Source organism: Humibacter antri, assembly GCF_054777235.1.
Map to the genome: position 1 here is coordinate 57,672 of NZ_BAAHAW010000014.1, position 42,576 is coordinate 100,247.

A 42,576-nucleotide genomic window follows, 5' to 3' on the forward strand; every position below is an offset into this window, starting at 1 on the left:
CGGGAAGCGGCACGATCAACTCGGCGCTGCAGTTCTTCGGCCTCGCCGATCGTCCCATCCAGTTCCTGTCGGACCGATGGCTGCTGATCTTCTGCGCCATCGGTCTGACGGTCTGGAAGGGCCTTGGCTATTACATGGTCGTGTACCTCGCCGCGCTCACCGGCGTCTCGCGAGAACTGCACGAGGCCGCGGCGGTGGACAGGGCCGGCGCCTGGCGCCGGTTCTGGGCGGTGACGGTGCCGGGTGTGCGCGGCGGAATGCTTCTCATCTCGGTGCTGATCTGCGTCTCTGCGATGCGTGTGTTCACCGAGCTCTACGTGCTCTCCAACGGCACAGGAGGCCCGGGCGGCCAGGCGATGAGCATGGTCATGCTGATCCAGCAGATGGGTGAGGGGCTCAACGGCCAGATCGGCTACGCGTCGGCGATCTCGATCGTGCTGTTCCTGCTCACGCTGGTACCGCTTGTCGTGGTGGGTCTGGCGAACAACGGCGACCAGCTCAGGGAGATGCTCACGAACCGGCGTATCGACCGAGCGACCCGCCGGGCCGGCCGGCAGCTGAGGGCACGATCGAAGGCACAGGCGAAGGCGGTGACGGGATGAGCATGTCGACGAGCACGTTGCAGGCGAAGACCGACGTGGAGTCGCGACGCCGGCCACCGCGCAAGCCGCCTCGGGAACGGCCGTTTCGCACGCGCGGCTCCGCAGACATCCTGAAGCCGTCGCTTAGGGGACTGATCGGCAAGTACGTGCTGCTGGTGATCATCCTCGTCATCATGGTGTTCCCGTTCTTGTGGCAGCTCTCGACATCGTTCAAGGGCGTGAGTGAGAACATCTACAACTTTCCGCCGAATCTGATTCCCCCCGAGCCGACGTTCGCCAACTACGCCCAGGTGTTCCGCACCATCCCGGTGCTCAGTTACGCCTGGCACTCGCTGCTCATCGGCGTCGGCACCGTGGTGTTCAACGCGGTCTTCTGCACGCTGGGCGGCTATGCGCTCGGATGCCTGAAGTTCCGGTTCAAAGGCGTCATCATGGCGCTTTTCTTCGCGACCCTGCTGCTGCCCGGCGAGGTCACGCTGACCAGCAATTTCCTCACGATCAAGTCGCTGGGACTCGCCAATACGCTGACGGGCGTGTTCCTGCCCGGCGCGATCAGCGCGACGAACGTGCTGCTGATGGCCGCGGCATGCAGGCTGATTCCGAAGGAGACTCTGGAGGCCGCGACGATCGACGGCGCGAACACGTTCCAGCGGCTCTACCGCATAGTGTGGCCGAACATCCGCGGCATGGTTTCGGTGGTCGCGCTGTTCGCCTTCATCGGTGCGTGGGACGACTTCCTCTGGCCGCTCTATGTGCTCTCCGATCCGGCGAAGTACACACTGACGGTCGGCATGCAGTATCTGAACTCCAACTTCGGGGCGAACCCGCGCGTCATCTCCGCAGGCACGATGATCGCGCTGATTCCGATCATCCTCATCTTCGCCGCGTTGCAGAAGTACTTCTTCCGCGGCGTCGAGGAGGGCAGCGTCAAGGGCTGAGCGGCGCGGGAGCGGTCTCGGACGCTGATGGCGGTACCGCGGACAGGGTCGCGCTCACGGCATCCCGTTCCGAGCAACTGAGGTTGCTCAGCTGAGTCACGGCTGGGAATAAGCAACGCAGGTTGACATCGCCGTATGAGCAACTTATGTTGCTTAACGTGAATCCCGTACGCATACCATCGCCCGTCGGCGGAGCGGCCGACCGGCTCGCCGCCGTCGTCGCGCTGCGCGACCTCGCGGACCGGCTGGAAGACGCCGCCGTCGAGAACGCGTTGCGCGACGGCTGGAGCTGGGGGCAGGTCGCCGAGGCGCTCGGCGTGACCCGGCAGGCGGTTCACAAGAAGCACCTGAGACGTCTCGTCGACGCCGATATCGACCTGAGGAGGCGTCGTGGACATTGACATCGACCGCGTACCGCAATCGCTACGGCCCGTCGTGACAACCGCGTTGGAGGAAGCCGCACGGCGCGGGGCATCCGAGGTGGGCCCGGAGCATCTGCTGCTCGCCCTCACTCGGCTCGCGGACACCCCGTCGGCGGCGATCCTCGCAGACGTGGGCCTCTCGCATGCTGGTCTGGATGCCGCCCTCGACGAGGAGCGGGCGCGGGCGCTCGCCGTGGTGGGCATCCACGATCTCTCCGCCGACCTTCTGGTGGCCACCCTCGACACCAAACGCCCGGCGTGGGCGTCGTCGACACGTGAAGCGCTGCGACGCTCCCAGTCGAGCGGCGCCCGGGGGCGCCGACGACGCACCTACGACCTCGACGTGCTCTACGGCATCGTCACCGCGAATGTCGGAACCGTACCTCGTGCTCTCGAATATGCGGGCATCGACAGAGACCAGTTGATCGGGCGGGTCGAACGCGAACGCTTGGCTGCGGAGAGCGAACTGCCGCGCTCTGGCCATCAGGGCGGCCATCAGGGCCGAAACTCCCGGCCCGAATGACCGTCTGACCCCTGACCGAAGTGACCGTCTGACCCCCCGGTCAGCGGATATCGACGACTTCGTACCGGAGCCGGCATTTGTCGCGCCAGCTTTCAATGGCCAGCCCATCGGGTTCCGCATCCGTTCCGCTTTCACCTCGCGCACGCCGCGCGACAGCGCCTGTAAGCGAGGTGTAAGCGCTGCGAAAGCGGCCCCTCGCATGCTGGATCACGACTTCACCGCGCCGCTCGGCGCTCACAACCACCACAGAAAGGACTGGCGCATGAACGCACAACGGCATGACTCCAGCCGCCGAACCGCAAGTGCCGACTGGGCCATCGAGGCCCACGGCCTCGTCAAGACGTTCGGCGACAACCGCGCGGTCGACGGCGTCGACCTGCTCGTTCGCCCCGGCACGGTCTACGGCGTGCTCGGCCCGAACGGCGCGGGCAAGACCACCACCATCAGCATGCTGGCCACGCTGCTCAAGCCTGACGCCGGCAGCGCGACGGTCTTCGGGCACGATGTGATGAAGGAGGCGCAGATCGTGCGCCAGCTCATCGGTGTCACCGGCCAGTACGCCTCGGTCGACGAGACGCTCTCGGCCACCGAGAACCTCGTCATCTTCTCCCGCCTGCTCGGTCTCGGCCGCAAGGAGTCCAAGACGAAGGCAGCCGAGCTGCTCGAGGAGTTCGGCCTTACCGGGGCGGCCAAACGCCCGCTGAAGAAGTTCTCCGGTGGCATGCGCCGCCGTCTCGACCTGGCTGCAAGCCTGATCGCCCAGCCGCCGCTGATCTTCCTCGATGAGCCGACCACGGGGCTCGACCCGCGCACGCGCGCTCAGATGTGGGACACCATCCGGCGCCTGGTCGCCAGCGGCTCGACCGTGCTGCTGACCACGCAGATGCTCGACGAGGCCGACCAGCTGGCCGACCGCATCGCGGTGATCGACCGCGGCAGGGTGGTCGCGGAGGGCACAGCCGACGAGCTGAAGGCATCCGTCGGCACCTCGTCGCTGCAGCTGCGCATCGAAGACCCTGCCGACACGGCCGACGCCCTCACGGCGATCGAACGCGTGCTCGGCGTGCGCGGAACGCTGTCGCCTGAGGCCGCGCGCATCACCGCTCCCATGGCGGATGCCGACCGCGTGACCGACCTGCTCGTCACCTTGCGCGAGGCGGGCATCCATCTCACCGAGATGAGCGTCACGAAGCCCAGCCTCGACGAGGTCTTCCTCACCATCACCGGCCATGACGCGGCCGACCAGAACGACGCACCCGAGTCGAACGACGACGGCGCAGAGAAAGAGAAGGTGAACGCATGAGCGCCATCGCGACCGCGCCGGCCCGGGAGCGCATCACGCCCCCGTCCGAACGCAACCTCAAGAACCACACCGGTCCGTCTCAGACGCTGCGCAACACGTTCACGATGGCCTACCGGGGCCTGGTGAAGATCCGCCGCACTCCCGAGCAGCTGGTCGATGTGACCCTGCAGCCGATCATCTTCACGCTGATGTTCGCCTACCTGTTCGGCGGAGCCATCGCCGGCAACGTGCAGAGCTATCTGCCGCTGCTGATTCCCGGCATCCTCGTGCAGACCGTCATCACCACCTCGGTCGTCACCGGCGTTCAGTTGCGTGAAGACATGGACAAGGGCGTGTTCGACCGGTTCCGCTCGCTGCCGATCGCGCGCATCGCGCCGTTGTCCGGCGCATTGCTGGCAGACACCGTGCGCTACGCCATCGCGACGACGATCACGTTCGTGGTCGGCTACCTGATCGGCTACCACCCGGCGGGCGGATTCGGCAGCGTCGTGCTCGCCGGCCTGCTGGTCATCGCCTGCTCCTGGGCGATCAGCTGGATCTTCGCCTTCTTCGGCGTGATCGCGCGCACGGCATCCAGCGTGCAGGGCATCTCGATGCTCGTGCTGTTCCCGCTGACGTTCCTCTCCAACGCCTACGTGCCGGTGAAGAGCCTTCCCCAGGTGCTGCAGTGGTTCGTGAACGTCAATCCCATCTCGCACCTCGTCACAGCGGTGCGCGACCTGGCGAACAACGGCACCGTCGGCGTCGACCTGTGGATCTCACTGCTCGGCGCCGCCATCATCGTCGCGATCTTCGCCCCGCTCACCGTGCGCGCCTACATGCGCAAGGCGTAGAACGGAATCGGGAGTCTCCGGGGGTGCAGGTGGTTTCGACAGACTCGACCAGCGGCGGCGCTGAGCCGGTCGGCCGGATCGCGCGATTCGTGCGCGAACCGGCCGGCCGGCCGAGCCAGCGGGCCGTCGCGTTCTGGGCGTGGAACGCCGTGGTCGGCTGGTGCGTCTTCGTGGGCCTCCAGCTCGTCTGGATGCTGTTCGCGGATGCCTGGACGAGCCCCCTGCACCTCGGCGGCCTAGCGGTCACCGCGGTCGTCGCGATCGTGCACGTGTCGATCATGCCGAGGTGGCGCTACCGGGTGCACCGCTGGGAGATCACGGACGACGCCGTGTTCGTGCGCAGCGGATGGCTGACCCAGGAGACCCGGGTCGCCCCGATCGCCCGCCTGCAGACCGTCGACTCCCGCAGAGGGTTCCTGCACCGCATCTACGGGCTCACCACTGTCACCGTCACGACGGCGTCTTCGGCGGGGGCCCTCAGCATCCACGCGCTCGACGACGCGGTGGCCAGGGATGTGATCGCCACGCTTACCGCGGTCGCGCAGCAGACGCCGGGGGACGCGACGTGAGCGACTCCGACTCCGACCCCATCCCGTGGCGCCGCCTGAACCCGCGCATGCTGCTGGTGCATCCCGTGCGGGAACTCATCAGGTACCTCCCGATTCTGCTGCTCGCCGTCGTCGCCGGTTCGGTCGGGGGCGAGCCGTGGTGGACGTACGTGCTGTCCGGGCTGGGAGTCGTGATCGGCATCCTGCGCTGGGTCACCACCAGCTATCGCATCACGCCGACGCATGTGCAGGTGCGACGCGGGTTCCTGAACCGGCGGATGCTTTCTGTGCCGCGGGAGCGCATCCGCTCGGTCGACGTCGACGCCACCCTGTTGCACCGCGTCGTCGGGCTCGCGGTGGTCAAGGTCGGCACCAGCGCCTCGCACGGGCAGGACGGGCTGGACTTCGACGGCATCGCGGCCGTCGACGTGTCTGCGCTTCGCGCGGAGCTGCTGCGGGGCGCGCCGTCCGGGATCGCCCGAGTCCGGTCCTCGAGCTTGTCGAAAGCGGGATCCGGCAACGCCGGTTTCGACCAGCTCAACCAGCGAGATGGCGGTCTCAACCAGCGAGATGGCGGTCTCAACCAGCGAGATGGCGGTCTCAACCAGCGAGATGGCGGTCTCAACCAGCGAGATGGCGGTCTCAACCAGCGAGATGGCGGTCTCAACCAGCGGTATGACGGCCTCGACCAGTCGGACGTCAGTCTCGATCAGAGAGACGACGTGAACTTCAGCGGCTGGAAGTGGTCGTGGGCGCGGTTCGCGCCCTTCACCCTCACCGGTGTCGCCGCGCTGTTCGCCGCCGCGTTCTTCGCGCTCGAGCTGCAATTCTTCGATGGCGGTCTGCTCGTGCGGCTGCCGGTGGTGCGAGCCGGGATCGACGCTGCACGGCGCATCCCGCCTGTCGAACTCGTGATCGGTGCGGCGTTCGTGCTCGTCGTCGCGGCTTCCATCATCGCGCTCGTGCGCTACGTGCTCTCGTACAGCGGCTTCGCGATCTGGCGAACGGATGCCACGACGCTGCACGTGCGTCACGGCCTGCTCCGCACGCGGCAGGTCACGCTTGACGAGCGCCGTCTGCGCGGCATCAGCCTGAACGAACCGCTGTCACTGCGGGCGGTCGGCGGCGCCTCCGTTCACGCGATCATGACAGGACTCGGCCGGGACCGCGCAGGACTCGTGGTGGTCGAACCCGCCGGTCCGCGGGCTGACGGGATGCGCGTGGCCGCCGCCGTGCTTGACACTTCCACCGGGGGAGTGGACCCGCTCACCTGCGAACTCGAGCAGCACGGGGTGCGCGCGCATCGGCGCCGGTACACCCGCGCGGCCGTCGGCGTCGCGGTGATCGCAGCCGTGGCGCTCCTCGCCCAACTGCTCGGCTACGTCAGCGCACCGGTCTGGTTCGTCTTCGTGGGTCTCGCGCCTGCTGCGGCGCTGATCGCCGAGGATCGCTGGCGGGGGCTCGGCCACGTTCTGCTTTCGACCCGACTCGTCGCCCGGCACGGCTCGCTGGCGCGCAAGCGCATCGTGCTCGACACGGCAGGCATCATCGGTTTCACCGTGCGCCGCTCGTTCTTCCAGAGGCGGGCCGGGCTGGCGACGCTGATCGCGACGACGGCCGCCGGCCGCCACAGGTACTCGATCCCCGACGTACCCGTCGAGGAAGCGTGGCGCATCGCAGACGGTGTGCTGGTGCGCACTCCGCGTTCCGGGCAGCGGGCGGCCGCGTCAGTCGATGAGTCGCGCACTCACATCATCGACGGCTGAGATCATTTCGTCGTTGTAGGGCGCGATCGTGCCTGGGCTGTACGTCACCGAGCGCAGCGTCGAGCGCGAGTGCGGAAACGTACCCCGGCGCGTGTGCAGATCCCAGTCCACCGGACCGCCACCGTCGAATCCCACACTGATGCCGGTGAACGGCGCCATGCCGATCAGCATCGGAACGCGGTCGAGCGCAAGTGTGCCGGTACCGTCGACGTCGACGGTGATGCGCCACGCGAATTCCGCGAGCGCCTCGAAGTCGACGACGATCCGCGAGACGATCGGGCTGACGGGCGCGCTCACCCGGTGCATATCGCCGTACGCGTTGTACGACAGGTGGAGCAGGTCGTCTTCGGCGTAGACGACGTACCCGCCGCCCTGGTCACCGTGTGAGAACAGGACGCCATCGCCGATTCCGTGATCCACCAGTGCTTCGACTGTGAAGGAGCGCAGCCCGGTCAACCGGGCGCTGCGCCAGCGCTCCAGCGTGGGTGTCCCCGGCGTGATGCGCACCGGCCGCGACTGCTCGAGGTCAGTCGAAGGGCGTCGCCGGAAGAACGAGGGATCATCGACCGACGGGAACACGGTGTTGTGCCAGGCTGCACGCCGCCACTTCTCCGCCGACTCCGCCACAATGTCCGGGTGCTGCGCTGCGAGATCGATGGTCTCTGCGGGGTCTGTTGCCAGATCGTAGAGATGCCAGTCGCCGAGATCATCGTCACGTTCGCCCAGAACGGGCGCAACCGCCTTGTATCGGCCTGAATAGAACGCTCGCTGCGAGATGTTGGCGAGATACTGTTCCGATCGCGCGGGTGTACTGGACGGGTCACGCAGCATTGAGGCGAAACTTGCGCCGTCTTCTTCTCCGGTGGCGACGCCTCGCACACGCCCTGGGCGACTCGCCCCGGCGAGCTCGAGCAGGGTCGGGGCGATGTCGGTGATGTAGGCGAATGACCGGCGGACGCCGTCGTCGTCCGGTTGCCGAGAGAGTCCGGCCGGCCACGAAACAATGAGCGGTGTGTGCACGCCACCCTCGTACACGGAGCCCTTGTAGAGCCGGAACGGCGTGTTCGAGACGTGTGCCCAGCCGGTCGGATAATGCCCGTGAACGCGTGGGCCCCCGATTTCGTCAGGGTCGCGGGGCACGTCGGCCACCCAGTCGGCGGGAAGTCCTGCAGCCTGGACGAATCTGCTGAAGTAGCTCCGCGTGCCGTCGAGTCCGCCTTCTCCCGTTCCCCCGTTGTCGCTTGTGAAGACGAAGATGGTGTTCTCGTACTCGCCCAACTCCTTCAGATGAGCGACCACTCGCGCCAAGGATTGGTCGATGGCGTCGACAGCGGCCGCGTAGACCTCCATGTGCCTGGCGAAGAGCTTCTTCTGCCCGTCATCCAGGTCGTCCCACGCTTGAACGCCCATGGTCTGTTCCGGGCCGGATGCCGAAAGCCTTGTGCCGTCAGGGAAGAGCCCGTCTTCCCCCTGCCGCGCGAATCGTGCCTGACGGATGGCATCCCACCCCGCGTCGTAGGCGCCCTTGTACTTCGCGATGTCGGTCTTCTTCGCTTGCACCGGTCCGTGTACACCGTGATGGGCCAGGTAGAGGAAGAACGGCTTCTCGGCACTGCTCGCGCGATGCGCGTCGATCATGCTCAACGCCTCGTCGGTGAGCCGATCGGTGAGATATTCATCGTCTCCGAACTGCTCGGTCACGACCGTGTTGTCGCGAACGATCCGATGCGGGTGGTAGAGGGTGGTGAAGCCATCCATGCTGCCGAAGTAGTGATCGAATCCACGCTGCACCGGCCACGACGAACGGTCGGCACCGTCGTGCATGAGTGATTCGAGCGTGAGATGCCACTTGCCGACCATGAATGTGGCGTAGCCGTTCGAGCGGAACGACTCGGCGAGAGTCGGCAGGTCGTCGGGCAGGAGCATCCGATAGCCGGGATACCCGGGGTCGGCGTGCGCAACGAATCCGAAACCGGCCCGGTGCGGATTCGCTCCGGTGAGCAGCGCCGCCCGCGACGGCGAGCACAACGTAGTCGCGTGGAATGAAGTGAATCGGTAGCCCTCGTCCGCGAGCGCCTGCACGGCCGGCGTATCGATCTCGCCGCCGAAGGGGGAGACATCGCTGAATCCCATGTCGTCGACGAGGATGACCACCACGTTCGGAGCGCCGGGCCTCGCGCTGTCCGGCGCCGGCCACCAGGGGGTCGACTGCGATGTGCGCGTAGCGATCTTGCCAGGGAAACCCTCGTAGCCACGTGATCGCACGTCGATCGGTCGGGCCTGGTGCACTTCAGCCATGAGCATCGTTCCTCGTCAGTTTCGATATCGGCACAATTCGATATCGGCGCAGTTCGTTATCGTGCAGTGATTCCGGGCCGTCATGAGGCCCGCTGGACACGTCCGACTAACCGGCCGGTTGAATCTGACGCAACGTCGGGAACATCATTCCCACCACCGGTGTCACGGTGATGTTCTTCGTCGAAATGTAGGTGTTGTCGTTCTGATACCAGACGTCGAACCATGCATTGTCGACCAGCCACGTGTTCACGGCCTTGATCGCGGACTGCTGGGCAGCACCCGGAGCGGCGTCCAACGCCGTGTCGACCCGGTTCTGCAGCTCGGGGAACTTGTCCACCTGCGGGTTCGGATTGAACCACTGGGGGCGGTTGACCGGGCGTTCCACGGTGAGGACAGGATTCGAGTACATGGTCAGCACCGCGATGAAGGCCGGGTACGTGGGTGCTTTGCTCATGTAGTCGGAGTACTGCATGTTGTCCCAGGTCAGTGCGATTCCGAGCTGCTTGAAGACCTGGTCGACCGCAGCCTGCCAGGGGGTGAACGGTTGTGCCATGGGCATGTGAAGACTGAAACCGTTCGAATACCCAGCGTCGGCCAGCAGCTTCTTGGCTTTCGCGATGTTCACGACGTAGCTCTTGTCGAGCGCCGAATCGTTGATTCCCATGCCGACCGGGAACACCTGATGGGAGTCGGCTCCGAGGCCGTTTCCGACAGTCTTCAGCATGGCGGCACCGTCGAACGCGTAGTTCATGGCCTGTCTCACCTGTACTTTGGCGAACGGATTCGGCTGTGCTCCGGCATGGTCCGTGAACTGCAGCCCGACCCACTGCGATGGCTTGTTCTGAACGTTCCAGTCCTGCTGTGCAGCCTGTTTGACGGCGGTCTCATCGCCGTAGTTGACGTTGATCTGCCCGCTCATCATCGCGTTGTCGCGAGCCGTCGCATCTTGAATGGGCTGGATGGACAGCGTGTCGAAGGGGAACTGCTTCGCGTCCCAGTACCCCTTCACCTTGTCGAACACGTACTTCGACCCGGGCAGCGAGGCCTTCGTGTCCAGCGTGTACGGCCCCGACCCGATCGGGTCCTTCGCGAGGGTGCCGGCGTCGATCGCCTTCGGCGCCATCATCCAGCTTCGCCCCATGGCCATGAGCGCAAGCATCGTGCTGTCACGTCGAGTCAGGTCGACGACCACGGTGTCGGCGTTCTCGGCGCGGAAGTCCTTCACGCTGACGTAGGCTTCGCCGGACCTGGCGCCGCGCTTCAAGTACTCCAGGCTCTTGACCGCTGCTGCCGCGTCGAAGGACTCGCCATCGCTGAACTTCACGCCGGCTCTGAGGTGGAACGTGACCGTCAAACCGTCGGCGGCGACGTTCCAGCTCGTGGCCAGTGAGGGAGTCGGTTCGCCCTTGCCGTTGATGGCGACGAGCCCGTCGTACACGGCGGAGAGGTAAGGCCCGTCGAATCCGATGTCGGCCTTCGACGGATCCCAGTTGGTCACATCGGCGAAGTTGCCGATGTTCAATGCTCCCGCGGATGCTGCCGTCTTGGCGGGGGCCGTGCCTGAACCACCCGTGCAGCCGCTGAGCACTAGGCTCGCCGCGGCCGCGATGGTCAGACCGACAACGACGGACTGCTTCTTGATCACGAAATACCCCCTTGTGTTGCGCGACATTCAGTGCAGGCGGCTGCCGAGAGTGACCCCAACTCGCGTCTGCGATGCGTGAAAGGCTACGGGTGTAGAAAGAACCCGTCGGTACGCGTCGCGACTTAATGCGCGGGTGGAGAGAAGCGTTGCGTGGATCGTCAACAGTGCGCCATGGATCGCGAGCGGAGGCAACTCGCCCGAACCAGCGGAATCGCGCCGTCTACACGAACAGCGGGCGCAACGAACGCACGACCTCGATGACGCGAGCCGCGCGTTCATCGAGCGTCATGGCATCCACACGTGCGGTCACCGCATCGACGTCGAGTTCAGGATGTGCGCTTCGGGTGTCGCCCAGCGACCGCTCGGGATCCAGAGACGGAAAGTCGCGTCGCGCATGGATGCCGCGAGCGAGCGCGAGCAGCTCGAGCCCGCTCGCGCGCCACATGCTGGCATCGGGATCGTCGCCGGTGGTCGCCAGCAGCCACATCCCAAGGCCGATCACCCCTACGCCGGTGATCGGCCGGTCGATCATTCCGGGCCGCACGCGGTCGTCGCGTAGCAAACGGCTGCGGAGGCGGCGCGCTACGAGCCTGGTGCGCGGATCGTCGCGCGCGCCGATTCGCACCGACGCGACCAGATAACCGGCCGCCGCGCCGTAGTACCAGGGTGCGAACCCGCCGGGCGGATCGCCCCACGTGCGCTCGGCCACGCCGTACAGCCGGCGCGACTGCTCGAGGTTTCCCTCGGCCCCGGCGATCTCGGCCAGGCCGGCGAATCCGATCGCCTTGAGGTCGTTCCAATCGAAGCTGTCCTGGTCGCCCTGCAGGCGGGAGAGCTGATCGAACACGATACGCGCCTCCTCATGTCGCCCTAGGGCCAGATCGTTGACGGCGACGAGCCAGTCCAGCTGACGCAGGTCTTCTCCGGCGTTCAGCCGCTCCAGGTTCGAGCGCGCCACTGTCGCCCAGCCGACCACTTCGGTCGAATCACCTCGCTCGCTGTGCAGCTGAGCAAGGTTGTGCGCGGCCATGCCGAGGGTCCAGACATCCTTCGTGATCTGCGCCTTCTCGTACGCCTGCTCGCACGCGGCGATGGCCTCGCCGGTCCGGCCGGAGTTCTCCATCAGCTGCGATTCGATGATCAGGCCGAACGAGGCGACTGCCGGGTCGTGACTCGTGCACAGCTGCCTTACCACGTCCATCGCGTCGGACAGCACAGGCATGACGACGAGCAGGCTGAGCATCGCGTTCAACTGCGGGTCGCGTGCGGGTCCTCTGGCGTGCAGTCTGCGCAATCGAACGATGGAGCGGATGCCCTGCCGTGCGTCGTAGATCAAGGAGGTCGCCCCGATCATGCCGAGGGAGACCATCGCGGCGTCGCGGTGACTCTGGTCGGGCTCATATCGTCGCAACACCGGAAGCACCTGAGGGGCGAGGCCAGTCACTTCGCTGTGTGCGCCCCGCAGTGTCCAGTGCATACCGAGCGCGGCGAACACGCCCGCCGTGGTCGGCGCGTCGGCGACGGCTATCGCGTCGCGCAGCGCGGCGACGAGGTTGTCCTGCTCCTCCTCGACGCGGTGGAACGTCGCCACCTGCTCCGCACCGTAGGTGGCGTCGAGCACGGCGAGCGCGAACGCGTCCGCCCAGGCGCGGATGCTCGCAGCCACGTCGTCCACCTCGCCCGCTTCCTGCAGGCGCTGGTCGCCGAACTCGCGAACCGTCTCCAGCATGCGATAGCGCACGCGGCCGGTGTGTGGACTCTCCACGGCGGACAGCAGGGACTGGTTGACGAGACCTTCCAGGTCTTCTTCCACGTCGTCGGGCGATCCGCAGACGGCGGCGGCGGCATCCGCTGAGAAGCCGTCGACGAACATCGACAGCCTTCGCAGGGTGCGCTGTTCGGAGCCGCGTAGCAGGTTCCAGCTCCAGTCGATCACAGCGAGCAAGGTGCGGTGGCGCTCCGGGGCTGCACGGTCGCCGCCGCGCAGCAGCGCGAATCGATTGCCGATGCGACGCTCGATCTCTTCGACCGACATCGAGCGAACGCGCGCCGCCGCCAGCTCGATCGCCAGCGGCAGGCCATCGAGCTTCGCGCACAGACGCTCGATGGTCTCGGTCGGAAGCACGACAGACGGCCGCGCAGCCCGCGCCCGCTCGATGAACAGCGCAACGGCGGGGCCGGGCAGCGCACCGGCGTCACCTTCGGCGATGGCTGGCAGCGGCTCCAGTTGATACACCTGCTCGGCTGCGATCATGAGCGGCGAGCGACTCGTGGCGAGCACTCGCACGCCGCGCGTCGAGGCGAGGATGTCCGCGATCCACTCTGCCGCCGCATCGATCAGGTGCTCGCAGTTGTCCATCACGAGCAGTGTGGGCCGCTCGTCCAGCGCGCCGAGGATTCGGGCGCGCACGTCGACCCGCACTGCCGGATCGCTCAGCGTGAGCCGCGTGCCGGTGAACTCGCGGATGCCGAGCGTGGAGGCCAACGCGAGCGGAACGTCGTCGCCGGTGCGCACGCTGGCCAGCTCGACGACGACGACGCCCGGCATCCGCATGGCACCGCTGCCTGAGGTGGAACGAGGCTCCTCCTCGACACCGGCGGCCGCCCGGGCCGCCAGCGCCTGCGCGAGGCGGGTCTTGCCGAGGCCGCCGGCGCCGAGAATCGTCGTCAGTCGCGCGGAGGCCATCAGCTCCTCGACGGCGGCGATGTCGTCATCGCGCCCCACAAGCTCGTTCGGCGGAACACGGATGCCGACCCGCAGCGTGCGCGCAGGCTCGGTCGTGGTTTGGGCCCCCGACGCCGGTTCGGAACGGGCCGCGAAGCCGATCGAGAGGCCGCGCGATGGGGGCTGCGCCCGGAGCAGCCCGGCGTTGAACGCGATGAGATCGGCCGAGGGGTCGGTGCCGAGCTCGTCGCGCAGCCGCTCGCGGAATTCGCCGAACTCACGGATGGCGTCGTTCGTGCGGCCGGTCGCCGCGATGGCTCTCAACCGCAGAAGTTCGACGGTCTCGTCCAGGGGCGCCGCTTCCGCCAGCCGCGCGAGGTCGGCGAGTGCCTCCCGGGCGTCGCCGGCCTCCACCCGTGCCGTCGCTCGCTGCAGCATCAGCTCGCGGTGCAGTGCGGCCGCGACGGAGACCAGTCGCTCGGCGAGCTCGCTCTCGCCAAGGTCGGCGCCCGGTTCACCCCGCCACAGCTTCAGGCCGGCGGATGCCCGCGCCTCCGCTTCGTGCCAGTCGCCATGCTCGATCGCCGCCCGCGCATCGTGCCCGGCCCGCGTCGCCGCGGCCAGGTCGCTCCGGTGGTGCTGGCCGCCCTCGGCACACTCGTCATCCCGATGAGGGTCACCGCTCGAGCCGAGCGCGTATCCGCCAGGCGTGGAGTCGATGAGCCCGTCGACGGCGACGGAGCGCACGCGGGAGACGAGCGTCTGCAGGGCTGCCTTCTCGTTGCGCGGCGGGGCATCCTGCCAGAGATCGTCGGCGATGCCGCGCACCGAAAGCGCACCGCGAGCGAGCGCCAGTGAGACGACGAGCGCCTTCGCCGTCGCGCCACCGGGCTCCACGGGGTCTCCGGCGGCCGATTCCACGAGTACGGGCCCGAGCACGGCGACCCGGCAGGTGGCGGTGCGGCTCGCCTGGCTCATTGCGATTCAGTCTAAGGGCGACCGAGGCGGGTGTCGTGCGAGCTTGTTTGCAGGGCCGAACCGACTGAGTCCCCGATCGGTGCAGCGGCAATGCTGGGGCCCTGGTCGGGCCAACGCCGCACCGAGTGCCGAGTGCCGAGTGCCGAGTGCCGAGTGCCGAGTTCCGAGTTCCGAGTGCCGAGTTCCGAGTTCCGAGTTCCGAGTGCCGAGTGCCGAGTGCCGAGTGCCGAGTGCCGAGTGCCGAGTGCCGAGTGCCGAGTGCCGAGTGCCATGTGCCGTGTGCCCGAATGCCCGAGTACCGCGTACCGAGCACCCAGTACCGCGTGCCGCAAATCGGAGACACGCCGGTGGGCGGCCGCAAGAGGCCCCGTCGCCGCGGCCCCCACGGCGTGTCTCCGATTTGCCGCACCGCACCGTGCGGCCCGGGTGCGGCCCACGCGCGGGCTTGGTGCGGCCAGGATGAGGCCATGGATTGGTCCGAGTTTTACACCGCACAGACCGGCCGCGCGTTGCGCCCGACGTTCGCCGCCGCGATGGATGCCTGGCGCGAATCACACGGACGAACCACAGGCGACGCGATCGACCTCGGCTGCGGCGATGGAATGGAGTCGCGGGCGCTCCTGGCGAGCGGATGGCGCGTGCTCGCGGTCGACGCGGATCCGGGCGTTGTCGAGCGGGTCACGGCGGGGGTGCCGGAGAACGAGCGCGAGCGGCTGACGGTGCGGCGGGCATCCTTCGAGGAGCTGGCGGGCGAGGAGCTCCCGCCCGTGGACCTCGTGTACGCCGGATTCGCGCTGCCGTTCTGCTCCGGCGACGTGTTCGAGCGGCTGTGGGCAGGCATCCGTTCGTCGCTGCGCCCCGGTGGCCTCTTCGCCGGCGAGGTCTTCGGGCCGCATGACGATTTCGCGACCTGGCCGGATGTCAACACTCACGATCGCGCCGATGTCGACAGCTTGCTCGACGGGCTCGACGTGCTCCTGCTGCAGGAGGACGACCGTGACGGCGCCTCGTTCGCCGGTCCGAAGCACTGGCATGTGTTCCATATCGTCGCAGCGGCGCGGTCAGCACGCCATGGATGACGAACGGGCGGAAAGGCCATAGGGTCGACGGATGCCCGTTCCCGCCGACTGGATCGAACACCGCCGCCACGACCGCGAGCTCGTGGGCTGGATTCGTCCTGCACGGGGCGACGACGGCGAAGGCGACTTCGTGGTGGTCGACCTGCTGGGCCGTGAGCGCACGGATGCCGTCGACTGGCTGACCGCCGAAGAGGCGTTGGAGGAGCTCGGAATCGGTTACCTCGCCGACCCGTACGAGCTGCTGCTCGACGACGGCCGCTGGTTGCGCGTGCGCATCACCGAGGTCTCGTCGGATCAGATCCGGGTCAAACGCGACGACTGGGGTGCCATCGACATTCCGCTGCTCGAGTACACCGTGCCGTTTCCGATGCCGCGCACCCTGCGCACCGTCGACCCTGCCGCGCCGGTCGAGCCACCCTGGGGTTAGCCCGGCGATGGCGCGTCGGCGTGCCGTCTTGCGAGCGCGAGGTGCGCGTCGGCGTGCCGTCTTGCGAGCGCGAGGTGCGCGTCAGCGCGCCGTCTTACGGGCAGAGATGACGCCGGTATCGAAACCGAACAGGTAGAGGTTGCCGTTGAAGCGGGCGTGCTCGATCTTGATGCACCTGTCCATGACTACCGTGAGGCCCTTCTCCTCGCCGTAGCGGGCGGCATCCTCGTTCCAGATGCCCAACTGCACCCATACGGTGGGGGAGCCGACCGCGACGACCTCGTCGATCACGGAGGGGATGTCGGAGGGCTTGCGGAAGACATCCACGATGTCGGGCACTTCGGGAAGGTCGGCGAGCGATTTGTACACCGGCTGGCCGAGGATGGTGTCCGCGTTCGGGTTCACGAAGTACACCCGGTAGTCGCTGGACTGCAGCAGGTAGGTGCCGACGAAGTAGCTGGCGCGCGATGGGTTCGACGACGCGCCGACGATCGCCACCGACTTCGCCCGCTGCAGGATGCCCAGGCGCTGCTTCGCGTCCGGCCCGACCCAGGTGCGCTGCGATCGCAGCAACCGCGCGAGAGGCGAATCGGCCGGCAACTCGCAACTCAAGCCGTTCGGAAGTTGCGTGACCGTGGTGCTCTCGTCCGTCGCAGTGCTCATCGCTTACCCTCCAGCGCCCTGGTGAGCGCCTGGTCCAGATCGTAGATGATGTCGTCGGGGTCTTCGATGCCGACGCTGATGCGCACAAGGCCCGGCAGCACGCCCGCGTCGTGCAGCTGCTGCTCGGTCAACTGGGCATGCGTCGTGGACGCGGGATGGATGACCAGCGTCTTCGCGTCGCCGATGTTCGCCAGGTGGCTGGCGAGGTCGACCGACTCGATGAAGCCCTGCCCGACCTCGCGGCCGCCCTTGACGACGAAGCTGAACACGCTGCCGGGGCCCTCCGGCAGATACTTCTTCGCACGCTCGTGATGCGGATGCGATTCGAGGCCCGCCCAGTACACGTGCTCGATGCGCGGATCGGCATCCAGCCACTCGGCGACGGCACGAGCGCCCGCGATGTGCGCACGCATGCGCAACGGAAGCGTCTCAACGCCCTGCGCGAGCAGGAAAGCGGCGAACGGATCCAGTGCCGGCCCGATGTCGCGCAGCTGCTCGGCGCGCAGCCTGGTGAGAAAGGCGTACTCGCCGAAGTTGCCGTTCCACTGCAGATTGCCGTAGGTGTGCACGGGCTCGCTGAACAGCGGGAAGCGCGGGTTGTGCCAGTCGAACCGGCCGGACTCGACGACGACGCCCCCGAGCGTGGTGCCGTGCCCGCCGAGAAACTTGGTCGCCGAGTGCGTGACGATGTCGGCACCCCACTCGATCGGCCGGTTCAGGAACGGGGTCGCGATGGTCGAGTCGACAACGAACGGCACGCCTGCGGCGTGTGCGACCTCGGCGATCGCCTCGAGGTCGGCGATGGCGCCCGACGGATTCGCGATGGTCTCGACGAACACGAGCTTGGTCTTGTCCGTGATGGCGGCCGCGTAGTCGGCCGGGTCGTCGCTGTCGACGAAGGTGGTCTCGACACCGAACCGGCGCAGCGTCACGTCGAGCTGCGTGACCGACCCTCCGTACAGGCTCGAAGACGCGACGATGTGGTCACCGGCGCCGGCGAGGCTCGCGAACGTGATGTACTGCGCGCTCAGACCGGATGCCGTCGCCACCGCGCCCAGGCCGCCTTCGAGGCTCGCGATGCGCTCCTCGAACGAGGCGACGGTCGGGTTGTTCAGGCGCGAGTATATGTTGCCGTACTTCTGCAGCGCGAAGCGTGCGGCGGCGTCCGCCGCGTCGTCGAACACGAACGCCGTCGTCTGGTAGATGGGGAGCGCGCGGGCGCCGGTCACGGGGTCGGGGATGTTGCCGGCATGGATCGCACGTGTGCGAAAGCCGAATTCGCGGTCTGCCACCCCGCTACCGTAACGGAGCGTCACGCGCCCGGTGCGCCCGGCCGTAACACGGCGTCAACCGGAATGTCCCGCTCCCGCTGGTTGAGCCTGTCGAAACCAGCGTCAATGCGGCTGGTTTCGTTCCCTGGCGTCCCGCCAACCGCCGCTGCGCGGCGTCCGGAGCCTCCGGCGCCGGGGCCCAAGCTCAACCAGTGGGGGCCGCTCAACCCGCGGGGGCCGCTCAACCAGTGGGGCCGCTCAACCCGTGGGGGCCGCTCAACCCGTGGGGGCCGCTCAACCCGCGGGGGCCGCTCAACCCGCGGCTTGCAGCGCCTTCAGCAGCGCGGTCCCGTCCGGCACACCGAGGCCGGTGCAGGCATCCCACCCGGGTCGTGCGGCGAACGCGCCGTTGTTGCCGGTGACGATGTCGCGGAACCCCGGTGCGGTCGCGGTGGCGGTGGCATCCGGGTATACCCGCAGCGACAGCAGACCCAGCCGTGTGCCGGTGGCCTGCACGAGGCGCGCAGCGAGCGCAGCCCACAGGGGGGCAACGGCGCTGGTTCCGCCGATCACCATGTCGGTGCCGTCGACCCGCACCCTGTAGCCGGTCTGCGGGTCCGCGTCGCCGGCCACGTCGGGCACCCCGCGCCCCGCGTACCCACTGGGAGTTGTGGGCACCCCCACCGTGTCCTGCCATCCGGGCAGGCCGAACGAGTCGCTGACGCCGCCGCCGGTCGCCCCCCGACCGGGTCCGTCGTTCCAGACCACCTCGGAGGTCACCTGATCCGTGGAAGCGTTCGCGTTCAGGCTCGTTCCTCCGCACGCCAGGATGTGGGGGCTGGATGCCGGAAAGTCCACGTGCGCCTTGCCGTCGGTCACGCGGTCCGCGCTTCCGTCGTCGCCGGCGGCTACCGTGACGGTGACGCCGAGGCCCGCAGCATCCACGAGGGCGTCGTCGAACGCCGTGCGGGCCTGCGCGGTCCAGGTGCCTTCGCTCTCGCCCCAGCTGATGCTGATCGCGTCGGGTGTGGGCTCGGCGTGCGCGGCGCGGGTGACGGCATCCACGAATCCGGCGTCGGTGTTGGGTGCGAAGTACACGACGATGTCGGCCTTCGGGGCGATCGCTCCGATCACCTCGATGTCGAGCAGCACCTCGCCGTCGGCACCGTTCGGGTCCCCGCCGGGCTGATTGGATGCTCCGTCCATGCCCACAGCCGTCACGTTCGGTGTCGTGATTCCGAGCTCGCCGAAGTAGGTGTCGAGGTCGGCCTGGTCGAACCCGCCGCCGAGCTCCACGATGGCGACGGTGCGGCCGGTGCCGTCCGTTCCGGCCGGGAATCGGTAGATGTCGGCCACCTGATCGGGGTAATAGCTGATGGCCGCGGCCGAGGCGGACACGGAGACGAAATGAGCGGTGGCCTGCGGGCGGTCGTCGAGGCCGAGCACGGCCACAACGCGGTCGCGCATCGGCTCCGGCACACTGAGCGGTCCGCTGCGCTGGCGGAACTTCACGGTCTCGCCATCGCGCGGCTCATGCGTCGCGCTCTCCAGGGTGGTGTCGAACAGTTCCTGCACCACGCGGGCGGTCGCGCTGATGCGGATGCGCCGCTCGCCGGCATCCACCGAGATCACCTCGGCGCCTGCCGCTTCCGCCTCCGCCACGACGGCATCGATGTCGGCCGGATCCGCTCCGTAGCGTCGCACGAACTCGTCGCGGGGGAGCGGGTTGCGCAGCACCTCGTCGGGAACGGGCTGTCGCCTGCGCAGAATGAGCGTCGCCTCGACCTGCTCGTCGTCGGCGAGCGGAGTCGTCGACGACGTCAGCGGCTCCCGGTGACTGCCGGGCAGTTCGCTTCGCGAGGCCTGTTCGTTCGACGGCGCCTTTTCATTCGACGGAGGCTGTTGTTCGCTCATGACTACGGCATACCACCGGGATGCGACAGCGGATAGGACTTGCCCCGTGTGCGGGTTCCCTTCGTGCCGGGCCTGTCGGATTCGCTGGCCGGCGCCTATATCCACCCGATCGTGCCGATTCCGGTGACCACGTTCGGCAGCCACATGTGCAACTGCCAGTACCAGAACGGAATCTGCATGCCCGTCCACAGCGGGTAGAAGAACACCGAGACGACGACCACGATGCCGAGGAACACGGCGAGCAGGCTGAGGCCGCGCACCCGCCGATACGAGTCATCCCTCGGTCTGCCGACGATGAGCGCGAACACCGCGGCGAGCGCCAGGTACACGTATGGCGTGAACGCGATCGAGTAGAACGTGAAGATGGTGCGGCCCGCGTAGAGCATCCACGGCAGGTAACCGGCGGCGAGACCCATCAGGATCATGCCGTGCCGCCAGTTGCGGTAGCGGATCAGCCGATAGATCAGGTAGATCACGGCGGCGGTGCCCGCCCACCAGATGATCGGGTTGCCGAGGTCGGTGATGGCCGATGAACATCCGCCAGGGGCCGTACACCCGCCGACCCCGTACTTCGTGCCGACGTAGTACATGCTCGTGGGGCGCAGCATGAGCAGCCAGGTCAGCGGATTCGCCTGGTACGGATGCGGCGTGTGCAGGTTGATCGAGTACCCGTACATCTCGGCCTGGTAGTGCCAGAGATTCTGCGCCCAGTCCGGCACCCACGACAGAAGACCAGTCCACTTCACATCGGCCGTCGTCTGCACCCAGTTGCGGTAGTAGCCGCCGGGGTTGATCAGCCATCCGGCCCAGGTGCCCACATAGGTGATGAATGCCAGCGGCACCATGAGCACGAACGAGACGATCCCGCCCTTCAGCAGACCGGCCTCCGGCCAGAACGGAATTCCGGCACGACGTCGGGCGAGCCCGTCGACGATCAGCACGTACACCGCGAAGAAGGCGAGAAAGTAGAAGCCGGTCCACTTCACGCCCGCGTCGAGGCCGAGCAGGATGCCCGCCACCAGCAGCCACGGGCGCCACCACATCCACGGGCCCCAGCCGAGCTCTCGCCCCTCGACTCTGCGACGTGCGATCCACACCGCGAGTCGCCTCTCCTGCCATGTGCGGTCCAGCAGCAGGCAGCCGAACGCGAGCAGCGCGATGAGCATCACCGAGTTGTCGAGAATGGCGACCCGGCTCATCACGATCGCGTTGCCGTCGATCGCCATCAGGAAGCCGGCGAGCGCCGCGATCAGGGTCGAGCGGAACATCCGCTTCGCGATGAGCATGAGTACGACGACGGCAAGAATGCCGACCACGGCCGTCGAGATTCGCCAGCCGATCGTGTTCTGGGCGCCGAAGAGTGCGAGACCGGCAGCGATCATCCACTTGCCGAACGGCGGATGCGCGACGAACTCCGGATCGCTCGTGTACGCATTCACGTCGCCCGCCGCGAACCGCGGATCGATGTTCGCCGGCCAGGCCGCCTCCCAGCCCTTGTGCATCAGTGTCCAGGCATCCTTCACGTAGAAGGTCTCGTCGAACACGAGGGCGTGCGGATCGCCGAGCGCCCACAGCCGCGCGACCGCCGCGATCAGCGTCACCAGCGCGGGAAGCCCCCAGCTGTACCAGCGCAGCCGGGCCGGCGTGTTGATCGTGCGGGCGAACCACCTGTCGAGCCGCGATCCGGTAGGTTCGGCGCCCGATGCCAGAGGCCCGGTCGTCGCGAGGTCGGCAGTCACGACCGCAATGCTATGAGGTCGCCGCGTCTCGGCGTCACCTCCGCGGCTGGTATGACTGACACGTGATCATCCTCGCGGCGACGCCTATCGGCAATCTGGGGGATGCCTCCCGTCGGCTGGTCGAGGCGCTCGAGAACGCCGAAGTGGTCGCCTCCGAAGACACCAGGGTGACGCAGCGGCTGCTGCAGGGGTTGGGAGTCGGGAACCGTCCCCGGCTGATCGCCATGCACGATCACAACGAACGGGAGCGCTCGGCGGAACTCGTCGCACTGGCCCGGAGTGCCGACGTTCTGGTGCTCTCCGACGCAGGCATGCCCACCGTCTCCGATCCGGGCTATCACCTGGTGACGGCCGCGATCGAGGCCGGGGTGACGGTGACGGCGATCCCCGGGCCGAGTGCCGTGCTCACCGCGCTCGCCGTGTCAGGGCTGCCCACCGACCGGTTCACATTCGAGGGGTTCCTTCCGCGCAAGCCGGGGGAGCGGGCGTCCGCTCTGGGCGCGCTCGCCGACGAGCAGCGCACGATGCTGTTCTTCGAGTCACCGAACCGCCTCGCCGAGTCGCTGAGGGCGATCGCACACGCGTTCGGTACGTCACGGCGCGTCGTCGTGTGTCGCGAACTGACGAAGCTGCACGAGGAGGTGCGTCGAGGCACCGCCGACGAGCTGGCGGAATGGGCGGATGCTGGCGTGCGCGGTGAGATCGTGGTCGTCGTCGCGGGGGCCGAGCCGCGCACCGTCGACCTCGCCACCGCCGTGCAGGAGGTGCTGCTGCTCACCGCCACCGAGAGCCTGAAGGATGCCTCCGCCTCCGTTGCCGCAGCCACCGGCCTCTCCCGCCGCACCCTCTACGAAGCGGCCCTCCGAGCCCGCCGCTAGCCCACCGGCCACCCCGATTCCGTCAACATGACGGATCGCGCTCTCCTGCCCAGAACATGCCCGATTGGCCTGTCTTCGGGCGAGTGTCATGTTGACGCGGTCGCGCGCGCGATATCGCGCGGGCCAGCGATCGATCACGACACGATCGAGCGCCGCGCGATCGAGCACGCCAGAATGGGCTGGTGAACCAAACGCAACCCCAGGGCGCGCTGCTCGTCGGCAGCGTCAACTACGACGACGCCGAGACCACCATGCGCACCGCCGCCGAGCTGATGGGTCCGCTGCTGAAGCGCATCCCCGACGGCGAGCCCGGCGAACGGTTCCACTGGATCATGTTCCAACCCGATGTTCTGGGACAGACCGACGGCCTCGAACGGGTGGGCGAGCATCCGATTCCGCTGCGCATGCTGGATGCCCGTCCCCTGCGGGTCGCCGACGGCGTCGATCCGTCGACGCTTCGGCTGCCGCCGCTGGGGTATGCCGAGGCAGCGTTGGAGTCGTACGAGGTCTTCCGCCGTCTGCGCGATGAGGGAGCCATCGCGTCGGGTACCCGCTTTCAGGTATCGCTGCCGACACCTCTCGCCGTGGTGGGCGCGTTCTTCCCGCCGGAGCAGCGCGCTGCTTTCGAACCCGTCTACCGAGCGGCGATGTATGGCGAGCTGACGGAGATCCTGGATGGCGTCCCGCACGACGATCTCGCCATCCAGTGGGACAATGCGGTCGAGTTCGGAATCATCGAAGACGTGCTTCACCGGGGAGGCCACGGCGCGGAATCGTGGTGGGGCGACGACGTGTGGGCCGGTCTCACCGAGCGTTCCGCAGACCAGGCATCCCGCGTCCCCCTCGACGTCGAGGTCGGCTTCCATCTCTGCTACGGCGACGTGGCCGAGAAGCACTTCGTCGAGCCGGCAGACGCCGGAAACCTCGTGCGCTTCGCGAACATGCTGACGGATGCCTCACCGCGCCCGATCACGTGGATCCACCTGCCCGTGCCCATCGAGCGCGACGATGACGCGTACTTCGCGCCGCTGAGCGACCTGCGGCTGGGTGAACGCACCGAGCTCTATCTTGGACTCGTGCACCGCGAAGACGGAGCGGACGGCGCGAGCCGGCGCATCCGTACAGCCCTGCGGCATGCCCCGACCTTCGGCGTTGCCACGGAGTGCGGCATCGGACGCGCGCCAGAGGGGACCACGGAGCAGATCCTGCGCACGCACGCCGAGGTCGCCTCAGCCTGGTAGCGGGTAGGTGACGCTGCGGTCCGGATGCACCGACGCCCCCGGTGTCAGCGTCGCGGGGTCGATCCGGTCCTGTGCCATGATGTGCCGCACGTTCTCGTCGTGCGCGAGCAGGTGGTCGGCGATGATTCGCCTGTGGCAACGCCACCACACGGCTTCGGAGCACATGACTGTGGTGCGCCGGTCGCGTCCGAGCTCCCGCAGCTCCTCGAGCGCGTCGGAGAACTGCCCTGAGAGTGCGTGGTCCGCGTAGTTGTGGAAGCTCTGATTCCGCCATGCCCCGTTCACCTCGGGCGGCACCGAGTCCGACACCCCGCGACGTCCTGTGAGGCCGGCCGAGCGCAGGTAGCCGACTCCGGCATCCGCAAGCGACGCGGCGAGAGCGTCCTGGTCGAACTGCGGATTTGCGCGCGATCCCGGCAGCAGGCGCACGTCGACCAGGAACCGCACATCCGCCGCCCGCAGCAAGCCGATGAATTCGTCGACGGAGCGGTTCGAGTGGCCGATCGTGAAGTACGGGTTCGCCATCACTCAGCGGTCAGGCGCAACGCCGAACCTCTGTGCGCCGCGACGTGGCCGGTCTTGGCGCTCTGGATCTCGTACTGCGGGTCGTCGTCGCTCGCGTGGTGCGTGTAACCCTTGTAGTCGAAATCGGCGGTGTGCACTCGGATGACCGTGCCCGATACCTGACCCGCCTCGGAGTTCCACGTCACGTGGTCGCCGACAGTGAAATGTCTGGTCATCCCGTTCCTCCTGCACCTGCGCCGCCGTCGATTCAATCAGTCTCCTCGGGTCGTGGCCGCATGCCTAGCATGAGCATGCAGGGCAAGTGCACGGCTTCGAGGGGGAGGCAGCACATGAGTACCGAGGCGCAATCGAAGACAAGTACCGAGGCGCAGCCGAAAATGAGTACCGAGGCGCAGCCGAAAATGAGTACCGAGGCGCAGCCGAAAATGAGTACTGAGGCGGAGCCGACAACAGGTACCGAGGCGCAGCCGAAAACAAGTACCGCGGCGCAGCCGAACGGAAACGTTCCGACGCGGCCGAAGGCGGCGACAGCCGTGGGGGAGCGGGCCGCCCGCGAGACGGCCGAGGCCGCACGCGAGACCGAGTGGGAACGGCCCAGCTTCGCCAAGGGCATCTACCTGGGCGACTTCGATCTGTCACTGGTCCACCCGCATCCGCGTGGCGACGCGCACGACGTCGAGCGTGGCCAAGAGTTCCTGACACGGCTACGAGCGGTGTGCGAGACCCTCGACGGCGGGCGCATCGAGCGTGAGGCGCGCATCCCCGACGAGTATGTCGCCGCGTTATCGGGATTGGGCGTCTTCGGCATGAAGATCCCGCAGGAATACGGCGGCCTCGGCCTCAGCCTGCTGTACTACGGGCGAGCGCTGATGCTGATCGGCTCGGTGCATCCCTCGATCGGCGCACTGGTCTCTGCACATCAGTCGATCGGCGTACCCGAGCCGGTCAAGTTGTTCGGCTCAGAGGAACAGAAGAAGAAGTACCTGCCGCGATGTGCGACTGGCGCCATCTCCGCGTTCCTTCTGACCGAACCTGATGTCGGCTCCGACCCGGCGAGAATGGCCGCAACCGCCACGCCCACCGACGACGGCTCCGCCTACCTGCTCGACGGCGTGAAGCTCTGGACCACGAACGGCGTGATCGCCGAACTCCTCGTGGTCATGGCACGGGTGCCGGAGCACGACGGGCAGAAGGGCGGCATCACCGCATTCGTCGTCGAGGCGGACTCGCCCGGCATCACGGTCGAGCACCGCAACGCGTTCATGGGCTTGAAGGGCATCGAGAACGGGGTCACACGCTTCAACGGTGTGCGTGTGCCGTCCGAGAATCGGCTCGGCCGCGAGGGACAGGGCCTCAAGATCGCACTGACCACGTTGAACACCGGCCGACTCTCGATTCCGGCGTTGTGCGCGGGGGCCGGCAAGTGGTCGCTGAAGATCGCGCGCGAGTGGTCGGCGCAGCGTGTGCAGTGGGGGCGCCCGATCGCACAGCACGAGGCCGTTGCGACGAAGATCGCGTTCATCGCCGCCACGGCGTTCGCGCTGGAGGCGGTGTTCGAGCTGTCGGCCGAACTCGCGGACTCCGGCATGAAGGATGTTCGCATCGAGGCGGCCCTCGCCAAGCTCTGGTCGAGCGAGATGGGCTACGTCGTCGCCGATGAACTCGTGCAGATCCGAGGCGGGCGCGGCTACGAGACGGCGGACTCGCTGCGGGCGCGAGGGGAGCGCGCCGTCGCCGCTGAGCAGCAGACGCGCGACATGCGCATCAACCGCATCTTCGAGGGGTCCACCGAGATCATGCACCTGCTGATCGCACGGGAGGCGGTGGATGCCCACCTGAAGGCCGCTGGCGACCTCGCCTCGCCTGACGCCGACCTTCGTGCCAAGGCGAAGGCTGCGGCGAAGGCGAGCGGCTTCTACGCGAAGTGGCTGCCGTCGCTTGTCGCCGGCAAGGGCAACGAGCCGGGAGCGTACCGCGAGTTCGGCCCGCTCGCGACCCATCTGCGCTACGTGGAGCGGGCATCCCGCAAACTCGCCCGGTCGACGTTCTACGGCATGGGCAGGTGGCAGGCCGGTCTCGAACACAGGGAGGCGTTCCTCGGCCGCATCGTCGACATCGGTGCCGAACTGTTCGCCATGGCCGCGTCATGCACCCGCGCCGAGATGCTCCGATCGGGGGACGCTCAGTCGGCGGACGCTCAGTCGGCGGATGCTCAGTCGGGGGATGCTCGGTCGTCGGATGCTCGGCGCGGTAGGTCCGCCTACCAGCTCGCCGATGCATTTTGCGGGCAGGCCAGGCACCGCATCGACCAGTTGTTCCGTGAACTGTGGGACAACACCGACGAGAAGGACCGCAAGCTGACCGAACGGGTGATGAACGGCGATGCCGTATGGCTGGAGAAGGGCGTGATCGACGCATCCGAGGGGACCGGGCCGTGGATCGCCGCCACCGCCGTCGACGGCACTGAGCCCACCGACGTGGGAAAGGAGAGCGTGCACCGGCCGTACCGGTGATGCACGTTGTCTCGACCGGCCGTTCGACGATCACATTGTCAGCGACCAGCTCCACTCGTAGACACCGGGGCGCACGATGAAGCGCGGCAGGGCATCCGGCCCCACCGACGCGCTGCCCAGGCCGCGATGTGCGATGTCGGCACGCACGATGGTCTCGTCGCGCCGCGGCAGTTCCCAGGAGTGTGGTGTCGTCTCGAGGTCCGCGACGCTCTGGTGCGACGCGGTGAACAGCACGGGTTCGGAGAACCACAGTCCGACTGTCCGAGCGCCGTCGCCGAGCGATGCGGCCGTCACGCCGGTGCGCCCGGCGTTCTCCTGCGGCCGCACGTACGGGGTCTGCAGGGCGTCCACAGTCGACCCCCACCGGCCCAGCAGCCCGGAGGAGCGCCGATCCGGATACGTCTCGTGCGGACCATCGCCCAGCCACTCCACCTGCTCGAAGCCCGGTACCAGCGCGAACTCGATGCCCACCCGGGGAATGTCCGGCAGCGACTCGGGCACGACGACGGTCTCGTGGAACTCGAGCGAGCCGTCGGATGCCCGCACGCGCTGCGTGTGCTCCACGACGTGTCCGGCGGACGTGGTGTATCGAGCCCGAACAACCGTCGTGTCGCCGTCGTGCTCCACGGCCTGGAGACTGCGCACGGCGTCTCGCAGGCCGGTGGTCTCCAACCGCTGCCCGAGCGGAATCGCCTTGTCGTTATCGGTGAGGGCGCGCCAGAGCTGCAGCCGCGGCCCCGCGGACATGAGCGGATGCCGCACAACGCCGTCGTCATCGAGGTGGACGGCCGCAGTGCTCGATACACCCTTCGACGCGTCTTCGGCGTGCTCAGGGAACTCGGGGAGCGACCAGCCGAGCTCTGTGAGCGAGCGAAGCGAGTCGAAGGACTTCGCCGGCACAACCCGAACCTCCAGCACGGCCAGCTCGGTGCCTGCAGGCGCCCACACCCCGTCCAAGCTGGTGCGCACCGTGACCCGCAACGCGAGTGCGCCCTCGTCGGCAAGCCCGCGCACGAGCTCCGCCGGCAGCACGACCTCCGCCATCTCACCCGCCTGGGCCGAGGCATTCAGCCGCACGGGGGCTGTCACACCGTCGATGCGCGCCACCGACGCCTCGATCGCGAGGCCCCCCAGCGATGCGAACGTCTGGCGGTTGAGCAGGCGCAGGCGGCCTTCTCGAGCCGCGGACGCATCGGAGACGATCTCGACCGGTGAGAACGCTCGCCGCACCTCGAAGATCGCCGGGTGCGGCGACCCGTTGGGAAAGAGCAGCCCGTCGATGCAGAAATTGCCGTCGTTCAGCGCATGGCCGAAGTCGCCGCCGTAGCGGTAGTGCTCGGCGCCTTCGGGGTCGAGTCCGTGGTCCTTCATCTCCCAGATGAACCCGCCCTGCAGTCCGGGTGTGGTGCGGATCGCCGCCCAGTAGTCGTCGAACGACCCGTTCGAGTTGCCCATCGCGTGGCTGTACTCGCACATGATGAGCGGTCGGTCGGCGCGCTCGCTCTTCGCGTACGACACGATCGCGTCGATCGGCGGATACATCGGGCACACGATGTCGGTCTGCGAATGCCCGCCGAACCAGTCCTTCGCGATCGCGCCCTCGTAGTGCACGGGGCGGGTCGAGTCGTAGCCGCGCACCCAGCCGGCGGCGGCATCCTGATTCAGGCCGGATCCGGTCTCGTTGCCGAGCGACCAGATGATGATGCTGGGATGGTTCTTGTCGCGCAGCACCATGCGCGACACGCGGTCGACGAACTGGTTCAGGTACCGGGGGTCGTCGCAGATCGACCACGCCCAGTCGTGTCCTTCCACGTCGGCCTCGTCGATGACGTAGAAGCCGTACTCGTCGGCCAGGTCGTAGAAGGCGGGGTCGTTCGGGTAGTGCGACGTGCGGATCGCGTTGAAGCCCCACCGCTTGAGATTCGCCAGTTCGCCGGCGATCTGCTCCCTGGTGAGCGTGCGGCCGGTGCGCGGGTCGAACTCGTGCCGGTTGACGCCCTGCAGCATGATGCGCCGCCCGTTCACCGTGAGGTCGCGCCCGACGATCTCGACCCGGCGAAACCCGACTCGCAGCGAGGCCGAGTCGAGCACGGCACCGTTCTCGTCGACGAGCTCGATCGTGATCGGGTAAAGCACAGGTGTCTCGGCGGTCCACGGCGACGCATCCGGCAGCTCGAGGGAGGCGGATGCCCGTCCGTGCGGTTCCGGAAAGTTCATTGCGGTCGCGATCGATGCGAGTGTGCGCAGCGGCTCGGGCAGCGGCATCCGTGCGGCGTTCTTCGCGTGCAGGGAGAACACCGTCTCCTCCAGCGGCACCTGGGCGAGCAGCTCCTGCAAGTGCCCGTCCTCCGGGTCGACCATCAGTCGTGTCGATACCGGAGTGACGATCGATGCGGGAACGGATGCCGCACCCAGTCGCACCCGTACACTCAGCCCGGCGGGCGCCGCGTCGTTCGGCGCGCCGACGATCGTCTGCACGTCGAGCCGTCCAGTGCCCGACGCCGTGTCGAAGTCCGCGACGACGCGTACGTCGCGCAGGAAAACCGGAGACGTCGCGTACAGCCGCACCCCGCGGGTGATGCCGCCCAGCCACCACTGGTCCTGGTCCTCGATGTAGCTCGCGTCGGACCACTTCACGACAGTGAGCTCGAGCTCGTTGTCGCCGGCGTGCACGAGCTCTGTCACGTCGAATTCCGCGGCCAGACGACTGCCCTTGCTCGCCCCTGCCTGAACTCCGTTCACGCTCGCCAGCAGCACGCTCTCCGCCGCGCCGACACTGAGCACGATGCGCCGGCCGTTCCACACCTCGGGCACCGTGAACGCACGGCGGTAGACGCCGGTCGGGTTCGCCTGGGGAACGCGTGGCGGAGCGTCGGGGAACGGCATCGTGATGTTGAGGTACTGCGGCGCATCGTCGGTGCCCTGAAGCGACCACGCGCCCGGCACCCGGATGTCCCGCCACTCGTCCGCGAGTGCGGCCTCCGGGCTCGGCAGTAACTGGAATCGCCAGGTTCCGTCGAGGTCGATGACGTCGCTCAGCGATTCTCCGTCGAAGCCGGTCGTCCGCGGCACGGCGTTGGTGCGTTCGCGTCCCACCGACGTGATCTCCGGATGCCGCCACACGGCCGCTGCGGCGCCGTCGAGCGAGGCTGATCCTCGTGGTGATGCAGGCATTCGAGCTCCTTGCGAATCATGGGTTACGGGTTCCTGGCGTGCGCGGCCGGTGGGAGGTTCTCGGGGTTCTCGTCGGCAGCCATTGGAGTTTCAGTCGACATTCGTGTTCCGGCGACGACATTCGTTCGCTTTCGGAATAGTCGTTCAGATTGCACCGCAGCTTATGGATTGACAAGTTCCCGTAAGCAATCGTAGGCTGCCTGCGCATCACATCCGGCCCGGGAGCAAGCTCTCCGGGGCTCAATGACGAGGGAGTCAGATATGCAAGGTCAGCACAATTTCGGTGCTCCGGTCTCCGGCATCAGCCGGCGGGACATCCTCAAGTTCGGCGGCGTGGCCGCTCTCGGCGCTGCAACCGTTCCGCTCCTCGCCGCGTGCTCGTCGGGCAGCAGCGGATCGTCCACCTCCGGGGGCGGCAGCATCACCTTCGGCTCGAACTACTCCGACCCTGCACCGAAGGCGGCATTCGCGTCGCTGACGAGTGCGGCGACGAAGTCGACCGGGGTGAAGATCGACGTCAACACCGTCGACCACAACACGTTCCAGAACAACATCACCTCCTATCTGCAGGGCACGCCGAACGATCTGTTCACCTGGTTCGCCGGCTACCGCATGCAGGTCTTCGCCAACCAGGGTCTGATCGAACCGATCGATGACGTGTGGGACAAGATCGGCAAGAACTTCCCCGACTCGGCGAAGGCATTGTCGAAGGGAACCGATGGCCACTACTACATCGTTCCCATCTACAACTACCCGTGGGTCGTGTTCTACAACAAGAGCACGTTCCAGGAGAAGGGCTACGAGGTTCCGACGACCTGGGACCAGATGATCACGCTCTGCAAGAAGATGCAGGCAGACGGACTGATCCCCTTCGCATTCGGTCAGCAGGACGGATGGCCGGCGCTCGGCACGTTCGACATTCTCAACCTGCGCATCAACGGCTTCGACTACCACATGAAGCTCATGCAGCACAAAGTGCCGTGGACCGACTCCAAGGTGACCGATGTGTTCAACCAGTGGGCCGAACTCATGCCGTACATGCAGACGGGTGCGACCGGTCGCATCTGGCAGGACGCCGTCAAGACGCTCGAGGCCAAGCAGGCGGGCATGATGTTCCAGGGCACCAACCAGGTCGCAGCACAGTACGTGACCGACAACGCGAACCTCGACGACCTGGACTTCTTCGTGTACCCGGAGATCAATCCGACGTACGGGCAGGACTACATGGACGCCCCGGCCGATGGCTTCTGCCTCGCGAAGAAGGCGAAGAACGTCGACCCGGCCAAGAAGGTTCTCGAGTACATCGGCACAGGTCAAGCCGAGGCCGCCTACCTGAAGAACGACAAGTGGGACGTCGCGCTGGCCACCGACGCGAACGTGCCCACCTACAACGCGATTCAGAAGAAGTCCGTCGAGGTGATCAAGGCGTGCAAGAACGTCGCACAGTTCCTCGACCGCGACAGCGACCCTGGATTCGCGGACAACACGGTCGCCGCTGCCGTTGACAAGTTCATCAACAGCCCGACTCCCGACACGATCAAGTCCATCCAGTCCAGCCTGGAGGCGCAGGCGAAGTCCGTCTTCACTGCTGCACACTGATGACCGTGTCCGACAAGCCGATGGCCGTGAGGTCCGAGGCTCGCCCGCCGGCGCCGCGTACGCGGCGTCGGCGGGTGCGGCGGTTCACCAAGCGGGACCGCATCGTGATCATCGTGCTGCTGGGCATCCCGTTGCTCGCCGACCTGGCCTTCGTCTGGTTCCCTGCCGTGACGAGCGTCGTGCTCTCGTTCACGAGCTGGAACGGCGTCGGGCCGATCCAGCCGTGGGTCGGCACGCAGGAATACAAGTACGCGTTCACGATCGACCCGCAATTCTGGCCCGCCGTTGTGCACAACGTGATCTGGATCCTGGTGTTCGGCCTGATCGCAACGCCGCTGGGGATGCTCATCGCGGTGATACTCGACCGCAACCTCAAGGGCAGCCGGATCTACCAGAGCGTCTTCTTCATCCCGGTCATGCTCTCGCTGGCGCTGATCGGCATCATCTGGGAGCTGATGTACTCGCAGAACTACGGACTCATCAACACGCTGCTGGGGCGCACGGGGTCGAACGCCATCAATTGGATCGGTAACCCGAACCTCAACCTCTGGGCCGTGCTGGTGGCCGCATCCTGGCGCCAGGTCGGCTACGTGATGATCTTGTATCTGGCGGGGCTCAAGGGTGTCGACACTTCGTTGAGAGAGGCCGCTCAGATCGACGGTGCCAACCCGTGGCAGACGTTCTGGCGAGTCGTCTTCCCCGTGCTGAAACCCATCAACATCGTGATCATCGTCATCACGGTGATCGAGTCCCTGCGCGCCTACGACATCATCTACATCATGAGCCACGGCACCGTGCTGCCCGGCTTGGAGCTGCTTTCGCTGCTGGTGACGCAGGCCATCATCGGGCAGACCACCCGCATCGGGTATGGGTCCGCGCTGGCCACGGTGCTTCTGGTCATCTCTCTCGTGCCGATCATCATCTTCCTGGTTCAGTCGTTGCGGAAAGAGGACGAAGCATGACAACGCTCTCCAGTGCGCGCGCAGCGGCGTCCGCCCGAGCCGGCGGTGCCCGGCGTCGGCAAGACGGGGTGCGGCCCGGCCGTGTCGCCGCACACATTTTCCTGATCATCATGGCGGTTGCGTGGATTCTGCCGCTGCTCTTCGCCCTCTACATCTCGTTGCGGCCGATCAGCAGCACAGCGAAGTACGGCTACGTCTCGCTGCCGATCGGCGGTTTGACGTTCGAGAACTACGTGAACGCCTGGACCGAGGGGCAGATGGGGCACTACCTCATCAACTCGGCGATCATCACCATTCCCGCCGTGCTCATCACACTGCTCTTCGCCTCGGCGGTCGGGTTCGTCATCGCCCAGGTGAAGTTGCGCGGCCGGCTCGTGCTGCTCATCGTCTTCACCGCAGGCAATCTGTTGCCGCAGCAGGCGTTGATCACGCCGCTGTATCGCATCTTCTTGAGCATCCCGCTGCCGGACTGGCTGTCTTCCAGTGGTCTCATGTACGACTCGCTCTTCGGACTGATCGTCATCAACGTGGCGTTCCAGGTGGGGTTCTGCGTGTTCGTGCTGAGCAACTACATGACCACCATCCCTGGCGACATCTACGAGGCGGCGCTGGTCGACGGCGCGAGCCTGTGGACCCGGTTCTGGGGCATCACACTGCCGATCTGCAGGCCGGCGCTCGCTGCGCTCGGCACGCTGCTGACGATCTGGATCTACAACGACTTCTTCTGGGCGACGGTGCTCATGTCCACCGGGTCGAAGCGCCCGATCACGTCTGCGTTGAACAATCTGCAGGGCCAGTTCGTCAGCAATCAGAACATGATCGCCGCAGCCGCATTGATCGCCGCGGTGCCGACACTGATCGTGTACCTCGTGTTGCAACGCCAATTCATCTCAGGCCTCGCCCTCGGCGCAACCAAAGGATGACCCGCATCCGATCGACACCGCTTCATCGCAGACAGAGGAGATGTCGGAATGCCGACGAATGGGGACTCGTCAGGGCGGCCCAGCGGCGGCGCTGACCTGCCGGGCGAGCTTCGCAGGCAGCGCATGCTCGCCATGCTCGCCGATCGCGGCTTCGTGCGGGTCAATGAGCTGAGCGAGGCGTTCGGCGTGTCCGGGGTGACCGTGCGGGGCGACCTCGCTCAGCTCGAAGATGCGCAGGGTATTCGGCGGGTGCGAGGCGGCGCAGTCCCTCGCGCCGTCGCCGGGCTGCTCGAGCATCCGGTGGAAGAGTCACTACGCAGTTCAAAGGAAGAGAAACGCGCGATTGCGCGTGCAGCCGCAGCACTCGTCGAGCCGGGGATGAGCGTTCTCCTCGATGTGGGCAGCACCTGTCTTGCCGTCGCGCTCGAACTCGTGGGTCGCGACGACCTCCACGACGTCACGGTCGTCACCAACGGGCTGACGATCGCGCTGGAGCTGGAGCATGCCATACCCCGCATACAAGTGATCGTCACCGGCGGAGCGTTGCGCCCGCTTCAGCATTCGCTTGTCGCACCGTTCGCCACCGAGGTGCTGCAGCGTGTACACGCCGACCTGGCGATCCTCGGCTGCAACGGGGTGGATGCCGTCACCGGCGTGACGAATATCAACCTGCCCGAGGCGGAGATCAAGCAGGCTATGCTGCGGGCGTCGGCCCGCGCGGTCGTCGTCGCGGACGGCTCGAAGGCGGGGCAGGTGCATCTCGGCCGCATCGGCGGGTTGCAGGCCTTCACTACGATCTTTCTCGGAGCATCCGCCGATGCGAATTCAGTGAACCGGCTCCGTGCAACACGATCTGTTGATATCGAGCTGATCGAGACCCACCCGGGTCGTCCGAGCGCAAGCCGGCATGCCCGTTCCCGACGTTCGGAGGATGCTTCGTGATCGACCGCCTGTACCTGCGCGCCGCCGGAGTCGGCCTTCTGCTCGACCTGCGCGACGCCGATGTGCGCGTGGCGCACTGGGGCGCCGACCTCGGCGAGGAAGGCGACCGGCTCGATCCGGCTCTGTTCACGGCTTCTGCCGCGCACTCGTCGTTCGACGAACCGGTGCCGGTGTCGCTCATTCCGCAGCCGTCGCGCGGGTGGCGTGGAACACCGGGGATCGCCGGCGATCGGGGCGGCCGAGGGTTCGCGCCGCGCCTGAAGCTGCAGGATGTGCGGCAGGCCCGACTCGAGCATGCGAGCGGAGGCGGCACGCAGCGTGCCGAACTCGTGCTCTTGGACGAGGCATCAGCTCTACGCGTGGACGTCGCCCTCACTCTGCATTCCACCGGCCTGCTGCTCATCGATCAGAGCGTCACGAACATCGGGGGCGCCGGGTACACGCTCGCCGCGCTCGACGCGAGCCTTCCGGTGCCGAGCCAGGCGACCGAGTCCCTCGACCTGACCGGGCGATGGGCGCGGGAGAAGCATCCGCAGCGCCGCCGCATCGATCAGGGCTCCTGGACGCGGAGCGCGCGGCATGGCCGTACCGGCCACGACTCGACCCTGGTGATCGCGGCCGGATCACCAGGGTTCGGCTGGCGGTCCGGAGAAGTGTGGGCGCTGCACCTGGGCTGGAGTGGTGACCACACCAGCCGTGTGGAGCGCACGGGCGACGGGCAGACCGTGCTGGCCGTCGGGGAGCTGCTTCACTCCGGCGAACTGGTGCTCGCACCGGGCGAGATGTACACCGCACCGACCGCATACGCGGCGTACTCGGCAGACGGACTCGACGGGGTGAGCGCTCGCTTCCACGAGTGGGTGCGGAGCCGTGCCGGGCATCCGTCGGCACCGCGCCCGGTCATGCTCAACACGTGGGAGGCCGTCTACTTCAACCACGACCTGACCGTGCTCCGCCAGCTGGCCGACGCCGGTGCCGACCTGGGCGTCGAGCGGTTCGTGCTCGACGACGGCTGGTTCCTCGGGCGGCGGAACGATGCGAAGGGTCTCGGCGACTGGTTCGTCGATCCCGATGTCTGGCCGCAGGGTCTGACGCCGCTGATCGAGCACGTCAAGGGCAAGGGGATGCAGTTCGGGCTCTGGGTCGAGCCCGAGATGATCAACGAGGACTCCCAGATCGCACGCGAGCATCCGGACTGGATCTCTCGCCCGAACGGGGCCGACGGCCGACTTTCGTTGCCGTGGCGCCATCAGCAGGTGATCGACCTGGTGAATCCGGATGCCTGGGACTACATCTACGCGCGACTGGACGCCCTGCTCAGTGAGTACCCCATCGACTACCTGAAGTGGGATCAGAACCGCGACCAGGTCGAGCTCGGGCATGACGGGCGTCCGTCGACGCACGAGCAGACGCTCGCCGCGTACCGGCTGTTGGACGCACTGCGCGCCGCGCATCCAGGCGTCGAGATCGAGAGCTGCTCCTCGGGAGGCGCACGCGTCGACCTCGGCATCCTGCAGCGCACCGACCGCGTGTGGGCATCCGACACGAATGATGCGCTGGAGCGGCAGACGATTCAGCGCTGGACGGGTCTCGTGCTGCCGCCCGAACTGGTCGGCGCGCACGTCGGACCGGCGACAGCGCACACCACGCACCGAACGCACGACCTGTCGTTCCGTGCCATCACCGCCCTGTTCGGCCACTTCGGCATCGAGTGGGACGTTCGATCGCTGACGGATGCCGAGCGCACGCAGTTGCGTGCCGCGATCGACTTCTACAAGACGAACCGTTCGCTCCTGCACACCGGCCGTGCCGTGCGCATCGACCGTCCCGACGACACGGATTGCGCGTATGGAACCGTCTCGCATGACGGCTCCCGCGCGGTCTTCGTGTACGCCGCACTCGCCTCGTCGCCGAACGAGCTGGCGGCGCGGCTGCGTTTCGCGGGGCTCGACCCGGAGCGCGACTACCGCGTCGCACTCGGGCTGCCGCTCGACCCGCACGCTGGCGCTTTGCGCGGCGTCCCGTCCTGGCTGCGGGGGATCGCCGTGGAGGGCGCAGAAGGGGGTGTCGTGGTTCCGGGGCGGGTGCTGACGACGGCGGGTCTGCCGATGCCCGACCTGCATCCGGAGCACGCCCTGCTGCTCACGTTGACCGCGGTGTGATGTCCGGCCGGGCGAAGGCCCGTACCGCCCGCACCACTCACTGAGCGAGCGAGCGAGTCGAAGTGTCGCCGCCCGCGACCATCCAGGCGATCACTTCCACGTTCGGGCCACGGGGATCGGCATCCGCTACACGATATTTCGGCAGCGGATGCCGATTGGTGTAGCGGATGCGGGTCAGGTGGTCATCGTGCAGAAAAAAATAGGAGCGCTGCAGGGCAAGCTACGCATTTCGCCGGGAAGGCTCGGCGCGCTCTACTATCGGCACGGAGGTGTCGATGAAGCGCGCACTGATTGTCGTGGACGTACAGAACGAGCACATTCGTGGGGGACTGGCGGTCACGCACCCGTCGATCCACGAGAGCATGCCGAACATCGCCATGGCGATGGACACGGCCGCCGATCTCAAGGTGCCCACCGTGGTGGTCTGCCGGGTCGAGCGGCCCGGGTCGCCGCATTTCGCACAGGACGAGCCCGGCTCGGCGATCCATTCCCTGATCGCAGACAACCCGCGAGACGCCACGGTGATCACTTCGGGCGCTGCGGGCGATGGGGAGGGCGATCTGGCCGGCTGGCTGCGCGACCGCGACGTCACGGTGGCAACGCTCGTCGGGTACACGGCCGAGGGCGCGATCGGTCGGCTGGCGACGTTGCTCGCTGCGTCCGGCATGACCGTCGAGGTGCTCGAAGACTCGACCGGATCCCACGAGCAGCAGGCACACGACCTGGATGCCCGTGCCGTCTACGAAAGCGCGCTCGACCGGCTGGAGCATCAGGAATCCGTCATCGTCGGTACGGCGATGGACTGGGAAGAAGCCGTACGGGAAGACCGATCGGTGAAGCGGGTACGCGTCGGCACGGCAGCGGAGAGCGAGCGCCCGTCCCGGCTGCGCGATGAGTTCGAGCGAATCGAGGATCGCGTGCGGTCGCTCGCGGAGGAAGGCGCGGCGAGTTCCGAGGCGTTCCAGCTGCAGCACACCTTTGCGATCGGCGTGCAGCCACTCTGACACCGCAGGCTCTCACCGCATTTCAGCGCGCGGACCGCCGCGGCGATTCGTCCCTGTCGCGACCGTCACGCGACAATGGGACTTCGGACACTGGTGCGGACGCGAGGAGGCGTGATGACCGACGACGGTGCTGCGCGAGACCGGGGTGAACGAGACGGGAATGCTCGAGAGGCTGCCGGCCGAGGCGATTCCGCAGGCGGTGCCCGCGATGCAGACCGCTACGAGGAAGGCATCGTCACCGACTTCAGCCGCCGCATGAGCTACTCGTCCTATCTGGGGCTCGGCCAGCTGCTGTCGGCGCAGCATCCGGTGAGCACTCCCGAGCACCACGATGAGCTGTTGTTCATCGTGCAGCACCAGACCACGGAGCTGTGGCTCAAGCTCGTGCTGCACGAGCTCACGGATGCCTGCAGGCTGCTGCGCGAGAACGAGTTGCAGCCGGCGCTGAAGCGCATCGCCCGCGTGAAGCACATTCAGCGCACCCTGACGGACCAGTGGTCGGTGCTCGCCACCCTGACGCCCACGGAGTATGCGCAGTTCCGCGGATTCCTCGGCAACTCGTCCGGATTCCAGTCCTGGCAGTACCGCGCCGTCGAGTTCACGCTCGGCAACAAGGATGCCCGCATGCTGCGGGTTTTCGAGAACGATGCGTCCGCGCACGACCTGCTGTCGGGCATCCTGAACGCTCCGACCTTGTACGACGAATTCCTCCGCTATCTCGCCAGAGCGGGCTTCGAGGTGCCCGCGTCGGCTCTCGGGCGCGACGTCACGCAGGCGTACCGCATGAACGAGGAGCTCATGCCGGTGATCCGTGAGATCTACGAGCGCGCCGAGGAGCACTGGTCGGCGTACGAGGCGTGCGAGGAACTGGTCGACCTGGAGGAGAACTTTCAGCTGTGGCGGTTCCGGCATCTGAAGACGGTGCAGCGCACCATCGGCATGAAGACGGGTACCGGCGGGTCCAGCGGCGTGCCGTTCCTGCAGAAGGCGCTCGACATCGTCTTCTTTCCCGAGTTGTACGCCGTGCGCACGCAGATCGGTGCGCCGGCGTAGGCGGCGGTCGATGTTGGAAGACGGCCAGATCGTCGCGTTCGACGCGGCGTGGACCGGGTCGTTCCGCGGCCCCAGCGCCTACGCACTGCGCGACGGCCTGCTGCACCCGGTCGCACCGGATGCCCGCGCCGACATCGAGATACCGGGCACGCTCTTTCCGCGTCTCACCGATCACCACGTGCACCTGACGCTCATCGATCCCGAGCCGCTGCTCGCCGGCGGCATCACGCATGTCGTCGATCTCGGCGGCGACCCCGCGCACACTGGCCGGCTGCGCAGGGACGCGGCGCTCTACGGGTCGACAGAGGCGGGATCGACGCTGCCCGACATCCATATCGCCGGCGCCTTCCTGACGTGCCCGGGCGGGTATCCGAAGGGCCGCGACTGGGCGCCTGACACGTCGGTCGTCGAACTGAGCGACCCCGAGCAGGCGGAGGCTGCCGTGCGCACGCAGGCGGCGGTCGGGGCATCCGTCATCAAGGTCACGCTCAACAGCGATGCCGGCCCGGTCCCGGCGCCGGAGCTGCTGGTCGCCATCGTCACGGCCGCACGCGCCGAGGGCGTGCCGGTCGCCGCTCACGTCGAGGGCGAGGGCATGACAGAACTGGCGCTCGACGCCGGCGTCAACGTGATCGCGCACACGCCGTTCACGGAACGGCTCGAGCCGGAGCTCGTCGCGCGCATGTCCCGCGCGGGCACCGCCGTCATCTCGACGCTCGACATCCACGGCTGGGGCGACCGCACGCCTGCCTTCGAGATCGCCGTTCACAACGTGCGACATCTCACGGCCGCCGGTGTGCGCGTGCTGTACGGCACCGACCTCGGGAACGGCCCGTTGCCGTTCGGCGTGAACGCACGCGAGCTCGACGCGCTCGCGGCAGCGGGGCTGGAGCGCGACACCCTGGTCGCCGGCATTGCGGGGTCGGCGCACGCGGATGCGATCGGCCCGCGGTTCGCGTGGGTACCCGGCACCCCGCCCGAGAGCCCGGCAGACACGGCCAGCTGGCTGGCGGGTGCCCGCGCGACGACGATCGACTACCTGGAGGAAACCCTGCAATGAGCACACCCGATCCCTTCCTCGCCTACGCCAGAAGGGCGGACCGCAGCGACGGGCTCGCGCACTTCCGGTCGCGGTTCGTCGCCTCGGACGGGCTCGTCGCCTACTTCGACGGCAACTCGCTCGGCCGGCCGACGACGGCGAGCGTCGAGCGCATCCAGCGATTCCTCACGCAGGGCTGGGGCGGTCGCCTCATCCGCGGCTGGGACGAGGAGTGGATGGAACTGCCGTTCACGATCGGCGACCGCATCGGGCGGGTGGCGCTGGGCGCGGCGCCCGGCCAGACCATCGTCGGCGACTCGACGACGGTGCTGCTGTACAAGCTGGCCAGAGCGGCTGTGGATGCCCCGCGAGCCAGCGCGTCGGGCGGAGGAAAGCGCACCGAGATCGTGCTCGACACCGACAACTTCCCGACCGACAGATACGTGCTCGACGGCATCGCAAGCGAGCGCGGGCTCACGCTGCGCTGGATCGAGGCGGATCCTGCGTCGGGCGTGTCGCCCGAACAGGTCGCCGCCGTCGTGGGGGAGCAGACGGCGCTCGTGGTGCTCAGCCATGTGGCCTACCGCTCCGGCTATCTCGCCGACGCGCAGGCGATCACGCGCATCGCCCACGACGCAGGGGCGCTCGTACTCTGGGATCTTTGCCACTCCGTGGGAGCGGTCCCCGTCGAACTGGACGCGTGGGAGGTGGATCTGGCCGTCGGATGCACGTACAAGTACCTGAACGGCGGGCCGGGATCTCCGGCGTTCGCGTATGTGCGCGACGACCTTCAGCAGGTGCTGCGTCAGCCGATCCACGGGTGGCTCGGCTCCGCGGATGCCTTCATGATGGGCCCGGAGTACCGGCCTGCGGATGGCATCCGGCACTTCATCAGCGGCACCCCCTCGATCATCGGCATGCTGGCCATGCAGGACACGCTGGGCATGATCGAGGACCGCGGCATCGATGCAGTGCGGGCGAAGTCGCTCGCGTTGACGGACTTCGCGATCGAGCTGACCGATGAGTGGCTGGTGCCGCTGGGTGCCGTGCTGGCATCGCCACGGGATGCCGCGCGCCGCGGCGGGCACGTGACCGTGCAGCACCCGGCGATGCGCGAGGTGACGGCTGCGCTCTGGAAGCAGGGCGTGATCCCGGACTACCGCGACCCGGGCGGTCTGCGCATCGGGCTGTCGCCGCTGTCGACCTCGTTCGAGGAGATCTATGACGGAATGGTCGCCGTACGGGATGTTCTGCGCGGGGAGCTGCTGCGCGCCGCCGGACTGGCGTGACGATGGCACGGCCGGCAGGGCGTTCGCGTCATGGTGCGTGCTACGAGGTGTTACATGGAGACCGTGACGCACCGCGAGATGCGTAACCGCAGCGGGGAGATACTGCGTCGCGTCGAGGCCGGCGAGACGATTCGCATCAGCAACATGGCCGGTGCTCGGCGCTGATGCCTTGCAGCCGGCTGCCGACGATCGTCCGAGTCACTCCGGCGGGACGGCTTCGCTCAGTGCGGCCCGATACGCCATCGTGGTGGCGAGGATCGACAGCGAGCGGTGGAGAACGACCTCAGGGGCAAGAGCAGGATCCACCGGATCCTCCACCGGTGGGATCGATGCACATGCCGCTTCGATGGCGGCAGTCTCGCCGCGGCTCACCGTGTACTCGTTCGCGATCGTTCGCAACACGTCGCCGAGATCGATCCGGCCTGCCTCCTCCGCAGTGCCCAGAACCTCGAGCGCTGCATCGAGCCAGCGTCGGTCGTCAAGCTCGGCATCCTCGGCCGCATCCGTGACGTCGCAGAACAGGGACATGTGCGCCGCCCACAAGACGGGAAAGGACTCCTCGTCGTTGTCGTAGGGGAACCGCGCTGCGCGCTCGATGTAGTCGATCGCACGGTCGCGAGCGGTATCCCACACCAGCAGGGACTTGCCGATCAGGTTGTCCGAGGCGACCGAGTGTGGATTCAGCCGGGGCAGCGGGCGGGGGGTGCCGAAGGTGGTCGGCAGGCGCGGGGAGCTCCACGGCACATCGGAGTCGGATGACACTTTTCGACTGTAGGTCATCAGGCTTTATTGGTTCCGGTAGATCTCCGAGCGGTGGCCGAGTCCGATCGCGATGATCGTCAGCGTGTCATCCTGGATTTCGGCGATGATCCGCCAGTCGTCGATGCGGTAGCGCCAGTAGCAGGCGCGGTCCGCGGTTAGCTCTTTCCCGCGCTGCCGGTGGTCGTCGAGGTCGCAGACTTCGTGGAGATAGGACTTGATGGGCCGCAGCACCGACTTGTCGAGGCGACGGGCGGCCATATCGAACTGCGACGAGGTCTGAAGGCGCGAACGACTCACACGCCCAACTCATCCCACAATTCCGACGCCGGGCGGCTTTCCTTGCCGGATTCCTCCCAGTCCTGTACGACTGAGTCCGCCCAGAAGCGCTCTTCCCGGCCATCAAGGTGCTCGTGCAGCGCCTCACGCACATAGAACGTCTTGGAACGACCGGTGCGACGAGCCAGCGCTTCCAGCCGAGATTCGTCATCCGGCGCGAGCCTTATTGAGATCGCCACGATCACCACCTCCTGCGATACAAGTGTCGCGCGCGACGCACGCAAGGGGATCCTCTAGCGCTCCCATGGCGCCGACCGTGATTCGCTTACCTGGTGGGTTGGGTTGCGGATTTTTGGGTCGCGGCCAGTAGCGCAGCGATCTGGGCACGGCGGGTACGCGATGCCGGGACGACTTGGGTGTATCGCAACACTTGGAACGGAAGATCACAGAGTTTGTCTTGCTCGAGCCGCGCTCTGACGACCAACCGGTCGCCGAACTCGCCACCGATCGTGGCGGCGTCCGCATAGCCGATGCCCGTTACCGCCGGCCAGGTGATCCGCAGTAATGGTTCACCGTTGACTGGCTTAGCGTTCCAGAACCGGATGCCCTCGTCATCGACT

Annotated in this window: 37 protein-coding genes (1 of these 37 cut by a window edge); 23 read left to right on the forward strand and 14 right to left on the reverse strand. The window is 67.3% G+C overall.

All coding sequences use genetic code 11. The features are described 5' to 3' along the window. The 8 genes from ACYVDK_RS05745 to ACYVDK_RS05780 form a co-directional block, all read left to right on the forward strand. Positions 1 to 602, forward strand: partial view of a carbohydrate ABC transporter permease gene (locus tag ACYVDK_RS05745; protein ID WP_460519249.1) — the 3' portion only. Its footprint begins 373 nt before the window's first position; the window shows 602 of its 975 coding nt (coding positions 374-975); its start codon lies off the left edge, out of view; it ends in the stop codon at positions 600 to 602. Beyond that, positions 599 to 1,540, forward strand: coding sequence for a carbohydrate ABC transporter permease (locus ACYVDK_RS05750; protein ID WP_460519252.1), 942 nt, complete (start codon positions 599 to 601; stop codon positions 1,538 to 1,540). The genes ACYVDK_RS05745 and ACYVDK_RS05750 overlap by 4 nt, the downstream gene beginning before the upstream one ends. 146 nt (positions 1,541 to 1,686) lie before the next feature. Continuing rightward, positions 1,687 to 1,941, forward strand: a complete 255-nt coding sequence (locus ACYVDK_RS05755; RefSeq protein ID WP_460519255.1) for a hypothetical protein — start codon at positions 1,687 to 1,689, stop codon at positions 1,939 to 1,941. Beyond that, positions 1,931 to 2,485 carry a Clp protease N-terminal domain-containing protein gene (locus tag ACYVDK_RS05760; RefSeq protein WP_460519258.1) on the forward strand — a complete coding sequence of 185 codons (555 nt, stop codon included), beginning with the start codon at positions 1,931 to 1,933 and terminating at the stop codon, positions 2,483 to 2,485. Before ACYVDK_RS05755 ends, ACYVDK_RS05760 begins: the two co-directional genes overlap by 11 nt. A gap of 262 nt (positions 2,486 to 2,747) precedes the next feature. Then, entirely contained in the window at positions 2,748 to 3,788 is a 1,041-nt protein-coding gene (locus tag ACYVDK_RS05765; RefSeq protein WP_460519261.1) for an ATP-binding cassette domain-containing protein, read from the forward strand. Further along, positions 3,785 to 4,621, forward strand: a complete 837-nt coding sequence (locus tag ACYVDK_RS05770; protein ID WP_460519264.1) for an ABC transporter permease — start codon at positions 3,785 to 3,787, stop codon at positions 4,619 to 4,621. Before ACYVDK_RS05765 ends, ACYVDK_RS05770 begins: the two co-directional genes overlap by 4 nt. A gap of 23 nt (positions 4,622 to 4,644) precedes the next feature. After that, entirely contained in the window at positions 4,645 to 5,190 is a 546-nt protein-coding gene (locus ACYVDK_RS05775) for a PH domain-containing protein (protein ID WP_460519267.1), read from the forward strand. Continuing rightward, on the forward strand, positions 5,187 to 6,935 hold the full coding sequence (locus ACYVDK_RS05780; RefSeq protein ID WP_460519270.1) for a PH domain-containing protein: 1,749 nt from the start codon (positions 5,187 to 5,189) through the stop codon (positions 6,933 to 6,935). Before ACYVDK_RS05775 ends, ACYVDK_RS05780 begins: the two co-directional genes overlap by 4 nt. Here the strand turns inward: ACYVDK_RS05780 and ACYVDK_RS05785 are convergent. The 3 genes from ACYVDK_RS05785 to ACYVDK_RS05795 all read right to left on the reverse strand — a co-directional run bounded on the left by ACYVDK_RS05785 (position 6,897) and on the right by ACYVDK_RS05795 (position 14,521). Further along, positions 6,897 to 9,233, reverse strand: coding sequence for an arylsulfatase (locus ACYVDK_RS05785; protein ID WP_460519273.1), 2,337 nt, complete (start codon positions 9,231 to 9,233; stop codon positions 6,897 to 6,899). The two genes, ACYVDK_RS05780 and ACYVDK_RS05785, sit on opposite strands and share 39 nt — an antisense overlap. 106 nt (positions 9,234 to 9,339) lie before the next feature. Next, entirely contained in the window at positions 9,340 to 10,905 is a 1,566-nt protein-coding gene (locus ACYVDK_RS05790) for an ABC transporter substrate-binding protein (protein ID WP_460519276.1), read from the reverse strand. Between the two features lie 193 nt (positions 10,906 to 11,098). After that, a complete protein-coding gene (locus ACYVDK_RS05795; protein ID WP_460519279.1) occupies positions 11,099 to 14,521 on the reverse strand; it encodes an AfsR/SARP family transcriptional regulator in 3,423 nt (1,140 codons plus the stop codon). 467 nt (positions 14,522 to 14,988) lie between these two features. Between ACYVDK_RS05795 and ACYVDK_RS05800 the strand changes: the two genes are divergently transcribed. Together ACYVDK_RS05800 and ACYVDK_RS05805 are read left to right on the forward strand one after the other, a co-directional pair. Further along, entirely contained in the window at positions 14,989 to 15,600 is a 612-nt protein-coding gene (locus ACYVDK_RS05800; protein WP_460519282.1) for a class I SAM-dependent methyltransferase, read from the forward strand. Positions 15,601 to 15,631: 31 nt separating this feature from the next. Continuing rightward, positions 15,632 to 16,027 carry a hypothetical protein gene (locus ACYVDK_RS05805; protein WP_460519285.1) on the forward strand — a complete coding sequence of 132 codons (396 nt, stop codon included), beginning with the start codon at positions 15,632 to 15,634 and terminating at the stop codon, positions 16,025 to 16,027. A gap of 81 nt (positions 16,028 to 16,108) precedes the next feature. Here ACYVDK_RS05805 and ACYVDK_RS05810 read toward each other — a convergent pair whose 3' ends face one another. The 4 genes from ACYVDK_RS05810 to ACYVDK_RS05825 all read right to left on the reverse strand — a co-directional run bounded on the left by ACYVDK_RS05810 (position 16,109) and on the right by ACYVDK_RS05825 (position 21,614). Then, positions 16,109 to 16,690: a CoA-binding protein gene (locus ACYVDK_RS05810; protein ID WP_460519288.1), complete on the reverse strand. Its 582-nt coding sequence runs from the start codon at positions 16,688 to 16,690 to the stop codon at positions 16,109 to 16,111. Further along, the gene (locus tag ACYVDK_RS05815; RefSeq protein WP_460519291.1) at positions 16,687 to 17,982 is read right to left on the reverse strand and encodes an O-acetylhomoserine aminocarboxypropyltransferase/cysteine synthase family protein; all 1,296 of its coding nucleotides are present in this window, start codon (positions 17,980 to 17,982) and stop codon (positions 16,687 to 16,689) included. The genes ACYVDK_RS05810 and ACYVDK_RS05815 overlap by 4 nt, the downstream gene beginning before the upstream one ends. A 291-nt stretch (positions 17,983 to 18,273) precedes the next feature. Then, on the reverse strand, positions 18,274 to 19,875 hold the full coding sequence (locus tag ACYVDK_RS05820) for a S53 family peptidase (RefSeq protein WP_460519294.1): 1,602 nt from the start codon (positions 19,873 to 19,875) through the stop codon (positions 18,274 to 18,276). A gap of 95 nt (positions 19,876 to 19,970) precedes the next feature. Then, positions 19,971 to 21,614 carry a dolichyl-phosphate-mannose--protein mannosyltransferase gene (locus tag ACYVDK_RS05825; RefSeq protein WP_460519297.1) on the reverse strand — a complete coding sequence of 548 codons (1,644 nt, stop codon included), beginning with the start codon at positions 21,612 to 21,614 and terminating at the stop codon, positions 19,971 to 19,973. Between the two features lie 62 nt (positions 21,615 to 21,676). Here ACYVDK_RS05825 and rsmI point away from each other — a divergent pair, with 62 nt between their 5' ends. Beyond that, on the forward strand, positions 21,677 to 22,492 hold the full coding sequence (gene rsmI, locus ACYVDK_RS05830; protein ID WP_460519300.1) for a 16S rRNA (cytidine(1402)-2'-O)-methyltransferase: 816 nt from the start codon (positions 21,677 to 21,679) through the stop codon (positions 22,490 to 22,492). Positions 22,493 to 22,674: 182 nt separating this feature from the next. Beyond that, on the forward strand, positions 22,675 to 23,733 hold the full coding sequence (locus tag ACYVDK_RS05835; RefSeq protein ID WP_460519303.1) for a hypothetical protein: 1,059 nt from the start codon (positions 22,675 to 22,677) through the stop codon (positions 23,731 to 23,733). On the opposite strand, the gene ACYVDK_RS05840 is transcribed toward ACYVDK_RS05835, so the two are convergent. Then, positions 23,722 to 24,258 (reverse strand): DUF488 domain-containing protein, encoded by a 537-nt coding sequence (locus ACYVDK_RS05840; RefSeq protein WP_460519306.1) that lies wholly within the window; start codon positions 24,256 to 24,258, stop codon positions 23,722 to 23,724. The genes ACYVDK_RS05835 and ACYVDK_RS05840 overlap by 12 nt on opposite strands. Then, positions 24,258 to 24,473, reverse strand: a complete 216-nt coding sequence (locus ACYVDK_RS05845) for a hypervirulence associated TUDOR domain-containing protein (RefSeq protein WP_460519309.1) — start codon at positions 24,471 to 24,473, stop codon at positions 24,258 to 24,260. Before ACYVDK_RS05845 ends, ACYVDK_RS05840 begins: the two co-directional genes overlap by 1 nt. A gap of 210 nt (positions 24,474 to 24,683) precedes the next feature. On the opposite strand from ACYVDK_RS05845, the gene ACYVDK_RS05850 reads away from it, so the two are divergent. After that, positions 24,684 to 26,771 (forward strand): acyl-CoA dehydrogenase family protein, encoded by a 2,088-nt coding sequence (locus tag ACYVDK_RS05850; protein WP_460519312.1) that lies wholly within the window; start codon positions 24,684 to 24,686, stop codon positions 26,769 to 26,771. A gap of 30 nt (positions 26,772 to 26,801) precedes the next feature. On the opposite strand, the gene ACYVDK_RS05855 is transcribed toward ACYVDK_RS05850, so the two are convergent. Further along, complete coding sequence (locus ACYVDK_RS05855) at positions 26,802 to 29,945, reverse strand: glycoside hydrolase family 2 TIM barrel-domain containing protein (RefSeq protein WP_460519314.1); 3,144 nt, start codon at positions 29,943 to 29,945, stop codon at positions 26,802 to 26,804. A gap of 261 nt (positions 29,946 to 30,206) precedes the next feature. Here ACYVDK_RS05855 and ACYVDK_RS05860 point away from each other — a divergent pair, with 261 nt between their 5' ends. The 10 genes from ACYVDK_RS05860 (at position 30,207) to ACYVDK_RS05905 (ending at position 41,083) form a co-directional block, all read left to right on the forward strand. After that, on the forward strand, positions 30,207 to 31,544 hold the full coding sequence (locus tag ACYVDK_RS05860; RefSeq protein WP_460519317.1) for an ABC transporter substrate-binding protein: 1,338 nt from the start codon (positions 30,207 to 30,209) through the stop codon (positions 31,542 to 31,544). After that, positions 31,544 to 32,506, forward strand: a complete 963-nt coding sequence (locus ACYVDK_RS05865; RefSeq protein ID WP_460519320.1) for a carbohydrate ABC transporter permease — start codon at positions 31,544 to 31,546, stop codon at positions 32,504 to 32,506. The genes ACYVDK_RS05860 and ACYVDK_RS05865 overlap by 1 nt, the downstream gene beginning before the upstream one ends. After that, positions 32,503 to 33,429, forward strand: a complete 927-nt coding sequence (locus ACYVDK_RS05870) for a carbohydrate ABC transporter permease (RefSeq protein WP_460519323.1) — start codon at positions 32,503 to 32,505, stop codon at positions 33,427 to 33,429. The genes ACYVDK_RS05865 and ACYVDK_RS05870 overlap by 4 nt, the downstream gene beginning before the upstream one ends. A gap of 48 nt (positions 33,430 to 33,477) precedes the next feature. Then, on the forward strand, positions 33,478 to 34,371 hold the full coding sequence (locus tag ACYVDK_RS05875) for a DeoR/GlpR family DNA-binding transcription regulator (RefSeq protein ID WP_460519326.1): 894 nt from the start codon (positions 33,478 to 33,480) through the stop codon (positions 34,369 to 34,371). Continuing rightward, on the forward strand, positions 34,368 to 36,533 hold the full coding sequence (locus tag ACYVDK_RS05880; RefSeq protein ID WP_460519328.1) for an alpha-galactosidase: 2,166 nt from the start codon (positions 34,368 to 34,370) through the stop codon (positions 36,531 to 36,533). The genes ACYVDK_RS05875 and ACYVDK_RS05880 overlap by 4 nt, the downstream gene beginning before the upstream one ends. Positions 36,534 to 36,808: 275 nt before the next feature. Next, positions 36,809 to 37,537, forward strand: coding sequence for a cysteine hydrolase family protein (locus ACYVDK_RS05885; RefSeq protein ID WP_460519331.1), 729 nt, complete (start codon positions 36,809 to 36,811; stop codon positions 37,535 to 37,537). A 114-nt stretch (positions 37,538 to 37,651) separates the two neighbouring features. After that, positions 37,652 to 38,590: a tryptophan 2,3-dioxygenase gene (gene kynA / locus ACYVDK_RS05890; protein WP_460519334.1), complete on the forward strand. Its 939-nt coding sequence runs from the start codon at positions 37,652 to 37,654 to the stop codon at positions 38,588 to 38,590. A 10-nt stretch (positions 38,591 to 38,600) separates the two neighbouring features. Then, a complete protein-coding gene (locus tag ACYVDK_RS05895) occupies positions 38,601 to 39,650 on the forward strand; it encodes an amidohydrolase family protein (RefSeq protein WP_460519336.1) in 1,050 nt (349 codons plus the stop codon). Further along, the gene (locus ACYVDK_RS05900; RefSeq protein WP_460519339.1) at positions 39,647 to 40,918 is read left to right on the forward strand and encodes a kynureninase; all 1,272 of its coding nucleotides are present in this window, start codon (positions 39,647 to 39,649) and stop codon (positions 40,916 to 40,918) included. Before ACYVDK_RS05895 ends, ACYVDK_RS05900 begins: the two co-directional genes overlap by 4 nt. A gap of 54 nt (positions 40,919 to 40,972) precedes the next feature. Then, the gene (locus ACYVDK_RS05905) at positions 40,973 to 41,083 is read left to right on the forward strand and encodes a type II toxin-antitoxin system prevent-host-death family antitoxin (protein ID WP_460519342.1); all 111 of its coding nucleotides are present in this window, start codon (positions 40,973 to 40,975) and stop codon (positions 41,081 to 41,083) included. 33 nt (positions 41,084 to 41,116) lie between these two features. Here ACYVDK_RS05905 and ACYVDK_RS05910 read toward each other — a convergent pair whose 3' ends face one another. The 4 genes from ACYVDK_RS05910 to ACYVDK_RS05925 all read right to left on the reverse strand — a co-directional run. Continuing rightward, positions 41,117 to 41,680, reverse strand: a complete 564-nt coding sequence (locus tag ACYVDK_RS05910) for a hypothetical protein (protein WP_460519345.1) — start codon at positions 41,678 to 41,680, stop codon at positions 41,117 to 41,119. A 24-nt stretch (positions 41,681 to 41,704) separates the two neighbouring features. Next, a complete protein-coding gene (locus ACYVDK_RS05915) occupies positions 41,705 to 41,977 on the reverse strand; it encodes a type II toxin-antitoxin system RelE family toxin (protein ID WP_460519348.1) in 273 nt (90 codons plus the stop codon). Further along, positions 41,974 to 42,201, reverse strand: a complete 228-nt coding sequence (gene relB / locus ACYVDK_RS05920) for a type II toxin-antitoxin system RelB family antitoxin (RefSeq protein WP_460519351.1) — start codon at positions 42,199 to 42,201, stop codon at positions 41,974 to 41,976. The genes ACYVDK_RS05915 and relB overlap by 4 nt, the downstream gene beginning before the upstream one ends. Positions 42,202 to 42,281: 80 nt before the next feature. Continuing rightward, on the reverse strand, positions 42,282 to 42,576 hold a 295-nt coding region (locus ACYVDK_RS05925; RefSeq protein WP_460519354.1), incomplete at its 5' end, for a hypothetical protein.

Coding starts and splice junctions, on each gene's coding strand:
- ACYVDK_RS05885 (WP_460519331.1), top strand. CDS start 36,809: ATGAAGCGCGCACTGATTGTCGTGGACGTACAGAACGAGCACATTCGT.
- ACYVDK_RS05770 (WP_460519264.1), top strand. CDS start 3,785: ATGAGCGCCATCGCGACCGCGCCGGCCCGGGAGCGCATCACGCCCCCG.
- ACYVDK_RS05855 (WP_460519314.1), bottom strand. CDS start 29,945: ATGCCTGCATCACCACGAGGATCAGCCTCGCTCGACGGCGCCGCAGCG.
- ACYVDK_RS05755 (WP_460519255.1), top strand. CDS start 1,687: ATGTTGCTTAACGTGAATCCCGTACGCATACCATCGCCCGTCGGCGGA.
- ACYVDK_RS05865 (WP_460519320.1), top strand. CDS start 31,544: ATGACCGTGTCCGACAAGCCGATGGCCGTGAGGTCCGAGGCTCGCCCG.
- ACYVDK_RS05895 (WP_460519336.1), top strand. CDS start 38,601: ATGTTGGAAGACGGCCAGATCGTCGCGTTCGACGCGGCGTGGACCGGG.
- ACYVDK_RS05785 (WP_460519273.1), bottom strand. CDS start 9,233: ATGGCTGAAGTGCACCAGGCCCGACCGATCGACGTGCGATCACGTGGC.
- ACYVDK_RS05790 (WP_460519276.1), bottom strand. CDS start 10,905: ATGTCGCGCAACACAAGGGGGTATTTCGTGATCAAGAAGCAGTCCGTC.
- ACYVDK_RS05795 (WP_460519279.1), bottom strand. CDS start 14,521: ATGAGCCAGGCGAGCCGCACCGCCACCTGCCGGGTCGCCGTGCTCGGG.
- ACYVDK_RS05860 (WP_460519317.1), top strand. CDS start 30,207: ATGCAAGGTCAGCACAATTTCGGTGCTCCGGTCTCCGGCATCAGCCGG.
- ACYVDK_RS05820 (WP_460519294.1), bottom strand. CDS start 19,875: ATGAGCGAACAACAGCCTCCGTCGAATGAAAAGGCGCCGTCGAACGAA.
- ACYVDK_RS05800 (WP_460519282.1), top strand. CDS start 14,989: ATGGATTGGTCCGAGTTTTACACCGCACAGACCGGCCGCGCGTTGCGC.
- ACYVDK_RS05845 (WP_460519309.1), bottom strand. CDS start 24,473: ATGACCAGACATTTCACTGTCGGCGACCACGTGACGTGGAACTCCGAG.
- ACYVDK_RS05765 (WP_460519261.1), top strand. CDS start 2,748: ATGAACGCACAACGGCATGACTCCAGCCGCCGAACCGCAAGTGCCGAC.
- ACYVDK_RS05900 (WP_460519339.1), top strand. CDS start 39,647: ATGAGCACACCCGATCCCTTCCTCGCCTACGCCAGAAGGGCGGACCGC.
- ACYVDK_RS05810 (WP_460519288.1), bottom strand. CDS start 16,690: ATGAGCACTGCGACGGACGAGAGCACCACGGTCACGCAACTTCCGAAC.
- ACYVDK_RS05750 (WP_460519252.1), top strand. CDS start 599: ATGAGCATGTCGACGAGCACGTTGCAGGCGAAGACCGACGTGGAGTCG.
- ACYVDK_RS05875 (WP_460519326.1), top strand. CDS start 33,478: ATGCCGACGAATGGGGACTCGTCAGGGCGGCCCAGCGGCGGCGCTGAC.
- ACYVDK_RS05850 (WP_460519312.1), top strand. CDS start 24,684: ATGAGTACTGAGGCGGAGCCGACAACAGGTACCGAGGCGCAGCCGAAA.
- kynA (WP_460519334.1), top strand. CDS start 37,652: ATGACCGACGACGGTGCTGCGCGAGACCGGGGTGAACGAGACGGGAAT.
- ACYVDK_RS05905 (WP_460519342.1), top strand. CDS start 40,973: ATGGAGACCGTGACGCACCGCGAGATGCGTAACCGCAGCGGGGAGATA.
- ACYVDK_RS05840 (WP_460519306.1), bottom strand. CDS start 24,258: ATGGCGAACCCGTACTTCACGATCGGCCACTCGAACCGCTCCGTCGAC.
- ACYVDK_RS05870 (WP_460519323.1), top strand. CDS start 32,503: ATGACAACGCTCTCCAGTGCGCGCGCAGCGGCGTCCGCCCGAGCCGGC.
- ACYVDK_RS05805 (WP_460519285.1), top strand. CDS start 15,632: ATGCCCGTTCCCGCCGACTGGATCGAACACCGCCGCCACGACCGCGAG.